Annotated in this window: 39 protein-coding genes and 1 tRNA gene (2 of these 40 running past the window's edge); 8 read left to right on the forward strand and 32 right to left on the reverse strand. The window is 52.6% G+C overall.

Annotated features, from left to right (window positions below):
• Positions 1-19: transfer RNA gene (locus tag ACW9SV_RS06380), tRNA-Val, on the forward strand (it extends 56 nt beyond the left edge of the window).
• A 564-nt stretch (positions 20-583) separates the two neighbouring features.
• Here ACW9SV_RS06380 and ACW9SV_RS06385 read toward each other — a convergent pair.
• From ACW9SV_RS06385 to ACW9SV_RS06420, 8 genes are all read right to left on the reverse strand, one after another.
• Positions 584-952 (reverse strand): DNA/RNA non-specific endonuclease, encoded by a 369-nt coding sequence (locus tag ACW9SV_RS06385; protein ID WP_479555905.1) that lies wholly within the window; start codon positions 950-952, stop codon positions 584-586.
• Between the two features lie 282 nt (positions 953-1,234).
• The gene (locus ACW9SV_RS06390; protein ID WP_479556513.1) at positions 1,235-1,321 is read right to left on the reverse strand and encodes a helix-turn-helix domain-containing protein; all 87 of its coding nucleotides are present in this window, start codon (positions 1,319-1,321) and stop codon (positions 1,235-1,237) included.
• A gap of 26 nt (positions 1,322-1,347) precedes the next feature.
• Positions 1,348-1,692, reverse strand: a complete 345-nt coding sequence (locus ACW9SV_RS06395; protein WP_479555906.1) for a hypothetical protein — start codon at positions 1,690-1,692, stop codon at positions 1,348-1,350.
• Positions 1,693-1,809: 117 nt separating this feature from the next.
• Complete coding sequence (locus ACW9SV_RS06400) at positions 1,810-2,280, reverse strand: hypothetical protein (protein WP_479555907.1); 471 nt, start codon at positions 2,278-2,280, stop codon at positions 1,810-1,812.
• A 21-nt stretch (positions 2,281-2,301) separates the two neighbouring features.
• Entirely contained in the window at positions 2,302-2,724 is a 423-nt protein-coding gene (locus ACW9SV_RS06405) for a hypothetical protein (protein WP_479555908.1), read from the reverse strand.
• An 18-nt stretch (positions 2,725-2,742) separates the two neighbouring features.
• The gene (locus tag ACW9SV_RS06410; protein ID WP_479555909.1) at positions 2,743-3,009 is read right to left on the reverse strand and encodes a hypothetical protein; all 267 of its coding nucleotides are present in this window, start codon (positions 3,007-3,009) and stop codon (positions 2,743-2,745) included.
• Positions 3,010-3,051: 42 nt separating this feature from the next.
• Entirely contained in the window at positions 3,052-3,192 is a 141-nt protein-coding gene (locus ACW9SV_RS06415; protein ID WP_479555910.1) for a hypothetical protein, read from the reverse strand.
• Between the two features lie 16 nt (positions 3,193-3,208).
• Positions 3,209-3,661, reverse strand: a complete 453-nt coding sequence (locus tag ACW9SV_RS06420; RefSeq protein WP_479555911.1) for a hypothetical protein — start codon at positions 3,659-3,661, stop codon at positions 3,209-3,211.
• A 793-nt stretch (positions 3,662-4,454) separates the two neighbouring features.
• On the opposite strand from ACW9SV_RS06420, the gene ACW9SV_RS06425 reads away from it, so the two are divergent.
• Positions 4,455-5,549, forward strand: coding sequence for an acyltransferase family protein (locus ACW9SV_RS06425; RefSeq protein ID WP_479555912.1), 1,095 nt, complete (start codon positions 4,455-4,457; stop codon positions 5,547-5,549).
• A gap of 337 nt (positions 5,550-5,886) precedes the next feature.
• Here the strand turns inward: ACW9SV_RS06425 and ACW9SV_RS06430 are convergent, their stop codons facing one another.
• Entirely contained in the window at positions 5,887-6,279 is a 393-nt protein-coding gene (locus ACW9SV_RS06430; protein WP_479555913.1) for a hypothetical protein, read from the reverse strand.
• Between the two features lie 926 nt (positions 6,280-7,205).
• Positions 7,206-9,224, reverse strand: coding sequence for a CehA/McbA family metallohydrolase domain-containing protein (locus ACW9SV_RS06435; RefSeq protein WP_479555914.1), 2,019 nt, complete (start codon positions 9,222-9,224; stop codon positions 7,206-7,208).
• A gap of 604 nt (positions 9,225-9,828) precedes the next feature.
• Here ACW9SV_RS06435 and ACW9SV_RS06440 point away from each other — a divergent pair.
• A complete protein-coding gene (locus ACW9SV_RS06440) occupies positions 9,829-9,978 on the forward strand; it encodes a hypothetical protein (protein WP_479555915.1) in 150 nt (49 codons plus the stop codon).
• Positions 9,979-10,005: 27 nt separating this feature from the next.
• Here the strand turns inward: ACW9SV_RS06440 and ACW9SV_RS06445 are convergent, their stop codons facing one another.
• From ACW9SV_RS06445 to ACW9SV_RS06455, 3 genes are all read right to left on the reverse strand, one after another.
• Positions 10,006-10,143, reverse strand: a complete 138-nt coding sequence (locus ACW9SV_RS06445) for a hypothetical protein (RefSeq protein ID WP_479555916.1) — start codon at positions 10,141-10,143, stop codon at positions 10,006-10,008.
• Positions 10,144-10,674, reverse strand: a complete 531-nt coding sequence (locus tag ACW9SV_RS06450; protein ID WP_479555917.1) for a dihydrofolate reductase family protein — start codon at positions 10,672-10,674, stop codon at positions 10,144-10,146.
• A gap of 72 nt (positions 10,675-10,746) precedes the next feature.
• The gene (locus tag ACW9SV_RS06455; RefSeq protein ID WP_479555918.1) at positions 10,747-11,526 is read right to left on the reverse strand and encodes a helix-turn-helix domain-containing protein; all 780 of its coding nucleotides are present in this window, start codon (positions 11,524-11,526) and stop codon (positions 10,747-10,749) included.
• A 569-nt stretch (positions 11,527-12,095) separates the two neighbouring features.
• Here ACW9SV_RS06455 and ACW9SV_RS06460 point away from each other — a divergent pair.
• The 5 genes from ACW9SV_RS06460 to ACW9SV_RS06480 all read left to right on the forward strand — a co-directional run bounded on the left by ACW9SV_RS06460 (position 12,096) and on the right by ACW9SV_RS06480 (position 20,658).
• Positions 12,096-12,599: a PadR family transcriptional regulator gene (locus ACW9SV_RS06460; protein WP_479555919.1), complete on the forward strand. Its 504-nt coding sequence runs from the start codon at positions 12,096-12,098 to the stop codon at positions 12,597-12,599.
• A gap of 682 nt (positions 12,600-13,281) precedes the next feature.
• Positions 13,282-14,604, forward strand: a complete 1,323-nt coding sequence (locus ACW9SV_RS06465) for a T9SS type A sorting domain-containing protein (RefSeq protein ID WP_479555920.1) — start codon at positions 13,282-13,284, stop codon at positions 14,602-14,604.
• 90 nt (positions 14,605-14,694) lie between these two features.
• Positions 14,695-15,633 (forward strand): hypothetical protein, encoded by a 939-nt coding sequence (locus tag ACW9SV_RS06470; protein WP_479555921.1) that lies wholly within the window; start codon positions 14,695-14,697, stop codon positions 15,631-15,633.
• A 441-nt stretch (positions 15,634-16,074) separates the two neighbouring features.
• Complete coding sequence (locus ACW9SV_RS06475) at positions 16,075-19,035, forward strand: SusC/RagA family TonB-linked outer membrane protein (RefSeq protein ID WP_479555922.1); 2,961 nt, start codon at positions 16,075-16,077, stop codon at positions 19,033-19,035.
• A gap of 21 nt (positions 19,036-19,056) precedes the next feature.
• Positions 19,057-20,658, forward strand: a complete 1,602-nt coding sequence (locus ACW9SV_RS06480) for a RagB/SusD family nutrient uptake outer membrane protein (RefSeq protein WP_479555923.1) — start codon at positions 19,057-19,059, stop codon at positions 20,656-20,658.
• A gap of 424 nt (positions 20,659-21,082) precedes the next feature.
• On the opposite strand, the gene ACW9SV_RS06485 is transcribed toward ACW9SV_RS06480, so the two are convergent.
• The 19 genes from ACW9SV_RS06485 to ACW9SV_RS06575 form a co-directional block, all read right to left on the reverse strand.
• On the reverse strand, positions 21,083-23,698 hold the full coding sequence (locus ACW9SV_RS06485) for an alpha-L-arabinofuranosidase C-terminal domain-containing protein (RefSeq protein WP_479555924.1): 2,616 nt from the start codon (positions 23,696-23,698) through the stop codon (positions 21,083-21,085).
• Positions 23,699-23,807: 109 nt separating this feature from the next.
• Positions 23,808-26,021 carry a glycoside hydrolase family 43 protein gene (locus ACW9SV_RS06490; protein ID WP_479555925.1) on the reverse strand — a complete coding sequence of 738 codons (2,214 nt, stop codon included), beginning with the start codon at positions 26,019-26,021 and terminating at the stop codon, positions 23,808-23,810.
• Positions 26,022-26,175: 154 nt separating this feature from the next.
• The gene (locus tag ACW9SV_RS06495; protein WP_479555926.1) at positions 26,176-28,500 is read right to left on the reverse strand and encodes a beta-galactosidase; all 2,325 of its coding nucleotides are present in this window, start codon (positions 28,498-28,500) and stop codon (positions 26,176-26,178) included.
• Between the two features lie 273 nt (positions 28,501-28,773).
• Positions 28,774-29,595, reverse strand: coding sequence for a 3-keto-disaccharide hydrolase (locus ACW9SV_RS06500; RefSeq protein WP_479555927.1), 822 nt, complete (start codon positions 29,593-29,595; stop codon positions 28,774-28,776).
• A gap of 63 nt (positions 29,596-29,658) precedes the next feature.
• Entirely contained in the window at positions 29,659-30,531 is an 873-nt protein-coding gene (locus tag ACW9SV_RS06505; protein WP_479555928.1) for a glycoside hydrolase family 16 protein, read from the reverse strand.
• Positions 30,532-30,553: 22 nt separating this feature from the next.
• Complete coding sequence (locus ACW9SV_RS06510; protein ID WP_479555929.1) at positions 30,554-31,594, reverse strand: UDP-glucose--hexose-1-phosphate uridylyltransferase; 1,041 nt, start codon at positions 31,592-31,594, stop codon at positions 30,554-30,556.
• Between the two features lie 48 nt (positions 31,595-31,642).
• Positions 31,643-32,836 (reverse strand): galactokinase, encoded by a 1,194-nt coding sequence (galK, locus tag ACW9SV_RS06515; RefSeq protein ID WP_479555930.1) that lies wholly within the window; start codon positions 32,834-32,836, stop codon positions 31,643-31,645.
• A 76-nt stretch (positions 32,837-32,912) separates the two neighbouring features.
• Positions 32,913-34,958 carry a DUF2264 domain-containing protein gene (locus ACW9SV_RS06520; RefSeq protein WP_479555931.1) on the reverse strand — a complete coding sequence of 682 codons (2,046 nt, stop codon included), beginning with the start codon at positions 34,956-34,958 and terminating at the stop codon, positions 32,913-32,915.
• 127 nt (positions 34,959-35,085) lie between these two features.
• Positions 35,086-36,237 carry a glycoside hydrolase family 88/105 protein gene (locus ACW9SV_RS06525; protein WP_479555932.1) on the reverse strand — a complete coding sequence of 384 codons (1,152 nt, stop codon included), beginning with the start codon at positions 36,235-36,237 and terminating at the stop codon, positions 35,086-35,088.
• 66 nt (positions 36,238-36,303) lie between these two features.
• A complete protein-coding gene (locus ACW9SV_RS06530; protein WP_479555933.1) occupies positions 36,304-37,665 on the reverse strand; it encodes a BNR repeat-containing protein in 1,362 nt (453 codons plus the stop codon).
• A gap of 53 nt (positions 37,666-37,718) precedes the next feature.
• Positions 37,719-38,921 (reverse strand): glycoside hydrolase family 43 protein, encoded by a 1,203-nt coding sequence (locus tag ACW9SV_RS06535; RefSeq protein ID WP_479555934.1) that lies wholly within the window; start codon positions 38,919-38,921, stop codon positions 37,719-37,721.
• Positions 38,918-42,073 (reverse strand): beta-galactosidase, LacZ type, encoded by a 3,156-nt coding sequence (lacZ, locus tag ACW9SV_RS06540; protein ID WP_479555935.1) that lies wholly within the window; start codon positions 42,071-42,073, stop codon positions 38,918-38,920. Before lacZ ends, ACW9SV_RS06535 begins: the two co-directional genes overlap by 4 nt.
• Before the next feature lie 115 nt (positions 42,074-42,188).
• Positions 42,189-44,666 carry a glycoside hydrolase family 2 TIM barrel-domain containing protein gene (locus ACW9SV_RS06545; RefSeq protein WP_479555936.1) on the reverse strand — a complete coding sequence of 826 codons (2,478 nt, stop codon included), beginning with the start codon at positions 44,664-44,666 and terminating at the stop codon, positions 42,189-42,191.
• Between the two features lie 121 nt (positions 44,667-44,787).
• On the reverse strand, positions 44,788-46,398 hold the full coding sequence (locus tag ACW9SV_RS06550) for a glycoside hydrolase (protein ID WP_479555937.1): 1,611 nt from the start codon (positions 46,396-46,398) through the stop codon (positions 44,788-44,790).
• Between the two features lie 83 nt (positions 46,399-46,481).
• The gene (locus ACW9SV_RS06555) at positions 46,482-48,167 is read right to left on the reverse strand and encodes a RagB/SusD family nutrient uptake outer membrane protein (RefSeq protein WP_479555938.1); all 1,686 of its coding nucleotides are present in this window, start codon (positions 48,165-48,167) and stop codon (positions 46,482-46,484) included.
• Positions 48,168-48,180: 13 nt separating this feature from the next.
• On the reverse strand, positions 48,181-51,264 hold the full coding sequence (locus ACW9SV_RS06560; RefSeq protein WP_479555939.1) for a SusC/RagA family TonB-linked outer membrane protein: 3,084 nt from the start codon (positions 51,262-51,264) through the stop codon (positions 48,181-48,183).
• Positions 51,265-51,473: 209 nt separating this feature from the next.
• A complete protein-coding gene (locus ACW9SV_RS06565; RefSeq protein ID WP_479555940.1) occupies positions 51,474-55,559 on the reverse strand; it encodes a hybrid sensor histidine kinase/response regulator transcription factor in 4,086 nt (1,361 codons plus the stop codon).
• A gap of 369 nt (positions 55,560-55,928) precedes the next feature.
• A complete protein-coding gene (locus tag ACW9SV_RS06570; RefSeq protein WP_479555941.1) occupies positions 55,929-57,167 on the reverse strand; it encodes a DUF2264 domain-containing protein in 1,239 nt (412 codons plus the stop codon).
• Positions 57,168-57,442: 275 nt separating this feature from the next.
• Positions 57,443-57,671: the 3' portion of a hypothetical protein gene (locus ACW9SV_RS06575; RefSeq protein WP_479555942.1), read on the reverse strand. Its footprint extends 74 nt past the window's final position; the window shows 229 of its 303 coding nt (coding positions 75-303); the start codon falls outside the window, past its right edge — the gene reads right to left on this strand; it ends in the stop codon at positions 57,443-57,445.

The following is a 57,671-nucleotide window of genomic DNA, read 5'->3' on the forward strand; positions in this document are numbered from 1 at the left end:
TCGAATCCAGCACGTCCCACTCTTTAAAAACCCTTACAAGGATAACTTGTAAGGGTTTTTTTATTTGCAAACAAATCCTTTCTTTTCAGCTCTTCCCGGAAGAATCAAAAACAACCTTAAGCCACTCAGCTGGCTTTTACCTTGCAGGAGAACTAAATTCTTAAAGTTTATTATTAGCCTAATAATGACGAGCAGTTTGTCGTTAGTCGTCACTCAAATCAACTAACCAGCCCATTATCAACCCGGGCTTCAAGTGTTTGCTGCAGCTGCTCCGGAAGCTCAGAGAGCAAATTGCAACCTGTACTCTGTTCGATAGCATCCACAGTGGTTCGGTGGCCCCCCCACCCAGAGCGCACTGTGTTGCTGTTAGGCGTGTAAAAGGCGATCACACGCGTGGAAGAGTTGAGCGTTCCCGGTCATTCTCTCCTTACAGCAACATCACTTCCAGACGCGATTGGGAAGGTAACCCTGCCATTGTCGATGGTCCTTGTCGTGCCATTACTATCCGTTCCACCTTTCCCATAGCTACCCATCACCTCGTAAACCTCCAGGCCTTACTCTACTACTTCCCCTGTGTAGTCCTTTAGGCTGGACCAAGTCTCCCGGTTGTGGCTGGGGCCTGCGCGACCGTATTCGTCATCAGGAACGTGGAGGAGTTGCCTTCCGCGGTCCCCGTGCGTTCTTCGGATGGAACGTTGTGGCTCCGGTCAAAACCTATCCCGGAGTAACTGAAGAAGGAGACCCGATACCATCTCTGCGGCAACTTTGGCTCCACGCGGAAATCATCCTGACGGTCGGCTACGCCGAGCCAGTTAGGAATGACGTGCCAGCTCACCCAATTAGGTGTACCCCTCTTGCGGCTATAGGATAGCGCGTACTGCGGGCACATGATCAGGTAATTGCTTTCGTTTTCGGTATCCGAGGTGGCACCGCTAGGATTCCCCAGCAGCATCTGCCTGTCGGCAGCGTGACGGACTTCTTCGGCATTACCTCTGTCTCCTCAGCAAGGATCAAAAGGGAGAGCAGGAGATAGAAAATGGAGTGATAGTGGCGGAGTAAGGATACTTTCATCAGGATCGGCTTAGGTCTTTCCTGTGAAACGGAAGCCCCGCCTGATGTTTAATAGGGCAAGATCGTATGCAAACCCTCCAAGGCAAGGTCTACAGGAAGTAATCTGAAAGGGTTTTTCGTGCTTGCAGGGATTCAGGAGATATCCTGGTCGAAATTCATCATTTTAGGTAAAGGCAATCCCAAGGGCCTCGCAGATGGAGAAAAGTACCCCAAGCGAGGGGGACTGCCTCCCGTTCTCTATCCGCAGCACGGTAGTCTTGAGTATAGGGTTATCGGTTACTTCTTTTTGTAAGTGAATGTCTGTTCTCTTACTTCCCGGGGACTCATTTGCGTTTTGCGAAACAGCTCTAGATTGTTTTGATTAAGACCAATAATCTCGAATTCCTCGTTTTGGAGCATAAGGTACCGCTTTCCCTCTCTTTCGCTTAGCTTCAATTCTTCAGTGGTTATCCGGGGCATTACGCCCTCGTAATCTTGGTGTTCAATGTGAGTCACAGAATCCTGGGAGAACATCACCCCTATATGGTAAATGGGTCTGGTGTAGGAAGCTAAAACTAAGGGTACGTCTGGTATATAATCATAGAACCTGATAGATACGTGGCGCCATTCCCCTTGAAGCATGGCTTTCGTATCTGCTAGGGTTGGTGCCTCATCGTCACTGGAGCAGCCGGAGAATATTAACAGCAACAATATTAGGAATGGTAGGAGCCTTTTCATTTCTTATTTGTATAGGGTTGTTTATTCCTCTTTAGTGTAATACTGTATAAACTCATAGTACACATCTTCCCAATTCACATGAAAGATTATGTTATTCTTATAGCGGAAGCGGGCCTCCTTAGTAGACAAAGCCTCTATTACATAATTTCGCCTGTCAATGACAATGTGGTACTCCCCACCCATCTTCAACAAGTAGGTCGGCTGTGTGAGTGAAGAGATTAATTCGCCTTGGCCCGAATACCTTGCTTCCGTGCAGGTGTCTCCGGAAAAAGTCAGGGTGATCTTGGGATTTGTTGTTTCGCTGTGTTTTACCCTCCTGTTCATGTCTTGGGTTTCAACTACCCACTTATCCAAAATCCATTTCCCTTGCAGCAGATCTGTGATTTCTTCAGGAGTATAGACTGCTCTGTTATCAACATCCTCCTCATCGTCACCAGAACAACCGGTGAGCACTACAAGAATAAGGAGAAGAGGGAGTAGTAACCTTTTCATTATGTCCTGTAAGGGGTAAAGCTATTGGGGGAAAATAAATGACATTATGTTATTCTTCTGGTATTTACCGCTGGAAATTTCCACCGTGGCACAGAAGTAATACTTCTTGCCTTTCACAAAGCGGTTGTCGCTACTGGAAATTGACAGGGTATAAGTCCCTAACACTGGTGTGGCTTTTTTCAGGTTGATAAAATAGGGAGGAGCGCCAAGGGCGCTATCCGGTGAGGAAATAAACCCATGGTCAAGGTCTGTGGGATTCACCTTGTTTATTTTGCCCGTAAGGGTAACCGACCCATCTGCTTCTGCCTTCGCGGAGATAGTCTCCACATCTTCAACCTTGGGTTTCTCATCAACCACCGGCGTAGGGTCTTGGTCTTTTTCTTTGTCACTGCACCCTGGCAGCAAGGCTATTACTAGTAAAAGGGAGGGTAGGAATCTTTTCATTGAATTTCAAAAGGGTTATTACTTTGTTTTGGTAAAGTTATAATACTTAATAAGGTATTCCTGGTCATTGTCAAACTCTACCCTCATCCGGAGCTCTTCTTGGGAAAGGCTAAGCACCTCATATCCATTTTGGTTGAACCTAAGGGTCATTTTGCCAGCTTTGGAGTCAATACCGAATCCCTCTGAAAGGTAAAATATACGCCGTGCGGGATCATCTTTGTCAAATATCTCCACTTGCACATTGCCTCCGTTAAAGGACAGGAACTCTGGGTCTTCTAACTCCAAAGCCTCAGACCTGACGAAACTTCCGTTGTCCTGAAAAGTGTCCTAGGCCCCGGAGGTAAGTAGCCATTTACCCTGGAGCAAGGCTTCTGCCTCGGTAATGGTTAGCACCTCCTCCTCATCATCACCCGAGCAACCGGAGAGCACTGCAAGGAATACCAGCAATATGGACAGGAGTCTTTTCATTGAATTTTGGAAAGGGTTATAAATTTGTTTTTGCAAAGTTTAAATACATAATCAGGTACTCCCCGTCATAGTCATACTTCACAGTCAAACGGAGTTCTTCTGAATCAAGGGCAAGCACCTCATAATCCATTTTGTTGAATCTAATTGTTGTTTTACCAGCTTTAGAGCTAAGGACGAACAAATCTGAAAGATAAAACACCCGCCTCGTTGGGTCTTCCCTGTCAAAAATTTCCACTTGGACGTTTCCTCCACTGAAAGAAAGATACTCAGGGTCTTTTAAAGGCAAGGCCACTGACCTGATTAAACTCCCGTTGTCCTGAAAGGTATTTTCAGACCCAGAGGTGAGTAGCCATTTACCCTGCAATAGGCCCTCTGCCTCAGCAATAGTTAGTACATCCTCATCATCATCGTTACTGCATCCAGAAAATGCTACAAGAACCAACAGCAGGAGGGGCAAGAATCTTTTCATTGGGGATTGCTTGAAGTTTCCCAAATATAGCGGTTGTTTTGAATGTGAAGTAAGGCGTTAGGCAAGTTAGACCAAGGCATGGGCTGTAAGATCAACTCCTACTAAAAGGCTGTAAACGAGGAAGCCCTAGTGGGAGCCAGGGCTTAGAAGGGGCAGTAACGTTAAAAGGAGCCGTGCGGCTACTCCGGAAAGATGGGTTAGGCCGACTAGGGCCGACGCGGCCCCTTGAATACTGTATCCTCAATGACGTGGCGTACAGACATCGGTTCCGCAAAACTGGGCCAAATATAAGGCATGCACTGCAAAGCAGCAGCGGCTTGGGCAAAATCACACCAGGCTCTATGCCGGAACCAGAGGTTTGGGTGGTCACATCCGGCATTACCCCTACCTGGGCGCTTTCTCCACCGCTAAATTGTCTTTTCTATAGTTGGTAAACCCGCAGCAGCATGCCGAGTAGTAAGTACTGAAGTAGCTTATAACCGCCTCGTTTACAAGCAGGACGAACTCCCCGCCTGGCATTGGGGTAGGCGATGCCGCCTAGTGATGGATACTGTTGGCCGGGCGCGAAGATTTGTACATATCGGGGGATCTTGAAAGCCCAAAGTAAGGGATTCTTAATTTCACACAGGCCGAAAACATAATTCTTAACTGCGGGGCTTTAGGTCAACAAGGGTGTATCTGGTGTCTATTTGAAGAAATATGGTAAAAAAAGATTAGGCACTTTGGAAATATACAATTCTATTCACTAATATTAATAAATATAACATGGAATGTAACTAAAGGAACCATCCCTATGCCGCAAACTCTAGAACAGGTTAAGGAGGCAAGCTTTTTGTCTGGCCTTGGTGAAGAAGCCCCGAAGGCGGCCTCCAAACGCATCATTGAGCTTGACTGCACTAGGGGAATCACTGCTTTCCTGGTGGTCTTTGTCCACTTTGCCCATGGGACTTTCCTTCAGGAGTACACCAAGGTACTTGTGGGGGGGACCGATTTGTTCTTTATCATAAGCGGGTTCGTGGGGTACAACCTGATGCGATCCAATCCCTCGCCTGGGGACTACCTGAAGAGGCGCTTCGTCAGGCTTGTCCCGATATTCTGGGTTTGCGCCACCTTGACCTCCACCCTTGTTTTCATATACCACTTCAGGGGAGGAATCCCCAGCGGCCAGCTGGCGCTGGGCTACCTGGCCAACCTGTTGATGGTAAATTACTTCCTGGGTTTGCCTTTCATCGACGGAGTGTATTGGACCCTTCTGATCGAGGTCCTGTTCTACGCCCTTCTGGGGGTTCTGCTTTGCCTGGGGTGGGTGAGGCACCTGGAGAAGGCTGGTGCGGCAACCCTCGTCTTTCTGCTTTTGTCCAGTGTGCTCCCCTTGGGGGAGGTTCAGAGGGAACTTTGGCGCTGTCTGGGGAATTTCCCCCTCCTTTTTGTCTGGCCGGCGTTCTACGCGGGGATCGTATTCAACAGGATCAAGTATGACGGGGCAGATTACCGTAGGTGGTGCCTCGTGCTTCTGTGCCTGGTGGCCAACGTCGCCCTGGTCGGGCATTCGGAGAGGATACACATCGGGGTCATGAAGATCTCCCCATACGCCCATGGCGCCATGACTTTCGTCTACTTCGCCTTCTTCTACCTCTCCATCAACAACCGCCTCCGGTTCATCGTCAACAAGGCCACGCTGTTCCTTGCCAGCATCTCCTACTGCCTCTACCTGACCCATTTCAAGATCGGTGAGCAGTTCCTCAGGCCCAGGTTGCAAGGCATCCCGGGTATCTGGCAGATACCCCTGCTGGTGGGGGCCGCCGTCTTGCTGGCGGTGCTTTTGACTTACCTTGTTGAGGTTCCGCTTGTGAACAGGCTGAGCCGGCGGTTAAGGCTTAATAAATAGGTCCCGCGCTGCAGGCTAGAGGTAGCCAGGGGGAATTAGAGAATTAGAAACCAAATGATTCCTGAAGTCCTTTGCCTGCTATTATCATTGGTTGTGCAAGGTTTCTTATTTTCTTAATATATCCGTACTTTTTATGAGCCGGAGGGGTATAACTACGGTTGATCTGAATCTTATAGATACTTGGACTTTGCAGGCCGCCTTCCTTGTCAGTCGAGAAGGTCTCACGATTCTTCCCTCTTTGATTAGAAGTTGTCTAGTATAACACAAGAGCTATAGGCGGAAGGATTACCTCTGACTTCTTTTTGTATGTGAAATGGGAGTTACAGGCCATTTGCTCTCACCAGAGCCTTGTAGGGTATCTCCCGATGAATCTGTGATGCTGTTCATCCGAAACCCGCCGGATCTCATCACAGACAGACCTCACGAGTTGCCTGCCTTTAAAAGAGAACTCATAACGCTCCGGTTGGAAGGGTTTACCTGGGACCACTACAACAAGGTATCCATTCTTCACCAGAAGGTTGATAGAGTCATAGATGCTGTGGAGGAAGTGGCTACCCAATAGGCACTCCGCCACCTTGGCCGTGGTGAAGGTGAACTTTGCCAAGGAGAGCTGGTGGCAGGGGCAGAGGATCTTCCAATCCCTCTGCCTTAATCCGTGCTGCTTCTTCATGCGCTTGATGATGTGGTGCTGAGCAGCGAATATTCCCGGCAGATCGTTCGTGTTGGCCAAAATGTGTGGTATTGGGTGTAAGCAGTGGATTTTGGAGGGTGGTTGTACCTAACGCACAGGTCCTTACTTTGGGAATCCACCCTACCACAATTTACCAAAAAAAGGGCAGGTAGCTTGCAGCTAACCGGAAGGCTGCAACGGTTGCGCGAAGCTGCTAAACAAAGCTTGCCTCAGAAATATATAGTAAAAATATTATATAGAGAACTTGCCCGATTCTGCCGGATCGATTACCTTTCTCCAAATCGATTACCTTTCTCTAAATAAGACTGTCAACTAATCTGAACCACCATGCACCTTATGCCTCAGCTCCTGAAAAGGCACCTGTTCCTGATGGTGTTCCTGCTTATCGCCTTTGCCAGCCAAGCGCAGACCGTCTATAAGACAAGGACCGGCAGCAAGTACCACACCGCATCATGCCGTTACCTGAAGAGTTCCTATGAAACCACCGTCAGGGAGGCCTTAGCGGAGGGCCTAAGTGCCTGTAGTGTGTGCAAGCCCGGATCAGGGAGCGCAGCAACTTCCGCGGTCAAGGTGTCCAACTTCCAAAGCAGTGAGTCCTCTAGTTCAGAGGAGCGGTCAGGCGAGAGCGTCCAATGCTCAGGAACGACAAAGGCCGGGAACAGGTGCAAAAGGATGACGACCGATCCGGCCGGAAGGTGCTATCAGCATTGGCCAACCTCATTACCACAGAATAAAGCACCTGCTGGAATACAAGCTCATACTTTCCACAGCCCCTAACGTCGTCACCAATAGGCTACCTTGGAGCCTCAGGCAATCCTTAATGGGCAGCTGAAGCCTGGCTTGAGGCTCATATCCAATAAGTGTATCAAAAAAAGTATAGCTAAATTTACCCTACCCAGGTCCTCGCATTAGGCAGTAGAAGAGGTAAGTTTCTGTATTACGGTAAGCTATATCTTTTACTGAAACTACTCCAACCACACCTGTTGCGTGAAGGCACCGTTCGCCGCCACGTCCCATAGCTCCAGCCTCACCCACTTGCGCCCCCCTAGGTCGGCGTTGAACTCAAACCGTTTCTTCCCGAAGGCCTGGGTGTCGTCGAGGCTTATCCGCTCCCGGTAGGTTTCCTTTCCGTCGCCGGACACGATCTCCGCGAAGTTCAGCGGGAAGGTCCAATCGGCCGAGAGGACGATCCTCGCCTTGCCGGAGCGGGGGACCTTTGCCGTCTCGCCAGCCCCCTTGCCGTTCACGGTGAACACCGGGAGCAGCACCTCCCCGGTGGTGACGAAGAACCTCCCCTGCCGCAACGCGTCCAGCACCGGCTGCCAACCCTCCCTGAAGTCGGGCAGCCGGTCCAGCTGCAGGTAGTTCACGTTCAGGTGCGCGTACATCTCGTTCTGCTCCGTGACGGTGAAGATGTCGCTCTCCGCGATCACATGCTTCCTCAGCCCCCAGTTGGCCATGTCATCCATCAGGTGGAGCACGCGCTTGCTCAGGGTCGGCAGGGAAAGGTCGGCGGGGATAGCCTTCCACGCTGCCCCCATGAAGGTCCCGGATTGGAAGAAAGGTTCACCTTTATAGGCATCAGGGTAGCCGGTGGAGGCCTTCGTGCGGGCGTGCGCGGTCCAGGCGAGGCCGTTTTCCAGCTCAAGCAACCTTAGCATCTCTTCCTTGTTCCCTATGCGGTACACCTTCCCATACTTGGGATGGTCCGAGACGAAGGGCATGTCGGGCTGCCTGGACATGATCCAGTTGACGGGTTTCGGGAAAAAGCTCAGCCAATGGCCTCCGTAGAAATTGTTGGGCTCCTCGCCCGGCAGCAGAAGGAAGTTGCCGTCGGAAAGCCTGGCGCACTGCCCGTGGAGCGCGTGCAACTCCTTCAGGCGTTCCTCATCAGGCCCTTTGGGGTGGCCTGGCCCATGGAACTCCCCCAGGTGGACGATGTTCACCCCGGCCTTCTCGAAGACCGTCTTGAACTCAGGCTTCTCCGGAACCGGCAACCCCTTCAGCACCACGTCCATGGTGAACTCGTTGTGGAAGTGGCTGGCCATGGTCTTGTACCCCGGCAGCGGAACATAGGAATCGCCGTGGGTGAATTTCTTCACCTCCTCCAAGGCCTCCGCGGGACTGCCCGTATCCAGCAGGCAGAAGAAGTTCAGGCGCTGCCTGGTCCTGGGCGGGGCGTTGAACCAGGGGACGAAACGCCTGTCGCCCAAGGGGTCCTGGCGGATGCCGATCCCGTAGCCGGGCATCAGGCCGCCATAGTCCTGCCCCCACCAGGTGAACTTCAGGTTGAAGGCCTCGTCCAGGGGATAGAAATACTGGTGCGGGGGAGGGAACAGCGCGAGGCTCCCCCCTTGGTTTTGCCCGATGATGGCGCGGTACTTCACCTCCTGGTTCACCGCGGCAGTTCCGTGTACCACCTCTGTCGTTTGGAGCACGTCCTTCACGTCCGACCAGGATATGCTCTCCCAGGCCTGCGTGTTACTCACCAGGCCCGCGTCGTAGAGGATGGCGGTGGAATCCGCCTCCGTGGCCATCACCGCCGCCACGTTGAGCAGGGGGCTCCCGTTGTACAGGGTGATCTCGAGCTCCCCCCTGAAGGAGGCCGCCTGCATGCCGGGGATACGGACGATGGTATGGGAGCCTGAGCTGCTCACGCTCGCGGATCGTTTATCGAAACTTACCAAGTGGGCTTTGTAAGGTTTCGTGGGGACCCGGTCGAAGAACACGTCCCATCCCCCGCTTTTCGGGTCCAGGGTCCTTTTGCCGATGGTAAGGACGAAGGCCGGGTCAAGCCCAACGGCGATCTCCTTAAATCCGGCTTTCGACCCCAAGCCGATGCTTTTGAACAGGGGCCTGCCCTTTTCAAGGTCCAGGACCAGCCTCCCGTTCCCGTCCTTGCCCGCAGGCCAGCTGACATCCAGAAACGTACCCTCCACCCGCACCTTTACTCCGCTCCGCCTGTCCAGCTGGGAGACGTCCACGGGGGGCTGCGCATGTGCCCCAAAGGCACAAACACAGAATAGAAGTAAAAACGTAAATCGTTTTAGCACAATTCCCGGTTCATTTTTGCAAGAAGTCATACGTTAACAACAATTTGGGGGTAAAGCAGGAAACGCGGACGGCGATCCTTTAGGTCTGTTAAGTTAGCAGGAATGATTTGTATTGCAAAATGCTGGTTATGAACCAACAAGCACTTGCCCGTAGGGCGGAAAGCCAAGAAGTGCAACCGGGCCCCATGGTACCTACGCCAGGCGGTCCCTTGCCCAAACGACGAAGACCGACAGGTGTTAAGGGAGCCAGGGTTCCCATTTCTGATTGATTCTTACTCCACCGGTGTCTTACATCTTTGTGTAAAAAGAATGTAGGACCGCCAAAACAAGCCCACCCGGTCACACCCAAAGCGTTCCAATCGGGCGAGCACACCCCCGCCCCTCCAATACAAGCCACCAATATCCACTCCCCTCATTTCGATATTGGGGTTATTTGGCCTTTCGATTAACCTTACAGGCATTATGGGCTGACCGCCTACCTGTAAGGTTCATTCAGCCGAGTACCTCTCGGAGGAACGTACTGGTGCGGCACTATATGGGCCACCTCATGCAATTGATGGTGGGCGGGAAGGTGGGGCTGGGCGATAAAATCACCCACCCTTTCTGCTTGCCCAAGCGCCGCACGGGTACGGCATCTTCAAGAAAAGAGAACAGAAACCGCGTGAAGGTGGTGCTGAAGCCCTAAGGTACGGGGAATTGCCACAGTATCACCCTACATGATCAGGGCAGGGACCGCTATGGACTGCACATCGGCCCTGAAGTCGGCTTGGGAGAAGTTAAGTGAATCCAGGCTCCCCTTGTCCCCATATCCTTTTCTATGGTCGGTGGGGCAAAGCCTTGCTCGGGGCATTCATGAACCGGCCATTCTGTAATGGAGTTGGACTAGCCCTGTCTCATAATGCTTTGCAGACACCAGCTCGAGCCCCTGCTCCTGGCGCCCCCCCTTGAACAGCCTTGTCCCATCGCCGACCAGAACGGGCACGAGTGAGATGATAAGCTCGTCAAACAACCGCTCTTCCAATAGATTGTTCACGATCTCTGCCCCGCCGTCGCAAAAGATGGTTTCCCCTTCCCTCTTTTTAAGGCCGAGGACCAGATCCCTGATGTTACCGGTGAAAAAGAAGATATTCCCTTGGCTTGGCCTATTCTTCCTGGTGATAACGTAAGTCTCTTTGGCGGCATGGGGGAACGCATGGCCTTTGCCCAGTACCCAGTCATAGGTCTTCCTCCCGACGATGACAGTGTCCACGGCAGAGACGAAGTCAGCGTAGCCGTAGTCTTCCCCCTCTTTCTGCACCCGACCCAGGAAATCCAAATCATCGTTGGGTTTGGCGATGTACCCGTCCAAGGAACAGGCGATGTATAGAACTAGCTTTCTCATGGTTAATCACGGATTTTATGGTTTCCCGCAAAGGACGTGGGTTCAGGAAAGCGTTGATTGCATAAAATTAACCTAAGGGGAAAGAGTTGATAAATCCGGTGGGGTCACCCCCATATGTGCCCTGAAAACCCTGATGAAGTGGGGCTGGTCGTAAAAGCCGAGGTCCAGGGCCAACTGGGTCAGGCTGCCATAGCCCCCTGCCTTCAGGCGTTCCAGGGATTGGAGGATGGCCTTGGCATGGACATATTTCAGGGGCGAGAGACCCAGGTGCTCGTTGAACAACCCGATGAACGCCTTCGGGGAAAGGCCAGCCTCCGAGGCAACCTCCCTTATCTCCGCCTCGCCCAGGGAGACCCTGTCCAATGCCGAGAAAGCCCTAAGGAAACTATCCCTGGGGCTGCTGTGTAGCGCCCTTTTCCTGAGATGGGATTCAATGGTTTCCAAGACCGCGGCCGGGCAGGGGTTTACCCACTTGCCTATAAGGTCCATCCACCTTCCCATGCCCGGGAAACAGTCAGCCCCGGCTACCCGGTTGGCCGTTCGCCTCCCGTCTATTCCGTAGAGGGAGTAAAGGCCGCAAGGCTTGAAAATAACGCCTGCGGTCAGGTGCCTGCCCGAGGACCTGACCGGAAAGCATCTGATGCGGTTACCTACAATGGCTGGATAGTTTGGCCGGGTAGGTGTGAAGCCGTGCGAGCCCACTTGGAACCTGTCGCCCAAGGAGAAGAACACCTCCTGCCCTAGCAGGGGCTCTGCGATCCCTTCATACTCGAAAGTATCGGAGTAGTTGACGTATATCCTGTCAACGAACTCCCCGAGAGGGCTATCCATGATTATCTCGATTGATTCCATGCTAATGGCGTTGATCTTAACGGTCCGTAAAGGCTGGTCCCGCCGGGATGAGGGGACACAAAGGAGTCAAAGCCTGGCAAAGGCCTTGCAGGGCGGGCCTTGGTATCCTTAACTGAATCCAGGGAAGCAGCGCCGGTGTTTTTGGCAAAGGCTTTTTCCTGCCGCCTACCCTTCAGCATGGACAAGTAGGCGTTACCAAGGGGAGGTTGGGAGGAGGTGTGCCGCATGGGGATTCTTGCAGGTGATTTTCTTCCCGGCAAATCTAAGTCTTTCCGGGTATCGAACGAAAGCCAAGCCAAACTTCCCCCTGCTTGACACGTTTGATGGAGAAGCTTGACACATCTGATGGAGAAATAGCTGGCTGGTTGGTTTAAGTGCTGGGCTCCTCAGCCAAATTGATAAAATATCCTTCGCATAGCCTAAAGATGCCTAACATAAGAGGCAATTATCGAATGAAAGAAACATTGTTATTAAGGAGAAAATCAATCCCCAAGGGCCAAAGCGGAGAAGAGAACTTATTAACCAATACCTTGTATTTTGATGTATCATAATCCTTTGTATATTTTCCCATGAACGCGACGGAACTACTGAAGGGCACCCTGACCACGATCCTGCTCAAGCTGCTGGCCGATAACGGCCGGATGTACGGTTACGAGATCGCCCAGAAGGTGCGCGAGCTCACCGGGGACAAGGTCCTGGTGAAGGAGGGCTCCCTCTACCCGGCCCTGCACAAGCTGCTCAAGGACGGCCTCGTACAGGTGGAGACAGTCCCCGTGGGGTGCAGGATGAGCAAGTACTACACCATCATCCCGCAGGGGCAGGTCTCAAAGAAGGCGCACCTGGAAGAGCTCAAGGACTTCCTCCAGACGATGCACAGCCTCATCTTCCCTCGGCCGGCCATGCTTAGCGAGGAGGAGGAAGCGTTCTTCAGGGGGGAGATCGAAGGGAGCTCCCTCTCCGCCCCGGGGCTCAAGGAGGACCTGCTGGACCACTTCTGCTGCTTCGTGGAGTCTAGAAATGAAGCCTCTAAACAAAAACCAAGCTCGCCTCTCTCTTCTGAGCTAGCTCTCTAGCTGAGAAGAGAGAGGCGAGCCTTATAAAAGGAATCTTTCGCAAGCAAGGATTCTCTCCTCCATAAAAAGCTTATTATTTCCCTAGCTTCTTAGAGGTGACTACTGCCTACACATCCGGCTTGTCATCAAGGAAGTAGCCAAGTTGCTTTACCCAGCCCTTGTTCGGACCAAAGATTTGCTGCGCTCTCTTTAGTAATCACGCATGAGAGACACGGCCGCACCCATGTCTTAGGACAAGACCTAGGCCTTCTATTACTTTTCCTTTTGACACCCAATCCTATTACCTAACCAGGCATCATCCTAAAGCCTATTGTTTGATTTGTGAAAAATCTTGAATGCTTTAGAAAAGCACATTTCTAAGAAGCAGCAAACTACCAGAAAGGGATTGGCTGTGTTAAAGTAAACTGAAAGCTAGCAAACCCTCCCCTCTTTAAAGCCGCTGGCCGGGCTCCCTTTTGTCAACCAAAAAGGCTTTCAGCTACCAATATTCCTTTTTCATACTTGATATCTGGGGTTCCATCTAATATCCATTGGGACCGTAGGCAAGCCATCTACCTTTGTATCATCCAACGAGGAAATAAGTTAATTACAATACAACCGCTTACCGAGTACGCTTACCATGGGATTTTTGAATTATTTAAACATTAGCCTTGCACCTAAAGTAACCCGCCAACTTCGTTTGGTGACTTCTTTTCTCCTTTTCCTAATCTTTACCGCACCAGACTCCTTTGCCCAGGCCAACAATGCGCCTGTGGCTAGCAATGTCTCCTTCTCGGTGGATCGAGCATGGGGTTCCTGGCAAGCCATCTCCCCTTTGGCCGGAACAGATGCCGAAGGCGAAGCACTCACGTACCGAATCCTTTCCCTGCCTTCTTCAGGCGCCCTGTCTACTTCTAGCGTAGGCTCTGCTGTTGAGCTTCAGGCGGGCCAGGAGGTGAGCACCAATCAGCTGTACTTCAAGGTAGGCAGCAAAACCATTGGCACGGTGGTCTCCTTCACTTATAAGGTCATTGACGCAGGCGGCAGAGAGTCCGTGACGCCGGCCGTCTATAGCATCTACATCGGGACTGTGCCCGTTCCCTCAGCTGTGAGCAAGATCTCTAAACCCATCTCAAATCTGGGAGAACAGGCCGAGATCACGCTGGAAGCCAAGGGTGGTCAGGTTGCCGGGTACCGGGTTACAGCACTGCCTGCCCCAAGCCAAGGGAAATTGAGTTTGCGAGTGCCGAATGGGTTGGCTGAACTTCCTGTAACCCTTTCGGGGTCATACGACCTCTCCATCGCGGAGGCAAACCAACTGGTGTTCACCCCAAATCCGTCGTTCACAGGAATAGCCACCTTCACGTACGTGGCCGGAGATGGCACTTCCTCTGCCACCGCCCGCATGGCCAGCATCAGTGGCAGAAACGCCAGATACTCTGCGCCCGCTACCTACTCCATCCCGGTGACAGAGCCAACGCCCCTGCCAGTGGAACTGACAGCTTTCTCCGCGAAATCAACAGGCGGCGTGGTAGCCCTTTCCTGGGCGACGGCGTCTGAAAGGGGCAACGACTTCTTTCAAGTTGAGAGAAGCACCGATGGGAAGGTTTTCCATATCATTGGGCAAGTAAGGGGCCACGGCACCACCAACACCGCCCTTTCTTATACCTTTGAAGACAATGCTCCTTTGGCAGGCACCGTTTACTACCGTCTTCGGCAGGTGGACTTTGATGGAAAGGAAGAGTTTTCAAATGTAGTGGCCACAAAGGTAGCTAAAGTAGCATCACTCTCCTTGGCGGCGCGTCCAAATCCCACCCAAGGCAAAGCTATCTTAACTCTTGGGACGCCTCTTACTGGCCCAATTACCCTCACCCTGTTCGGGGCAAACGGTAGATTAATTTCACAGCAGCAGTTACAAGCAGGACAGGACTTAGCCTTGGATCTTTCTGGTCAGGCACCGGGCGTGTACTTCGCGCAAGTGGAGACAAGCGCCGGAAAGTCAACGGTGCGGGTGGTTAGGTTTTAAGCCTCCTTTAGCTGAAAAGCTGCCAGAAGTGCCTGAGCAAGTCTGAATTACCCTTGTCTTTCTTATCATTAAAATTAGTACCTTAACGGTATGAGAAACAGGCTGCTCTTCCTTTTCTTTTTGTTTGTGGCGTTCGGTTGCTCATCTGATAAGGAACAGGATGATCCGGCGCCCACCCAGAAGCCTTTCCAACCCGAGTTGCCTAAACTGGAAAGGCCAGACATCATCCTGAACGAATTAGCCAAAGGCGAATTTAATAACGGCGTTATTTCCGCCATCCACCTGAGGATTCCCGAAAGCCCTCCCCGCCGGTGGGTCTTTGAGGCGGACGGGAACAGGTTCAAGGCGGTGACCCTTATCAACCCCTATTATCATTGCGAGGAGACTAAGTACACCTATACTTACCACCCCTCTGGCCTAATCGATGAAATTATCTCTGTAAGGGCAAACTGCCAAGGGTACACGGTGACCTGGGTCTACAAGTACAACTACGAGCAGGGGCTGCTGGTGGGCATCACTGGCAAATCCTACTTCAACAGCGCCACTGCTAAAGACCAGACCTATTACGTAGTAGACAATTACTTCTCCTACTACCCCAACGGCAAGGTGAAGGACATCTACTCCAACTTCCGGTCGGCGTACCATACCTGGGAGTACGGGTTCCAGCGGAAGACCCTCACCTACGACGACAAGGGCAACATCACCCAAGTCCTTAGGCGGGAGTGGCCCAACCCTGAGTACGACGAGCGGTACACCTTCGAGTACGACCAGAACCCCAACCCGCTCAAGGGCTTCTATGTGGTCAGCAGCGTACAGTCTGAGCTACCAGGCGTGGGGTACCCTACCAGTTTGGGACCGAAGTTCCTGTCCAACAACTGCGTGGTCTCCATAAAGACCGAGATGGTCAACTACCCCAAGCCTCCTTCCTTTGAGTATTTCGACCATGCCGCTTCCGGGGGCAGGGTGATCGACTTCGGGGAGGCTGAAAGCACTGCCAGAGGTTTCCGCTTTCAGATTTTCTATAACTAGGTTCGTATCTGGAACCCTGCGGAAATTCCTATTCCTATTGAAAGCTTTTCACCCAGTATAGACTCTGCCAGAGTAACTCTTTGCTGGGTTTCCCTCATTAAAAGCGCATCAGAAATTACAGCTTAACCTTAAGCTCTTCAGCTGTTTTGCAGCCCCTTTTCTGAAAAGATGCCCTAATCACCTTTGTCTGGAATTCCTATTTCAGCAGACAAGAGGTACATTCCTATCAGCCTTTCCTTGCTTCTTCCTCATGCAGGGTCCTCCCGTATGACCTCTCTCGCCAGACAGGCTTTGATTATCAAAATCATATCATAAACCCGATTCTATATTTTTTTCATAAAACCTGTCTAAACCAGCAAAGTGTTGCCTCTAATATTTCAACTGCTCAATCTCTTACTATCCTCTTACCTCCAACATCATTAATCCTTTACCAAGAAAAATATGCAACACGTTTTACCCCGAGGATTAAAATACCTCCTCCTAATCCCTATTTACTTTATAGCCCACTCTATGGCGGTGGCGCAAGGCATTACCGTGAAAGGTAAGGTGACCGATGATAGTGGCGCAGGCCTCCCCGGAGTAACTGTACTGTTGAAAGGGACCACGACTGCTGCCCCTACGGATGTGAATGGTGCCTATAGCATTACCGTTCCTGGCCCTACAGGGACCCTGGTGTTCTCTTATCTGGGTTTTCTCCCGCAGGAAGTTCCTATCAACAACAGAACCACTATTGATGTGCAATTAGGGACTGACTCAAAAGCGTTGGATGAAGTAGTGGTGGTAGGATATGGTACCCAAAAACGGTCAGATATCACCGGGTCTGTGGCTTCCATCCCCAAAGACAGGCTAACTAATTTACCCGTAACCGACATCTCCCAAGCCATTCAGGGTACAACTGCCGGGCTCAGTATTTCACAGGGTTCCTCCGTGCCCGGAAGTTCCGGAACCATACGGGTAAGAGGTGTGAATTCCCTTAGTGCGGGAACCAGCCCCTTTATTGTCGTTGACGGGGTTCCCTTTTTTGGGGCCATCAATGACTTGAACCCAAATGATATCGCTTCCATAGAAGTATTGAAGGATGCCTCCTCTGTGGCGATCTACGGAACCCGCGGGGCAAACGGGGTCATCCTGATCACCACCAAGCGCGGTGCCTCTGGCAAGCCCCGGGTAAGTTACAGCGGGTATTACGGGGTAGAAGACATCGCCAACAAACTGGAGCCGATGTCGCCGGACGCCTATGTACAGAAGTACAAGGATTACATGATCGCCCAAAACTTAACCCAAACCCAGATCCTCCCCAACAACAGAGAAGTGGATGCTTATAATGCGGGCCTCACGACTGATTGGCTGGACGAAGCCTCGCAGACCGGTAAGATTCAGGAACACAACCTAAGTGTGGCAGGCGGAACAGATAACATCCAGTACTACGTGGGTGGGGGTTACCTGAAACAGTCTGGAGTGGTGAGAGGATACGAATTTACCCGCGGTAGCATCAGGGCTAACCTGGATGCCACCATTACCGACTATCTGAAAGTAGGAACTTCCTTGTTCATAGCAGATAAGAATTCTGACGGCGGCCGGGCCAACCTTCTCAATGCCACCGCCATGAGCCCCTATTCAGTACCTACCAATGCCGTGGGGAATTACGAGATCTACCCCATGTTTCCGGAGCTGCTATTCGAAAATCCGCTTCTGGGGTTAACCACAGACCGAGTAGACAGAAGCAAGAACCTGAATGGCAATGTCTATGCAGAGGTATCCCCGAGCTTTGTGACAGGACTGAAATACCGGTTAAACGCCTCTTCTGTGTATACAATAGGCAGACAAGCAGGGTACACCGGCCGGGTAGCCAATAACCTGGTAGGCTCAGCCTATGCCAACAACAATGAAACCCACAACTGGGTGGTGGAGAATATCCTTTCGTACAGCAAAGATTGGGGCAAACACCATGTAGACTTCACTGGCTTATACAGTGCCCAGGAAAACAAATACACCTCATCCGGGGCTTCCGCCAACACCTTTATCAACGACGAGTTGTCTTTCTATAACCTTGGAGCAGGTACCAATAGAACCTCTTCGTCCTTTGGTGACAGATATGCCTTGGTTTCCCAAATGGGTAGGGTCAATTACTCCTATGACAGCCGCTATTTGCTAACCGTTACAGCTAGAAGAGACGGATACTCAGCTTTCGGAGCCAATACCGACAAACATGCCGTATTCCCTTCCATCGCGCTGGGTTGGAACATTGCCAACGAAAGCTTTTTCCAGAATGCAAGTTTCATGAACCAACTGAAACTAAGGGTATCGCATGGGCAAGCAGGTAACCAAGCAGTTTCTCCGTTTCAGACCTTCACACTTGCCTCCCCTGTACGCATCCCGTTTGGGGGGAGCAGTTCCATTGGGGTTTTAGCATCTGCTTTAGGAAATGCTAACCTAAACTGGGAGACCACTACTTCTACTAACCTTGGGGTTGATTTTGGATTCTTCCAGAACAGAATCAATGGTACCCTGGAAGTGTATCAATCCCGCACCGAGGACCTGTTGGTACAAAGAAATATCCCGGTTATTTCTGGGTATTCCAGAATATGGGACAACTTAGGTGAACTGGAAAACCGTGGAATTGAATTCACCCTCAACACCATCAACCTGGACGCCGGCAAATTCAGATGGGAAACCAACTTCAACATCTCGGCTAACAGAAACAAGATTGTAAGTCTCTACGGTGAAAAGAAAGATGACCTTGCCAACGGCTGGCTGATTGGCAAACCAATTGGAGCCATCTACAATTACCGGATGATAGGCATCTGGCAGCAAGGCGAAGACAACTCAGCGCATGACCCTACCGCCAAACCCGGCGACATCAAATTTGAAGACATCAACAAAGACGGGGTTATCAATGACAATGACAGAACTTATATAGGCACCACTTTACCTAAATGGTACGGTGGCCTCACCAACACCTTCCACTACGGCAACTTCCACCTGAGTGTCTTCCTGCAAACCTCCCAGGGATCTTTGAAAGGCAATCCGGACATCTTCTACGGAGATGAGGTGGGCAAGAGAAACATACCTGCCGCCGTGGGTTACTGGACTCCGGAGAACAGAAGTAATGAATGGCCATCGCTGGGCTACAGAAACCCCAGAGGTTACAACTTTGCCAGAGACAACAGCTACGTCCGCATCAAAGACGTGCGGTTAAGCTACACCGTACCCAGCACGTTTCTGGAAAAATACAGTCTTAGCGGCCTGACTCTTTATGTAGCGGGCAGAAACCTGCACACCTTCACCGATTGGATAGGATGGGATCCGGAGAACAACCATTCCTCCAGAGGCTCAGGAGATTGGACCAACAATTACCCTCTCACCAGAGCAGTTTCCTTTGGCCTCAACCTCACCCTGTAAGCAACTTTAAAAAGAATGACCATGAAAAAGTATATAAAGGTATTTATTGGTGCATGCATAAGCCTTCAGACGTTTACCGCATGTGATAAATCTTTCCTTGAGGAGGAGGTGTTAAGTTCCTACTCTCCTTCCACCTTGAATGACGCTGCTGGTTTTGAGGCCTCTTTGATTGGCTTATATAACCACCAAAGCAATTTGTACTCCATGAGTGAGGCCCAAGGTTGGATTTCTGTATGGCAGGTTGGCACTGATATCACTTGGGCAACCCAACCCCAGGGAATAGAGCTACCCTACGTGAATTACTCCACCCTCACCCCTCTGGACAGAGCCGCCGCCGATACCTGGAGATGGGCCTATGTCATGGTGAACAACGCCAACGTGATCATCAAGAATGTGGAAGACCCTGCCTTAACAGGGTTCTCAGACGAGCAGAAAAATAGAATCAACGCAGAGGCCCGGTTCTTCAGAGGGTTTGCCTACAACCTGCTGGCGACCGCCTTTGGCAAGGTTCCTTTGGTAACAGAGCCCCTAAGTGCCCCTAAAACCGACTTCGTTCGGGCGCCTCTGGAGCAGGTGAACGCAGTTATTGAAGCTGACCTGTTGTTTGCCGCCGCAAATCTGCCGGAAATAAGGGATGCCAAGGAGCTTGCCGCAAGGGCAAACAAATACATGGCGCATCAGCTGCTGGCAGAGGCGTACCTGAGAATGGGTAAAAATGCCGAGGCGGAAACCCAAGCCAACAGTGTGATTAACAGTGGCAAATTTAGTCTTGTTAAGAACCGGTACGGGGTAAAAGCCAATCAACCCGGCGATCCGTTCTCTGACATGTTCATCTACGGAAACCAACGCAGGTACCAAGGGAACACTGAAGCTATCTGGGTCATGGAAGCCGAAAACCCGAGAAACGTACCGGGCGGCATGACCAACAACCCGCAGCAACGCCGCAACTGGCAGTCTTCTTACCACAGCAGAAGAGGGATGCTGGCCGCTGATTCACTGGGCGGGCGCGGCATAGGCAGAATGCGCCTGAACAACTTTGTCTTGTATGGCTTGTATGATCCGCAGGACATGCGCAATTCTAAGTACAGCATCAGACGTGAGTTCTGGTACAATGACCCAACCTTCCCTGATTACAAGAAAAAAGTACCTTATACCGGTCCAGACACCTTGTACATCATTAGCCCTTACATGACCAAATGGTCGCATTTTGACCCGCAGGATGTCTTCGGATTTGGGATGTGGAAAGATTTCATTTTGATGCGCTTAGGGGAGACCTACCTGTTACGCGCCGAGGCCCAGTTCAAGCAAGGCAAAATGGGCGAAGCCGCAGAATCCATCAACGTGCTACGGGAACGCGCCCATGCCCCATTGGTGACCGCCGCCGACATCACCCTGGACTTTATCCTGGATGAACGGGTACGGGAACTGCTGGGCGAGGAAAACCGCCGTTTAACGCTTATGCGCACCGGCACCCTGGTAGACAGAGCCAAGCGTTTGAATGGAAATCCGCCGGTTAACCCCATTGTAGGCCTATCCCAAACCCACCTTCTAATGCCTATCCCTAGAAATGAGATAGACTTGAACAAGGACGCCGTTCTGGAGCAAAACCCAGGCTACAATTAATAGGCTTCCTATAAGGCAAGCACCTAACGGTCTCACTCTTTAAACCAAGGCTCCTCAGAAAGGAGCCTTGGTTTTTGGTTTATAGGGGGAAAGGAAAGCGTAATACTTTTCCAAGTCCGAGCATTGGTGTCGCAAGGCAGTTCTAGTAATAAGCAATAACAAACAAGTCACTACTTAAACCTACTAGTTGTCTAAGAGCCGTTTTCCAGAAAACAACCACCAAACAATCTAACCTATGAGCAAGGTGTTTTGATCCTTAAACCGGAGACCTCATCACTTCTTTATTCTCCTGCATTTTGAATCCACTTTCGAGAAATCAGGCCCAAAATGGAGAAGCATTTCACATTTGAGATCCCTAAAACAAAAAAGCAGCGCACCCCGAAGGATGCGCTGCTTTTTTGTTTTAGGTAGTAACCTGTTGGTGCTAGTTAGACTTTATGCGGATAATGGTACAGGAGTAAGCGGGCAACTCTGTCTGTGCTAGATCAGATACGGCTAAGTTTTTCTCTACTGGCTTCAGAAGTTTGTCTGTTGGGTTGCCTTGCAGGGTTGTTTTAATGGCCTTGTTCCCAGTGGCGCCTAATTCCTTCAGGTCAAGGGTTGAGTTGACGGCCACCGGCAGCAGGTTGACCATTTTGAGGATCACATCCTTGCTCTTCGGGTCACGCACCACCGATACCGCTACCCGTTTGGTGACGGCGTCCTGGTTGTTAGACAGGCTGACCGTGCTGGGCACGTACACACTGCCGGAGTTCTGGCCGAAGAGTTTCTGCACCTCGTAGCCCACGGTGGGCTTCACCTCCGTGTTGTTGAAGTAGATCAGATCTGGGTTCCATTGGGTGTGGCCTTCTTTGGCAAGCAAAGGCGCGTAGGAGGTCATGTGTACCACGTCGCCGTTGCGCTCCACAGATGTCAGATACAGGGCCTCCGCCAGAGCGGTTTCCAGGTTATTGGGGCGGCCGGGCAGGTGGGCAGCGTACTCACCCAGGTAAACTTTTGCTTTGCCACGGTCATAGCGGTCATAATAGTCCTGGTTGTGGATAAACCAGCCCGGCGGTTGGTAATAATGCTCATCCACCATGGCCAGGCCCATCTTGTCGGCAATGTCCCAACCCTCCACGTAGTCGGTTCCCTCAGAGAAAGGCCCCACGGTGCCGATGACCGTGATCTCGGGGTGCTTCTCTTTCAATGCCTTGTAGATCATTGCGAAGCGTTCCTCAAATACATCGGTGATGAGGTCTTCATTGCCCACGCCAATGTATTTCAGATTAAATGGTTTGGGGTGGCCGGCCTCGGCCCGTTTCTTGCCCCATTTAGTATTTACGTCGCCGTTGGCATACTCTATCAAGTCCAGGACATCCTGCACGTACTCGTCCATGTGCTCCATTGGGATACCTCCCTGTTGCCCACCCCCATGAGGCCCGCTACCGGAGTTTTGGCAGGGCACCCCGGCCGCTACCACGGGCACCGGCTGGGCACCAATGTCCTCGCAGAACTGGAAGTACTCAAAGTAGCCCAAGCCTACGGACTGATGGTAGCCCCACAGGTTGCGCTGCGGCTTGCGAGCCTCCAGGGGCCCGATGGTGTTCTTCCAGTGGTAGATGTTCTCCAAGCCGTCGCCGTGGGCTACGCAGCCCCCGGGGAACCGGACAAAGCGGGGCTTCAGATCAGCGATGGTTTGCGCCAAATCGGTCCGTAGGCCATTCTTCCTGCCTTTGAAGGTATTCTGAGGGAAAAGCGAAATCATATCCAAGCCCAGTTTCCCCTCGGTGAGTGGCTGCACTTCTAGTCTGGCATCAGAAGCCGTAGTAGAAGGAGTAAGTACCGCTGTTCCCTTCTTCCAAGTACCCGAGGACGTGTTTACGGTAGCTTTTGCCAGAACACCTGCCTTTTCACTCACTAGGCGCACCTGCAGTTTGCCGCTTTTCCCCTCCAGCTGTTTGGTAAAGACAGAGAAGTGATAGCGCTCACCTTTCTTGACAGAGATGCCGTCAAACCCAGCATTGGCGAGAGAGGCACCGGGCACTTTGGTGTTCAAGACGGCGTAGTGTGGGTTGTTTGGATGCACCGGGGCGGCCGTTTCAATGGTGAAAGAAGTATTATCGCCTTTCAACGACCAGGAATGGGTGCTGTTCCAGTTCTTATCATGCCCTTCCTTGTCGCTGGGCGAGTACTCAAACCCTCGGTTCTGAACTAACTCGGCATACAACCCACCATCGGCGGCATAATTCAGGTCCTCAAAGAAAACACCTACCAGCAGGTCACTAATGGGTTTTGCCTTTGCTGCCTCAATGGAAATCTTTGCTTCCACTGGTTTCAATCCGGCAAAACGCTGGGCATCCTGCGCCATGGTTTCGCTGTACTGACTATTCTTGTATTGCTTCAGCTCGTAGGTTTTTACCAGCCTTTCCACGTCTGCCCACGCCACGCGGTGCAACTGTCCCGTGGCCTCTCCCCCAGGTAAGGCTACTTTTAAGCTGTTGTTCTGGTATTGGCTCGCGGGCACTTCCACGGCCGGGGTGTAGGCTTTGAAATCTTTGGTGGTGACCCGGTAGTACTTGCCGGCAGCATCGGCGTAGGTGATGGCGTAGTAGTTTGCAGAGGAGGCATTGTACTGCACCACCGGACGCAACACATTAGCCCCTGCCTGCACGAAAGGGTAGCTTTGCCGTCCCCAGTACACCAAGTCTGCGGAAGCCGCATGGGCGAAGAGGCGCTCCCGGTCATTCAAGCTCCACACGCCCTGCCAGACTCCATCTGGGCCTCGGAAGACGTAAGGGGTGTACATCCGCTTTTCGGCGCCCCACCTCCCATAATCTGACTTCACAAAGCCGAAATCGTTTCCAATGCTGTGCCATTTCTCTTTATCACGGCTCCAGGCGAAGTGCAGCCCGTTTTTGCTCTCGTTCCTGGTAGTGCCGTAAGAAAAAAGGTACACAGAATCTGGCTCGTTCACAGCTTTTCCAGGACCAGCCAAAGCGGTCTGAAACATCACAGCTCCCACACAGAAGAGGCCTGACAGCGTTTTAAATTTCTTCATATTGATCAACAGGTAATAGTAATGATTGAGGAAAAACGAAGGAATCTACTGGTCAAAAAGATACAGCTAATTAGGCAAATTTGACACTATAGATTCTTCAGGCTTAAGCTTACCGCAGGGGTTTGATTCCTTCATGCGTAGGCTTCACCTGCTTGATGGTACCGTCTTCATTGAACTCCATTCGGTCAATGGCTACCTCGCGGTTGAAGCCGGCGGCATCGCCCATGGTGATGCCCTTTGGGTAGTTGAACCGATGGTAGACGATGTACCACTCGTCTTTGTTGGGCACCTGAATGACGGAATTATGCCCGGTGCCGTAAATCCCAGAGGTCGGGTCTTTGGCGATGACCAGGTTATTGGCCGGAACCTTGATCTTGCCCAGCGGAGAGGTGGAAGTGCCATACCGTACCCGGTAGTTCTCGCTGCGCGTGTCATCTTCAGACCACAAGAAATAGTAGGTCCCATTGCGGAAGAGCACGTGGGTTCCCTCCCGGAAGGTATTGTCTGGGGTGAGGACCTTGATGGTATTGGGTTTGATGGATACCATGTCGGCGTTCAGTTCGGCACCGGCCATGTAGCCATTTCCCCAGTACAAGTAGCTCTTGCCAGTCTTAGGATCGGTGAACACATCGGGGTCAATCTGCTGGCCGCCTTTCACGCCCGGTGGCAATTGGTCCACCAGCGGTTTCCCGGAATCCACGAACGGTCCGGTAGGGCTATCCGATACAGCAACTCCCACTTTCTGCGCGGCCGTGAAATAATAGAAGTACTTGTATTGGCCGTTCACTTTCTTCTCGATGATGGCCGGGGCCCATGCGTTTCTTTTTCCCCAGCTCACGTCTTTAGGCAAATCCAGGATCACGCCTTCGTCTTTCCAGTTCACAAGATCAGTGGACGAGAAGGATTTGAAATAGGTCCCTGACCAACCGGTAAACCCGTCGCTGGTGGGATAAATATAGTATTTGCCGGTCTTCTCGGCATAGATGATATCTGGATCGGCGAAGTAGCCTTCCAGTACTGGATTGTGGTCTTCGCGGGCAGTAGCGGCAAATGCCTGGGGTTGTTGGCCCTTGATCTGCACGGTGTAGTTTACTGGTCCTTTTGAAAAATCGGCCGCAGAAGGGGAAATAGTTACGCCCGGAAAAGAATCGAATTGCGGTTTGAAGGAGCTCAAGTCCGTGCCGGGTTTTACCGGCAGGTGCACCGTTCTTTTGGCGGAATCAACGGCTACGTTGCCCTTCTTCAGCGCTGGTGCCTTGGCAGAACGCAATACCTCTTCGGCCGTCATCCATTTGCTCACCAAAGCTTCGGCTTCCTTCGTGGTGATGGGAATAACCGTGCCGTGGCGCGGGTGGAAGTTCATGGATACCTCGTTGTCCACTACTGTGAAATTCTGCAGGTCGGTGGTTTTGGTGAACTGGTACTTGCCTTTGGTGTAGACATCGTACATCAGGATGTAGCCGGGCTCATTGATGAGTTTGAACACGCCGGCCCCTTCCACGGGGTCTTTGGTCTGCTGCACGTAACGGTCCTGCAGCACGTAACCGCCGGTGAGTTTATCAGACACCGCGATCTTGATGCCGGAGCCTTCGCCTTCGGTCTTGAAGAACAGGTGGTATTTGCCGTCTTTCAGCACGATGTCGCCGTCAATGGCTGCGCCGTTGGTGGGGCTGAAATAAAGTTGTTTAGGCTCGCTTTCCAGATCGGTGAAGTCCTGGTTGGCGTAGGCGTAATAGATCTTGTCGGGGTCATCGCCGTGCTTCATGGAGAAGTAAACCATGTACTTTTTGGCCTCGGGGTCATAGATGGTCTGCGGCGCCCACACCCGCAACAGCTTCTCGTTCCCGGCGAAACGTTTCTGGATGTTCACCACGCTGGAAGTCCAGTTGACCAAGTCGGTGGACTTGAGCAAGACCATGGCCCGATTAGAACTCCAGCCGTTCGCCGACACCATATCGGTCACGACCATGTAAAAGGTCTTACCATCGGCGCCGCGCAGGATATGCGGATCGCGCACGCCGCCGGTAGAACTGATCTGGGCGGAGCTGATGACCGGTTTGTCTCCGTTGAGGGCCCGGTAGTTGTAGCCGTCTGAACTGATCGCGAACCGAATGGCTTCCTCGCTTATGTCGTTGCCAGTGAAATAAGTGAAAAGATAGGCGCTGTATTTCTCCTCTGGAGTTCTCCCGTCGGCACTTGTACCGGCCTGGTCTGAGGCCGCATTATTAGTTACCTGCGGAGAGCAGGCCGAGGCCAATATTCCCAAAGCGAGGCAAAAAGCCGCGCACTTCTTAGGCAGGTTTCTGGTAAATCGTTTGTTCATGTTTTGGTGGGAAGGTCTAAGTAAGGGTTTTCAAGGCAGCTGGTATCTGCCTATTTAGGATTTGTTTACAGGAAAACGGCCCTGAAACCTGAAAGGAACACCAAAGAGGAGGCTGGTGGGCCTCCTCTTCCCGTGGATCCTGGCAAGCTATTGCTTACATCTTGAACGGACTGTTCTTGAGGTAAATGCGGTAGTCTTTCACCATGCCGCCCGTGTTCTTGTCAGAGCGGGGCAGGTAGCGCAGGCCTTTCACGGTCACGTTTTCGCCCAGGTCAAGCACCAGGTGGTGCGGGTGCTTGGGTTTGTCACCGGAGTACTGGGTATGCCAGAATGTGGATTCCTGCTGGTCGTACACCTTGTCGGCGGCGTTGTTGCCGCCGGTCACCTCCTCGCTGTCGGCGTAGACGGCTTTCCATTTCAGGCGGGAAATCTGGTTCCCTTTTTCATCCACCAATTCTAGTTCGGCGATGGACGTGAAAGGATCATCTGCTTTCTGCGAGTTAAGGGCCTCAAAGCAGAGGAAGCGTCCCTGCACGGCCTCGTCGAAGGTCACCTGTTGCCAGGCGCTTCCGGCCGGGAACGAGCCCGTGGCCACTGCCTTCTCCCCTTCCAGGTTCAGCGTCTGACCCTTGGCGCGGTGGGTTAAAGACTCCTCGGCCCGAAGCTGATCCAAAATAGGCTCTTTCAAGCCCACGATGGTAGTACCCTCGGGTTGGTCCACGTCCAGCACCACAATCTCATTGCGGCCTTTCTTCAGCCACACGCCCGGCACGAAAAGCGTCTGTTGCGGGCCTATTTTCCAAAAACGGCCCAGATTCTGCCCGTTCACCCACACCATGCCTTTGCCCCACTTGCTCACGTCCAGGAACGAGTCGCCGGTTTCCTTCAGTTTGAAAGTACCACGGTACCAGGCCGGGCCGTCTGCGGCGCCCTTCTTGAACTTCGCTTTCTTCTGGAATTTATAATCCACGGGGAAGTTGTAGACAAGCCAGTTCTTGAGTTCGGTGTTCTTCCGGCCGTCGTTCAGTTCCACTTTCTCGGTGATGCCTTTGCGGTCGATGATGGCCTTGCCGTAGTTCACCCGGCCGGTGGCCTCCACTAGGATGTCCAGCTGCGCGTCTCCTTGAAAGGCGGGCAGCGTCACGGTGTTTTCGCCCCGGCGCCGGTCCAGCTTGCCGATGGACTTCCCGTTCAGAAACACGTTGGCCCAGTCGTGCACCTCAGTGATCAATAGCTTCTGCCCCGAGGCCGTAGCCGGTAACGTGGTACGGTAGAGGATGCGTCCCCAGCCTTGGTCAAAGTTCTCCATCGGTTGAATCTTCTCGGTCTTTTTGGCTGCCGGCAGGTTAGAAAATAGCGCAGCGCTCTCTGTCAGGTTGAAAGCAGGAATTGCGATGATGGGTTTCGCTTCGGGGATCTCGCCCAGCGTCTCGCCCTCCTGCAGGTAGTTTTTGAGCAGGTCGCGCACGGCGAAGAATTTCTCTGTGGTATTGCCTTGCTCGCCTACCGGCGCGTTGTAGTCATAGGAAGTGGCCATAGCCGAGTAAGGTGGCGCATTGGCCCCGCCCCACTGCCCGAAGGTGGTTCCGCCGTGGGCCATGTAGAGGCTGAAGGAAATCCTGCGGTCCATCATGTCTTTCAGACTGCCGATGAAGCTGCTCACCGAGCGGGTCTCGTGCGGACGCCCCCAGTGGTCAAACCAACCCGACCAGTACTCGCTGCACATCAGGGGCGCGGTGGGGTTCATTTCCTTAAACGTTTTGAAGGCCTCGTCTACATTGGTGCCCGCCCCGAAGTTGAGAGTGGTGGCCACGCCCTCCAGTTTATACTTGTTGAAGTTGGAAGGCCAGTCGCAGCGGAAAAGCTGCACCTTATCAAAACCGGCCTCGCGCACCGCGTCGCGGGTAGCCTCCATGTAGGCCTGCTCCTCACCGAAGGTGGCATACTCGTTCTCCACCTGCACCATCAAAATGTTGCCGCCGTTCTGGATTTGAAGCGGGGCCAACTGTTTGGCCGCTTCTTTCAAGAACATTTTGGTGCGGCCCATGAAATACGGGTCCTGTAGGGTGCGCACCTGCGCGTCTTTCTGCTTGAGCAGCCACCAGGGAAGGCCGCCCATGTCCCACTCGGCGCACACGTACGGGCCGGGCCGCACAATGCAGTACATGCCGTTTTTCTGGGCCAATTTCACAAACTCAGCCACATCGTTCTGGCCCTTGAAATCATACTGCCCCGGAGTCTGCTCGTGCAGGTTCCAGAAAAGATAGATGCAGATGGTGTTCATGCCCATGGCCTTGCTGAGCTTGATGCGGTGCTCCCAGTACTCGCGCGGGATCCGGGGATAGTGCAGCTCGGCCGCTCTCACTACGAAGGGCTTTCCGTTGAGCAGGAACTCCTTGTTCCCCACGGTGAAGGTGCCAGGCTTTCCGCTGAGCTGCTGAGCATGCCCGGAGAGGGCGAACAGGAGAAAGAGAAGCAAAAAGAAAAGTTTGGGCCTGGGTTGATTCATTGTACTGTAAAAAAATTAATGGTAAGAGGTAAGGGTAATCTTCTGATGCTGGTTTTCAATGCCCTTTCTTCTATGAAAGAGTACCTGACGCATCTAACTAGACATTTCTGGGGTAAATAGGTAATGCTGCTACATGGGTTAACTTTTACATGGGACATTAAATAGCCTTCAAACAGGTTTCTGGCCTTCTTTCAAGAAAACCTCCCTAAAACAGATAAACTTCTTTTCTGGGGAAGCACCTGTCTAGTCTAATCTCTTTATCATGATCTCCTTAAACTCAATTCCCTGCCCTTCACTCTGCAGGCCGATGTACCCCTGCGTCAGGCGCTTGCCGTCCTGCTTTACCTTGGGATCATAGTTGTTGGCCACCCCACCCCCAATCTGCGGACGGGTATACTGGAGGACCGTGTCACCGTTGATGAGGTGTGTCACAAGAGAATCCCCCAACACGATCAATTCAGCTTTCACCCACTGGTCCCACTCATAAGTAGCGGAGGAAGAGTTAATGCAGTGCCGGTCATCTATTTTACCCTCATACACCACATCGGTACCCGGGGAGCACATATTCCCAGTGGGGCGGGGTTTTCCGTCTCCCGCTCCTGCCAACAATTGGAACTCCACCGAAATTGGCCAATCCTGCTCTTTCAGAATGGACTCCGGGCTCTGGGAATGGAACATGATGCCGCTGTTCCGGTAGGTGTAGGAAGGCGCGTCTTTTAACCACTGGTCGGTGAAACGGTACTCCCATTTCAAATGGAAAGAAGAGAAAGGGGCTTTGTAAAACAGGTGCCCGTAGCGGTTGTCAAAGGTTTTGTAGTCATCATAGTTTACCTGCAAGGCGCCGTCTTTCACTCTAAAGGTCTGCGCGTAATTGTCTCCCACCTCATGGTGGTGAATCTTCACAACCCAATCCTTTAGGTCCTTCCCGTTGAAGAGCTTTTGCCAGCCACTGCCCTGCTTTCTTGTTTTTTGCAGAGAAGCAGGTGAACAGGCAACCACTGCCAGCAGCATGACCGCCAAGAACATCGTCTTGCCATTCACTTGTATCTTGCTTGTTTGCTTCATCCCGATTTTTTCTAAAACACGCTTAAAGCTTTATTCCCTTAACCTCCAAATCTAGAAGCCTTCTTATTTCTTTTGATACACCCGCACGTAATCCACCTCATATCTTTTAGGAAAAGCAGTGCCCGCCGGATTTCCTCCATTTCCTCCAATGGCTAGGTTCAACAGGAGGTAATGCGGCTGGTGAAAGGGATTGAAACCATCTGCGTTGAGGGTTTTGGTTAAGTCAATCTCGTTCAGCAACTCGCCGTCCAAGTAAAGCTTGATGGATTCTGCGGTCCAGTCCATTTTCCAGAGGTGGAACTTCCGGGGCCACTCGGCATCCTTCTCCAGGAAATGCGAAAACGGGATTCTGCCGTCATCCCAAACCGCTCTCATCTTTTCATCGGCCCAGGCTGCATTGGCCAGAATGGTAGGCTGGTTGCCCATGCGGTAAAATTCCATCAGGTCAATTTCTCCGCCGGCTGGCCACTCTCTGGAAATCCCCAGCGTCCAGATGGCGGGCCACATGCCCATCGCGGTGTCTATGCGTGCCCTCACTTCAAAAACCCCGTACTGAAACGACTTCTTGCCTAGGGTTTGAAGGCTGGCCGAGGTGTACTCCGCAAACTCCCGGTGGTGCCGCCAGTCCTGATGAGTCGCCTCAAAGCCCGGGTTCTGTAGCTTTTCGCGTTTGCCTTCAATCACCAAAACTCCCCTGGAACAGATGGCATTCTGTGGCTGGTACCACTGGAGCTCCCTGTTGCGCACAAACCCGAATTCATAGCCCCAGTGAGTGCTATCAGGCTTTCCGTTGGTGTTGAATTCATCATGCCAGACCAATCGGTAGCCTTTTAGTTTGGAGGGCCGAAGGGCAGATGGCTCAAAAGCATACTGCTTCTTACCACACGACCAAAGGCCCGCCACCACCACTACCAGAAACCACCAACCCGTTTTCATCTTTGGTTAAGTTAGGTCTGTCTTAAAGCAATCCTCTAAGCCTTTCGGCGGCGCTCTCCGGGGTGATGTCGCGCTGGGGGTCGGCCATGAGTTCGTAGCCGACCATGAACTTCTTCACCGTGGCCGATCTCAGCAGCGGCGGGTAGAAGTGCATGTGCAGGTGCCAACCGGGATAGTCCTTGTCGTCGGTGGGCGCCTGGTGGATGCCGGCCGAGTACGGGAAGGAGGTGTTGAACAATTTGTCGTACACCGAGGAAAGCTGCTTCATGATCTCGGCGTAGCCGAATTTCTCTTCTTCTGTGATCTGGCCCAGGTGCCCGAAATGCCGGCGCGGGATGAGGATGGTCTCAAACGGCCATACGGCCCAGAACGGTACCAGCGCCACGAAGTGTTCGTTTTCCACCACAATCCTGGTTTTTTCCTCTAGTTCTATGGCCAGGTAGTCAGAGAGCAGACTGCGGCTGTTTTGTTGGAAATAAGCTTCCTGCTGCTCGGTTTCTTTGGCAGGTTCGCCGGGCACCGAGCTCTGGGCCCAAATCTGGCCGTGCGGGTGCGGGTTGCTGCTGCCCATCACCGAGCCTTTGTTCTCGAAGATCTGCACATAGCTGATCTCCTCCATCGCGCCGAGCTCCTGGTATTGTTCCTGCCACAGGTCCACCACCTTCTTGATCTCGGTGGTTTCCATGTCAGACAATGTAAGGTCGTGGCGGGGCGAGAAGCAGATCACCTTGCAGATGCCACGCTCGCTCTCGGCGCGCAGCATCCCGTTAGTTATACTACCCGAGGGGCTTTCGGCCTGCAGGGCGGCGAAGTCGTTGGTGAAGACGAAGGTGGAGGGGTAGTCGGGGTTCGTCTCGCCGTTGGCGCGCACGTTGCCCGGGCACAGGTAGCAGGAAGGGTCATACTGCGGACGGGTGTCCTGCTCGGCGGTTTCCTGCTGTCCCTGCCAGGGGCGCTTGGAGCGGTGCGGCGAGACCAGCACCCACTCGCCCAGCAGGGGGTTGAAGCGGCGGTGCGAGTGCTCCGTGATATCGAAGGATATATTTGAATTGGAGTGATTCATAAAAGAAGATTTCGGTTTCAGGCTCTTTTCAGGAAAAAAGGCTCTAAACTAGCGGGTCCACTCAGATTCATTGTAGGAGGGCTCGGGTTTAGCGGTTTGCAGCAGGCCGGTTCCGTCCACGATGCGGGCGATGTAGACCGGCAGCTCCTGACCAAACCTTTTCAAGTAAGCACCTTCCATGGTTCTGGTAAACTCTTCCAGTTTTTCCAGCCGCACCAGGTTGATGGTGCAGCCCCCGAAGCCGCCGCCCATCATGCGGGCACCCAACGCGAGCCCTGATTCCTTTGCTTTCTCGGCCAGAAAATCCAGCTCAGGGCAGCTTACCTCGTAGTCGTGCTGCAGCCCTTGGTGCGAGGCGAACATCTTCAGCCCGAACGCCTCCAGGTCGCCGCGCTTCAGGTCAAGGCAGCCTTCCTCCACCCGCAGGTTCTCCTGCACCACGTAGGTGCAACGGCGGTATGCCACGGGATTAAACTCAGCCTGGTGCTGCGCCAGCATTTCTAAGGAAACATCACGCAGGCTGTTTACTTCTGGGTAGTGTTTCTGTAGGATTGCCACGCCAGTCTCGCACTCCTGGCGGCGGGTGTTGTACTCACTGGAGGCCAATGAGTGCTTCACCCGCGTGTCGCAGAGCACGAGGCGGTATTCGCGCATATCGAAAGGAAAGTATTGGTACTCTAAAGAGCGGCAGTCCAGCCTCACCACGTGGTTGCGCTTGCCGAACATGCTGGCGAACTGGTCCATGATGCCGCATAATACACCGGCGTACTCGTGCTCGGCCTTCTGCGCCATCTTCACCAGATCCATTTTCCCCACTTCGAACTGGAAGAGATGATTGAGCGCATAGGCTAGGCCGCACTCCACCGCCGCCGAGGAGGAAAGACCCGCCCCCATGGGGATGTTGCCCCCGAACACTAAGTCAAAGCCTGGCACCTGAAACCCGGCTTTCTGGAACTGCGCCACCACGCCGAGCAGGTAATTGGCCCACACCTTCTCAGAGGGCTCTACCTGTTCCAGGGGGAAGGAGCCTTTCTCGTTCAGGTCAAAGGAGTAGGCCCGCATTGATGCCGTCCCGTTCGGGGCGATGGCGAAGTAGATCTCTTTGTCAATGGCGGCGGGTAATACGAACCCTTCATTGTAGTCGGTGTGCTCGCCGATGAGATTCACCCGGCCTGCCGAGCGGATAACGATCGGCTTCTGGTTGTAGAGTTTCTGAAAGGTGGTGATGATGTCTTGAACCATGGTTGTACTTCTGTAAACTTGTGATATTAGGCTTTGCCTGAGGACTGTAAGCTTTTATTTTCTTTTCTGATAGGCCTTATTCAAACCGAACTGTTTTTGCCTCTCCTTTTCTAAAAAAAACCGTAAACGATTTCCCGTTGGCCATCGGGCTGATTTTCTTCACCGGCACCAACTCCTCCTCGGTCCATTTCTCGCCCGATTTCTTCCAAAGCATCAGGGTGGCATAAACATTGGACTTTTGCCCGGGCCGGAACTGACCAGAAGCGTTGATGACGGTGCTTTCCTTGCTTTCCGGATGAAGGTCGGTGGCGTTAATCGGTTCCAGATGGTCCCATCCGCTGAGGGAAACCATGGCCAGTTGGTATTCGCCGTTGTCAATGATCTGCACGGCATGGCCTTTTACTTTTCTTGCCTCCCTCCTGATGGCGGTTTTCAACTGCGGCAATGCGTAATGCCCCAGACGTAATTGGCAAGCCTCTGTGCTGGTGTTCAAGTCAATTCGTAAGATGCCGTTGGGCAGAGGAATGTCCGCCAGGCGCAGGTTGATTTTGTCGTTGGTTTCCAGCACCGCATCGCGATAATAGATGCCGTTCTCAAACTTCTTGAAGGTGAAAAGCCGAAGGGCTTCCCACTGGTTCTTTTGATTTTTGATCACGTAGTTCATGGCCACCTCACCGTTAGGGCCATCGGCTTGCCAAGGGAAAGCGCTGTTGTAGGAGAGCCGGTTATAGTTCTCGGTGGACCGGAACAACTGCCAGTCTTTCGCGACCGTTTCATGGCACCAGGCCCGCACCTCGGCGGCGCCGATGTTGGGGTAGTCCGTGATGAGGATCTTGGAACCTTCCTGAAACTTGTTGTACACCTTGCCTTTAGCTAATTCTTTCTCCCAGGCTCCTTCGTTCTCTACGGCGGTCCAGAACGGGTTGCCCTCAGGCACCAGCAAACCTAGGAAAGCCTTGCCCATCCAGAATGCGCTGGCGCGGGCACTGTAGATCTGCACGGCCGGTTCAAAGGCGCCGTAAAAACCCAGCGTGGGAATGTGATCTGCGGCCAGGAACTCTGGGTGTTGCAGGAACTGAAGCATGGTTCCGGAGGCGATTCTGCGCATCCAGCCGCAGTCTGTGCCTGGTTTCTGGGATAGGCCCATGAGCGGAAACGGCACCACCGCGGCAAAGCGGTAGGCGATGCTACGGCCCCACATGATCATCTTGCCATCGCGGCTGAACAAGTACGGGTAGTTGTCGTGGAGGTCGTTGAAGTTGGCATGGAACTTGGCGGCATACGCCGGATAGTGCTTCTTCCCGAAGAACTCAGACCACAGCGGTCCATACATCTGGAAAGCCCACATGCTGTAGTAATCATAGGCGGGGCTGTCATTGTACCAGCCTTGGCCGCGGTACTGCTCCAGTGACTTATCCAGGTACTCCAGCATCAGCTTATCGTTGACCTGATAGCCTTGCTCTTTGAAGAAACTCAGCACGAAAATGTTGAAGAAGCGCCAGTTAGACCCAATGGTAGGGCCATCGCCGTAGCTGAGCATGGTCATGGACAGGGTTTCTTTCTGAGCGGCGGTAAGCGGTTTCCAGAGGACATCTGGCGCATAGAAAAGCGACACGGCCAATCCGCCGAACTCCACCAGAATCTGGCTAGGTCCGCCATTACTGGCGCGGGGCTTCACGTAGGTTGGGCTGCTGGGCTCGGTTAGTTTCACCAGTTGCCGGCGATAATAATCGGCGACCTTGATGCCGTTGATTTCCAGGTTGGGGTTTTCTTTGAGCAAGGGCACCGCCACAAATAGGGTACGGCACAGGCCCTCCAGCATCTCGGTGGGAGTGTGCACGCCATCACGCGGGTAGCTTTTGCCCGGCTGCTTGGGAAATACCATGGGGTCCTCTACCGTCTTCACGTACTGGAAAGCACCTTCTAACAAGTAATGGGCCGCATCAAGCCAGTGCTTCCGGGTCATGCCCGTGTGCGGGCTCACCTTAAAATCAGGGTTCACCATCTGAAAGGTTTTCTGACCGACTCCTATGCTTAGGTTGTTTGTCTCTGTTTGCGCCCACAAAAAGGTACTTGAAAACAGGGAAACCAACAGGAGCAGAACACTTACACGATGCCGCATAGAATAAGAAACGTTAAAATCTTGTAGAGCACTAGATGAATCAGACGCATCAGAAAACAACTCCTGCAAAGCTGCTTTAGGGCTGATTTCAGGAAACCAGGGCAAAAGCCTTTTACCCGGGTTTAGATTAGTCAAGCAAACGGTACATCTCAGAGGCCGCCAGCAGAAACGCCCCTACCCCAAACCCAGTGGTAGAGTTGACGTCTACCACCTGCCCCGGAATGGCCCGCTCCCCGATAGGCTGTACATAGCCAAGCTTGCCGTTGGGTTGAAGGGCGGTGTTGGTCAGGTAGTGGTAGCCTTTGGCCGCCACGGGCAGGTATTCCTTTTTGTCAAGCAGCCCGTTGTTGATACCCCACAGAAAGCCGTAGGTAAAGAAGGCGGTGCCGCTGGTCTCAGGGCCTGGCGCGTGGGCCGGATCCAGGATGCTTCTGGTCCAGTAGCCTTCGGCTTGTTGTGAGCGGGCGATGGCGCTGGCCATGTCTTTGAAGCGCTGCTCGTACTCTTTGCGGTGCGGGTCTTTTTTGGGCAGATCCTGCAACACCTTGGCTAAACCAGCAAATACCCACCCATCGCCGCGCGCCCAGAAATCCTTTTTGCCGTTGGCGCTTTTGTGTTTGGGGTACACGTATTTGGCATCGCGATAATAGAGTTTTTCCTCTGCGTCATACATGATGGAATTGGCATAGCTCAGGTACTCGTGCAGTTTCTCCAGGTACTGTTTGTTTCCGGTGACCTTATACAGTTTTGTCATGACGGGCATCACCATGTAAAGGCCATCGGCCCACCACCAGTAATCGTTTTTGGGCGTGCTCATCTGGTACTCCATCACCTCACGGGCGCGGGCTATCTTTTTATCGTCCTTGGCACCGTCCAGGCAGTACAGGTCAATGTAGGTCTGGAAACAGATCTGCCAGTCGCCAAACAGCACGTAGTCGTCTTTCTCGCCATACGAATACTTCCAGGCCGACTTGTCTGTGGACTTGGCACCCATCCACTGGTTTTTCTCGGCCCAGGCCTCTGAATACTGGCGGTATGTTTCGTCTTTGGTGATTTTGTAGGCTTCCATGTTGCCCGTGTGGTAGGCGGCTACATCCCAGAAAGCCCAACCGGGCGTGGGGTTGGTGGTTTGCCAGTAAGCATTGGCTTTGTTCAACTGGTCCAGCACTTCTTTTTTGGAGGCCGGCAGCAAGGGATGCTTGGGCTTGGCAAGAGCAGTTGTCGCCCAGGTGCCGAGCAGCAGCAGGAGGAAGGTACAATAGGCTTTCTTCTGAATCATGTTTACTTCAATGCGGGGAAACCCCGGTTTATAGGTTCTTTTTAGAAAACAGGCTAATAACAGCTTTTAAAAGGTAGGTTTCCATTCCACCACCTGGATGGGCTGCGGCGGGATAGTAGCCCTACCTTCGCCGTCTACCTGCTCCACTTTCTGCACAAACAGGTTCAAGACTTGTTTCTCCTTCCAAAGCTCGGTGTCATAGGTGGGCTCCCAGGAACCCAGCGATTCCCGCGTCAGATCCAGAAGGGTCCATTTAGGGTCTGATAATTTATTTATGATCAACGCCGATGCCTTGCTGCCCCGCTCCTCGTCCCGGAAGATCATCAGCACCGAGGCATTGGCTCCAGCATTTTTCACCATGATCTGCGGACGGGCAATGGGGATGCGTTTGGTCCCTACCCCACTTAAGCTGAAAGGCGTCTTACGAAAGGCCAAGGACAGGGATTTCCAGCCTTTGCCGTCATGGTGCACCAAGTGGTACTGCGGAACGGTAGAGCCCGCTTCCCGCCAGTACGTGGCGATGAAAGGATTCCCTTGCTCATCGGCGGCCATGGACGTCTGGTTGATCAGCTCGCTGTTCTGCGGAATGGTCAGGGCTTTCTCGCCGGTGGCTTCGGTGATGGGCAGGGCATACTTTTCACCGGTAGATTTCTCCCACGTCTTGCCGCCGTCCAGTGATCGGGCGTAGCCCAGGTCATGGTTACTGGCTACATCGGGGCTCTCGCGCCACACCCAGGATATATGGATAGTGCCTTTCTTGTCTAAGTAAGCTTGCCAATAGGCATTGCGCTTGCCTTCCCCGTTGATGAGGTTGCTGTGCAGTTGCGACCATTGCTGAGTTTTGGTGTCATAGCTGTTGATGACCAGGTTGCCCTGACCCGAGCCGCCATCACGGTAAAAGAACATGAGGTTACCGTTGGGCAGCCGGTAGAATTCGGGGTAAGAAACCACCTTTTCCCGCTGGCCGGTCATAGGCATCTTGTCGGTCATCTGCAAGGAGCCGGGGCTCACGCTGCGGGCGTAGTTCAAGGGGTTATTGTGGTGATCCCAGGAAAGATGCAGGAAACCGTTGCCGTCTACCATAATACTGATGGTGTTGTGGGCATCGGCGGCGTTGCCCGTAAAATTGGTTTTCTGGATTTCCCAGGCAGTTGCCCCGCTTTTGCGCTTGGCTAGCATCACCGCACGGTCGGCGGCATACCAGGCGGTGTATTGAATCCCTTTATAAGTTACCAGCGAATTCTTCCGGAAGGCCACCACGTTCACTGAGTTATTCGCCCAGCCGTCGGCAACGTGGGTAATGGTGGGTTCAGAAGCCGAAGAAGCACCTCCGGTTCTGGAAGTGCTACAGGAAAGGGCACTCAGCGTAACAGCGAAGGCGAGGAGGCCATACGCTATTTTGCTGCATGTACGTGGAGGATAAATCATGTTTCGCTGATAACTAAAATCAAGGGTTGCACTTGCCTGCGCATGCCGGCAAGTCACCTCAAGGCGGCCTTGTCTTTTCTGGTGGATGCTTTCGTTTCTTTGCCTTTTTTGTCAAACACGCTCAAATCCCAGGAGTCCTGCCACTTCAACACCGGCTTGTCGTCTTCAAACAGAAGCGGCAACCAGACGTAGCGGCCATCAATCGGGTTCTTGGGGCGCCAACGATCGGCCATGAAGACGAAAGCGTCTTTCTTGCCTTGCACCGGCAGAATGTAAGTCCCCTGCGATTCAAAGGTGAGGTTGGCTCCCTCGCCCACGCACGGATTTCCCAAGGCTTTCCAGGGACCCATGATGGACTCTGCCACAAAGGACCGGGCCGCATTAGGGTCCCAGCCGGTGCAGCCGGAGGTAATCATATAGTACTTGCCGTTGCGCTTGCAGATGGCCGGGGCCTCGTTATGCCCGGCGGGCGCCAGCACACTCCACTTCCCGGTAAATGACAGGTAATCATCTGACAGCTCAGAAATGTGCAGGGTCAGGTTCTCCTCTGAGGAATGGATGTGGTAGGCTTTGCCGTCATCGTCCACAAACACGGCCATGTCGCGGGCCATCTGCCCTTGCTGTAAATCGCGGCGGATGAAAAGGCCGTCCTGCACTTCCTTTGTCCATTCCGGGGTCCACCACTTCAAGTTGCTCTCGTCTACCTTTTTGTCTTTCAGGCTGACCGGCACATTCAGGGGCCACACCCCGGCGTTAGGCCGGTAGGATTTCAGGTAAGTGAAAGGCCCGATGGGGCTGTCACTGGTGGCCACGCCGGTTCTGGCAGCCTCATAGCCCTTGCCTTTCAGTTCCAGATGAAACCAAAGCACAAACTTTTTGGTCTTGGCGTTGTACACCACTTTGGGCCGTTCAATGACGCAGCCTTTGATGATATCAGAGGTGGTGTCCTGCTCCTCTACTTTGAGCACAATGCCTTCGTTTTTCCAGGAGGTGAGGTCTTTGGAAGAATAGCAACCCACCCCAAACAAAGTGCTGTTACCCCCGCGCCCTTCGGTTTTATGTTCTCCAAACCAGTAATAGGTGCCCTTGTGGAAAAGGATTCCGCCCCCGTGGGCATTGATGTGCTTGCCATTGGTGTCGGGCCAGAGTTCGCCGGGGTTGATGGAGGCTAGGGCTTCCTGCTTTTTCTGCGCTGGCAGGGAGGTACTCCCCGCCAGCAACAGTAAAAGGAAAAGGCACCCTATCAACCTTCTCATTTCTTAGACAGTTTAGACGTTTCTTTGGTAATAGGCCGGATAACGTAGCTGTACGAGTACTTTTTCTCGGTCAGGCGGTACGGCTCATGCGGCAAACGGCCCCAGCTGTCATCACCACCCAAGCCACGCTGCTTCAAGTCAATGTGCAGGCTCACAAAGTCCTGTTCCTTCAAGTCTACCGGGTGCCGGTTGATCTTCTTAGGCCCTTCATCAATGTCCTCGGCCGTATAGTTCAAAGCGGTGAAGTTGATGGGCTGCAATCCTTCCACCACAATCCCGTTGCCGGCGTTGTTGGTGAGTTCCACCCAGCGCACATCGGTTTTGTTTCCGCTTTCCTGCGGCCGGATATAATACTGGTAGTACTGGTTGGCTACTTTGTCATTGTACAGTCCCACCAGCGAGGAGAACTTACGGTCACTGTAGTTCTCCCAAGGACCACGCCCGTAGTACTGCAGGTTCTCGTATTTGTCATCCAGTTGCATGCGCATCCCGAAGCGGGGTAACTCAGGCATTTCAATTCCGGTCATGTCTATGGAGGCGGTCACCTGCACGGCCCCGTCGTTCTGGATGAGGTAATCTACCGTGTACGGAATCTGTTTGCCGGTAAGCGCATAGGTTACTTTTATGGGTTGACCTTGGGCCATTTTCTTGCCTACCTCCACTTTCACCAATTTCAGTTCCTGGTGGGCGTTGCGCCAAGGAGCCAGTTTCTCCGGCATGTTGTTCCCGAAGTCATTGTCAGTGGCAGCGCGCCAGAAGTACGGTTCTGGGAACTGCTCCAGCGTTTTCTGGCCGTTTTTGCCAAATGAGGTCAATTTCCCGGTCTTCAGGTCAAACTCACCCGACACATTGCCCGAGTTGAAGTTCAGTTTGTCTTTCTTGGTTTTGATCTTGAGTTTCCCCTCAGGCGTTACCTTGGTGAAGTAGGCGTTCTCATTGACCGCGAACTGGTCACGCGCCACCTCATGGCCGGCCGGCACAAACGCGCTGGCGTTTTTGGTGTACGCAAACACGTTCACGAAATACTCATCGCCGGGTTGGGCGGTGTACGCAGGCAACGGCAGGGTCACCTCTTTCTGTTGCAGCGGAGCGGCCGTGACAGCGAAATCGCCTTCTTTCTGCACTACTCCGTTTTTGATCAACTGCCACTTAAAGGCGATCTGGTTCAGGTCGGTGAAGCCGTATTGGTTTGTGACATTGATAATTCCTTTGGCCGCGTCTTTGGCCTTGAACTGCACGCCGGAGTACACTTTCTTCACCTCGTTTAAACCTGGCTTTGGCGTTCTGTTCGCCGAAACCAAGCCGTTGGCGCAGAAGTTTTCATCGTTGTACAGGTGGTCGCTGCCCAGGTCGCCGCCGTAGGCCCAGAAGGTTTCTCCTTTGTCGTTTTTGGTCTTGATGCCTTGGTCCACCCAGTCCCAGATGAAACCGCCCTGCATGTGCTTGCTGCTGTTGATGATGTCCCAGTATTCCTGAAAGTTCCCGTTGCTGTTGCCCATGGCGTGCGAGTACTCACACATGATATACGGATGCTCTTTTTTGGCCGCCGCGTACGACTTCATGTCTTTGATGCCCGGGTACATAGGTCCCACAATGTCGGTGTTCCAGTCTTCGCCGGCTTGTTCAAACATCACCAAACGGGAGTTGTCGCGGCTCTTGATCCACTTGTAGGCGTCATGGAAAACCTGGCCATTTCCGCACTCGTTACCCATGCTCCAGATGATCACGGAGGCGTGGTTTTTGTCGCGTTCCAGTAAGCGTTCGATGCGGTCCATATGCGCGGGGGCCCACTCCGGCAGGTAGGCCGGGTGCTTGCTTTTGTCAAAATTGCCTTGCCACTCGGCACCCATGCCGTGGGTTTCTATATTGGCTTCGTCTACCAGGTACAGGCCATACTCATCGCAGAGTTTGTACCAAAGGGAGGTATTGGGGTAATGGCTGGTGCGCACGGCGTTGATGTTGTACAGCTTCATCAGCTCAATGTCTTTGATCATGGACTCCCGGGTCACCGCACGCCCGTGCACATCATCATGCTCGTGGCGGTTCACGCCTTTGATCAGAATCGGCACGCCGTTCACCAGCATCTGGGAGTTTTTCAGCTCCACTTTCCGGAAACCTACTTTGCTGCCGGTCACGCCAATGGTTTTGCCGTTGGCGTCTTTGAGGGTGATCACGGCATCATACAGGTTAGGATGCTCGGCGTTCCAGGTAAGCACGTTGTTGATAGTGCCATTGAATTTAAGTTGCAGCTTGCCAGTACCTTTGGTGCTGATGCTCTTCTCTTGGGAGAACGTTTTGGCGTTGTTTTTGTCAAACAGCTCCAAAAGCACGGTGGCTTTTTCAATGGTTTTGCCGGAGAACTTGCGCAGGTCTACCTCGGCGGAGAACAACCCGTTTTTGTAGGTGTTGTCCAGATCAGGTTTCAGGAAAAAATCCCATACGGTCACTTTTGGCAGGGCTTGCAAGTACACATCCCGCTCCAGGCCGCTCAAGCGCCAGAAATCCTGGTCTTCCAGGTAGCTGCCATCATGCCAACGGAACACCTGCACCGCCAACTGGTTTTCGCCCGGCTTCAGAAAACGAGTCACGTTAAACTCGGCCGGCGATTTGGAGGCTTTGGTCATGCCTACTTCCTGCCCGTTCACAAACACCCGTCCGTAGCCAGAGATAGACCCGAAATTCAGCATCACTTCCTGGCCGTTCCAGGCCGCGGGCACGGTGAAACTGCGGCGGTACGTGCCTACCGGGTTGTACACTTGGTCAATGTAAGGCGGTTTGGGCGGGAAAGGATACTTTACATTGGTATAGATAGGAATATCATGGCCCTGCAGCTCCCAGTTAGAAGGCACGGTGATATTGGTCCATTTGCTGTCATCGAACCCGGGCTTGTAGAAGTCCTGCGGGCGCTCACCCACCGATTTCACGAGGGAAAACTTCCAGGTTCCGTTGAGCGACTGGTGATAGGGGGACGTACTGTAATCGTTTTTACGGGCTTCCGCGGCAGTGGCGTAGAGCATGAAGTCCACGCGGGGCTTCTCTTTGTTGCGCTCGTACACCTTGGGGTTTTCCCATTCATTGACCCCTTGGCGTGCCATCACCAACTGTGACAGGAAGAAGCAACATAGGGTGAGTAACTTTCGCGTGCGTATCATGTAAACTTTAAAATATTTTGTAAAAAGATGCTTCAATCTAAGGATTTCTCCTTGGTATAGAGCCCCAACCGGTGCCGAATGGACAGATTTCCCGGGCTTTATTTCAGAGGTATTTTTATCTAACCGATGCTGAACTGGCTCCGGCTGACATTCCGTTTTGGGCCTGTTTTACCGAAAGCTCCAAAGTTTGGGGAGCCAAGCCAGGCGACTGGATGGTCACTTTGACTTTGCCGGGTTTCTGCGTGGCTTGAACATAAGCTAACAGCTTGCCGTGCAAGACTTTCCGTTTCTCAGATTTGTAGTTCTCGTGGGCGGTATGGCTTCCGTTCTCCATGCCTATGAGTTGGGCGGGTCCTTCTACCGTGACCGTCATCTCATTATCAGCACCGTACACCAGGTTGCCGTTTTTGTCTACCACGTTGATCTCTACATGCGCCACTCCTTTTCCGGCCAGGGTTTTCTTATCCACTTTGGCCTGGATGGCGACCGGGGCCGAGGCAGTGACCAGCCTATGGCGGCTTACCTCTTTTCCGTTTTTATAGGCTTTGGCCATCAACTCGCCGGGGGCATAGACTATGTCCCAATAGAGCGCACGTGAGTTCGATTGAGCCAGGGACTTTCTGCCCAGTGATTTGCCGTTCAAAAAGAGTTCTGCTTCTTCGGCGTTAGTGAAGCCGCTCACCCGCACGCTGTCGTTGGCATTCCAATTCCAGTTGGGGTCTGCCCTTCTGTGGCTCCAGATGCTTTTGTCCTCGGTTTTGGGCACAGCCGAGGTGCCGATGTACACCATGGGTTTGTCTGACCACAGGCTTTGCCGGAAGAAATACTCGGGCTTTTTGAACCCGGCCAAATCCAGCAGACCGGCGCCGTTGCTGCGGCTGGGCCATTTGCCGGCTTCGCCCATGTAGTCGATGCCGGTCCAGAGATACTGCGCCGAGATGTATTCATTGGTGTCCACAGCGGCCCAGGCATTCAGGCGCATGCCGTTCTCGCTGCCGTAGATGATGCGCTCCGGGTATTTGGCGTGGTCCTCGGGGTAACGGTGCTCCTGGTAGTTGTAGCCTACTATATCCAGCACTTTTGGGTAATCGGTGTAATTAGACATCACCACGCCGGCCAAGGCAGCCGTGATAGGCCGGGAAGTATCATATTTCTTTGCTACCTCTACCAAGTGCCGGGACAACTCACTCAAACGGCTGGCAGGCGGGTTGTTGGGTTGGTAGCCCTTGCCGTAAATCTGCGGGTTATTGCCCGTGTTGAGCACCTCATGGGAATATGGGTCATTGGGGTAATCAATTTCGTTGCCGATGCTCCACATGATGATGGAAGGGCGGTTCCGGTTGCGCAGGATCATATCGGCTAAGTCTCTATCGGCCCATTCCTTGAAGTGCTCGTGATACCCGTCTTTGCCCGGAGTGCCCACATTCCAGCCAGCAATCCACTTGTTTTTACCGGTTTCCCATTCGTCAAATGCCTCGTCCTGCACCAAGAAGCCCAGTTTATCGCAGAGTTCATAGATGTAATCGGCGTGCGGGTTGTGGCTCAGGCGCAGGGAATTAACGCCACCTTCTTTCAGGGTAATCAGCCTTCTTTCCCACACTTCCTCAGGCACGGCGGTTCCCAGGGCCCCGGCATCGTCATGGATACAGACGCCTTTCAGTTTCATGCTTTTTCCGTTCAGAGAGAACCCCTTGTTCGCATCAAAAACGAAGCTCCTGAAACCCACGGATTCTGTTACTTCATCGGTTTTCTTTCCGTTCACCAGCAAGGAGACCTTTAACTGATACAACGCAGGCTGCTCCACCGACCATAGCTTGGGGTTCTTCACCTCAAAGGACAAAGCAGCTTCTCCTTCCTTTCCTTGGGTAACATTCACTTGCTTCTGGGCCTGATTCACCAGCTTTCCTTGGCCATCCAACAACTCTGCTTTCACCTGCACCTCCGCTGCTTTCTGGGAAGCATTGGTCACCGAAACTTTCACGTTGGACAGAGCCCTAGAGGCGGAAACCTCCGGTGTGGTAAAGGCGACTCCCCATAAACTAACGTGCACAGGCTCCACCGCCACCAAGTACACGTTCCGGTTAATCCCAGAGCCGGTATACCACCTAGAATCAGCAAACTGGCTATGGTCTACTTTCACCGCCACCACGTTATTGCCGGTCTTGTTCAGGTGTTTGGTGATTTCATATTGGAAAGGTGTGAACCCATTGGGCCGTTTACCTAAGGAATGTCCATTAATCCAGACTTCGCTGTTTTTGTAGACTCCGTCAAAGTAGAGGAACAGCTGTTTATTCTGTTGGGCTGGGGCTACTTTGAAGGTCTTGCGGTACCAGCCGATGCCGCCCGGCAGATAGCCGGTGGCACTCGCCCACTCCTGGCTGAAAGGGCCTTCAATGCTCCAGTCATGCGGCAGGTCCAGGCTCCGCCAGCTTTGATCAGCGAAGCTGACTTCCTGCCCCTTGGCTACCTCGCCTTTGTGGAATTTCCAATTATCGTTGAAAAGCGACTTGGTGCGGGTTTGCTGCGCCCATCCGCTTTGCGTAGAGCCGATCCACAGGGTGGCTAAGACGATGAGTAAAAGTCTATTTTTCATTTATTTAGGGGGATAGAATGAAGTACCTGTCTTTTGTTCTCTCTTTGGTATAAAAGCCTTCTCTAGGCGAGCTGATTTGGGGTCCTTTTCCTGAAAAGAGCCCCAAAACGCTGGTCAGCTTCTAAGGCCGCACATCTGCCACGAAAGTGATGATGGACCGGGGGGCTATGGTAATGGCATCCGTTTTTTCCAGGGTCCTGCCAGGCTTCAGGCTTTCTTTCTCAGAAGTGACATAAGTTTTGAGATTGCCGATGGTGGTTCCCTTCAGGTCCATGTTCATCTGCACCGGCGAAATGCTGGAGTTGACCGCCACAATGATCAGCTTCTTTAGGTCTGCATCTAGGTAAGCCGATGCCAGAAATGCGTCTTGTTTCTGGTCACCCGCTATCTGCAAATCCACGCGTTCGGCCCCGGGTCTGATAAAGCGGCTGTAGTTGCCCAACGCCCACAGCATCTTGCTTTCATAGTAATTGCCGTCGGTTTTGTTTTGGTCTATGTACACCAAGCCGTCTTTGTAGTTATAGGGCGAGATGGCCAGCCACCATTGCCAGGCCGTGGCATTGGCTATCACCAGGTCATTATGAATCACGCGGGCCAGGTAAATGGCTGGGTCAATGCCCAAAGCGCGCTTGTTCCCGTCTATCTCACCGGCGTTATCGCCTAAGATGCAGTATTCAGATTGCCAGAACTCCAAGCCCGGCACCGAGGCCACTTTGCTGGCCAGTTGCTTTCGGCCGGCAACGGCTTGGTCATGAGGGGAAGTGGTGAAGTAGCTGTGTCCGGAGATCACCTTGCTCACATGCGGCAGGTCGGCTACGTAATGCGGAGAGCTTGTAGAGAAAAAAGCATCAATCTGATTTCCTCGGTTTGGTTTGTCGGCTTGCTGGTAGAGGTAATCTATTTTCCCGGCCTCGGCGATGTCTATTTTGGTAGAAAGGTTTTTTCTGGCCAGGGAGGTGTCCAGGGCCCGCACAATGCCCGCCACATCGGCGTTCATGAAGGGGGTTCCCTCCTGTCCGCCATCGCTCCAGTCCCACTGGGGTTCGTTGACTGGGCTGATGTAATTGAAGGTGATGCCGTGTACTCTTTCCACTCCCTGAATCACATCGGCTAAGTAATCAGAAAAAGCTTCATACTTGGCTGGGTCCAGGTTAGGGGTACCGTTAGAAGCGAAAGCTTTTCCGTTGCGGGTTAAATGCACGGCAGGACTGTTGGGGAAGGCCAGGAACTTATGGATGCCTCGGGCTTGAGCGGCTTTCAGGAACCATACCTGCCCGGCTTGGCGCTGCCAGTTGTAGCTGCCATCTGCATCTAAGAACGACTCAGCACGTCGCCACTCATCCTTGATTCCGCTTTGCTCTCCCTGTTGGGTACTGCCGGCTCCTATGTTAAATCGCCACAAGGATAAACCTATTCCTTTAGGTTGCCCATTGGCGTCTACCTCAGAACTGAACAGCAAATCCGCGATGGCATTCTTCTTGTTTTCGGGCCAATTTCCCACAAACTGGCAAGACCAGGCGTCTGACGCCGCGAAGTTGTCTATCCTCTGAAATTTGCGGGAGACATCTACGGTGGCGGTGACTTTCAGGGCTGCAGTGGTGGAAGGGTCACCTCCTCTGTCATCGTTGGAGTTATCCTCAGAACACCCGGTAAGGGGAAGAAGAAGTAAAAGTACTTGGGGGAGGGATAATACTAAACGTTTCTTAACCCAGGGCATCACTCGTTGCATCATACAGTTCCTTTTGGTTTGACCTTGCGCGTAAAAGCTCCCATGGCGCTATTCAAAGGCACCATGGGAGATCCATTACATAAAGGTTAGTAACCTGGGTTTTGCTCTAATTTACCTCCGGTCGCCTGTATCTCAGCTCTTGGGATAGGCAGCCAGTAGTGCTTTGTTTCAAAGCGACGACCTTCCAGAGCTACCTTGCGGGTATAGACAAAGTTGCTTCCTTGCTTGGTGATCTCCATTCCGTAGGCCGGTACGTTTTCAGTTTGTTCGGCTACCAGCCAGCGGCGCACATCATAGAAGCGGTGCTCCTCAAAGGCCAATTCCACCTGCCGTTCGTTCCGGATGCGTTGCCGCATTTCAGCTTGGGAAAGCCCCTGCGGAAGCGCCGGCATGTTGACACTCTGGCGCTGACGGATCATGTTGATGGCTGCGTAGACCGTTGCATCAGGCCCAACCGCTTCGTTTTGGGCCTCAGCATAGTTCAGCAGGATCTCCGCGTAGCGGAAATAAATCCAAGGCTGTCTTCCGGCCACGTTCCAGGGGTTCTGGATAGGGTTGGTATCATCCATGAACTTCCGCAGGTAATAACCGGTCTGGGACGTGTTCCAGTTAGAGGGACCATCCTTGCTGTCTTTCCCGCCAGGCGTAAAGGTCTCTAACATTCTTCCTCTATACTCAGCCCCGTTGTACAGGATGGTGGCATAGAACCGGGGATCTCTGTTTACATAGGGGTTCTGCGGATTATACCCTGAGGTTGGGTCTGAGATGGCTTTCCCCTCGGTAGTTTCATAGGCATCTACCAGGTTCTGCAGAGGCGCATTTCCGCCCCAGCCATCGTACCCGTTTGGTCCGTTGGCAATCTCCAAGGCTGTATGGCGGGAGTTTATATTGTAGTACCGGGCAAAGATGATTTCATCGCTGGTGCCGGCCTCGTTGATGAACATATTGGCGTACTGCGGGTCAATGCTGTACAGATCCAGGTCCATCACTTCTTTGGCGGCCTGTGCTGCCTGCTGCCAGGTAACCGTAGTGCCATTCTGTTTGTACAGCGGGCTGGCGGCATAAAGCATGAGTCTGGACTTAAGCGCTAAAGCAGCACCTTTGGTGGCCCGTCCTTTCTGCCAGCTGTTGCTGTAATCTGCAGGCAAAGCGGCGGCGGCAGCCTCCAACTCTGACGTGGCGTACGCGATTGCTTCCTGAAGCGTAGATCGCTGGAAAAGAGCCGGATCAGTAAAATCTTCTCCTAACTGTGCTACCTTATCTCCCACCAATACTACCTTTCCGTAGTTGCGGATCAGGTCATGGTACCGGAAGGCCCGGATAAACTTCAGCTCCGCCACCAGCAGGTTCTTGTGCGACTGGCTCATGGGGACCTTCTCAATATTAGCCAGGGCATAGTTTACCTCCCGTATGCTGCGGTAACTTCTACCCCACAAAGAAACGGTGATACCGGTATTCTCAGGGGCAAGTTGTCCGCGTTGCACCAGCCAGGTGTTGTCATCGCTGCGGTAGATAGACTCGTCAGTGAGTGAGGACCAGAGGGCATATTCCCAGCCCCTTCCAAAGCCCGGAGGCGCTCCGTCTGCTTCTTTGTCCTGTAGTCTGGCTCCTAAGTAACGGTTGATTACGAAGGACTCGAAGAGCACCGAATCCCCGATGATGGCCTCGTCTGATACCCGGTCAGTAGGCGTCACTTCCAGGAAATCTTCTTTACAAGAGGTAAAGCTCATTGCCAAGCCTAAGGCAACAGCCGTAAATATTTTCAGTTTCATACTATTGCTGGAATTAGAATTTGACATTTACCCCAAGGTTGATGATCCGCTGCTGCGGGTAGAATTGTGCGTTCCCTGAGCTGGTTTCGGGGTCAAAATCCTTCACCTTGGTGAAAGTGGCTAAGTTGAAGGCGTTGGCATACACCCGTACCCCCTCAATCTTGATTTTGGACAGTAAGGTAGAAGGCAGGTTGTACCCTAACTCCACGTTCTTGATCCGAACGAAAGCGGTGTTGTACAGCCAGAAGTCACTTGGGAAAAGTCCGCCACTCACGGCAGAGCCGGTACGGGTGTCTACCCGTGGGTAAGATCCGTTTTGATTGGTTGGGCTCCATCTGTTATCTGCCCAGGTGCTGAAGAAGTTTCCGCTTAACCCCACATCAGGCAACACATACTGTCTTACTTTAGCCTGCCCTTGGAAGAGGACGGAGAAGTCAAACGCTTTGTATTGGGCACCCAGGTTCAAGCCGTAGGTGATTTGCGGGATATTTCCCAGATCGGTTCTTACCTGGTCATCTGCTGAGATCTTGCCATCCTGGTTGTAGTCTTCATAGATCAAATCACCCAGTTTTGCGCCCGATGGATGCGGATAACGGTCCAGATCTTCCTGTGTCCGGTAGATGCCGATGGAGCGGTACAGCAGATAGGTATTCAAAGGACCACCGGTTTGTCTTTGGTGCTCCAAAATGCTAGGGGCTTCGTCTACGAATACGATCTTGTTTTTGGCGTAAGTGATGTTTCCGGAGATGTTGTACTTGAACTCACCGGCGTCTTTATTAAAGCCCAGCGTTGCCTCAATCCCGTTGTTATCTACCCGGCCGATGTTCTCAGAAGGCACCAGCGGATCTGAACCCCAAGGGTTAACGATACCCGTTACGTTAGGCACCGAAGCGTTCCGGTTGGCCAGAATGTCTTTCCGTTTCTGCCGGAAGTAGATGAACTCAAAATCGAAATTGTTCAGGAAAATACCGCTTATCCCGATGTCTGTTTTCTGGGCAACCTCCCAGGTGATGTTCGGGTTGGCCAGTTTTACCAGGTTTAAGCCAGGGTACACTTCATTGCCAATCACATAGCGGTTATCAAAGCTATAGTTGTTCATGAACTGGTTGGAGCCCACGTTGTCGTTCCCCAGCTCACCGTAAGAAGCCCGCAGCTTCAATTCATTCATGAATGGCAGGCTGTTCTTGAACCAACCTTCTTCAGAGATTCTCCAACCCACCGACACACCTGGGAAATAGCCCCAGCGGCTGTCTTTCGGGAAGTTAGCCGAGCCATCGGCCCGCATCTGCAACTCTGCCAGGTATTTCTCTTTGTAGTTATAAGCAATCCGGCCCAAGTAACTTCTTCTGGCAAACACCCAGCTCCAGCCCGCGTTGCTTCTGTCGTTAGGTCCGGTTCCACCTTGTGACAATTCTGGCGTCAGGATGGTGGGGAAGTTTCTTCTTCCGGCCTCTAAATGCTCCAGGCTGTTTTCGCTTTGCTCATAGCCCACGAAGGCGTTGATGCCATGATCGCCAAAATTGCGCTCAAAATTCAACTTGATGTTAGCCGTTAGCAGGTTGGTGTTCTCCTGGATTTGTGACAGGGAAGCTTTGGGCTCTCCCACGGTGATAGGCTTGTAGGTGTCATTGCCTTCATAGGAGTACACCAGGTAAGGCTTCACGAAAGATTTGGTAAAGCTCTGGCCTCTGTCCACAGAGTAGAAACCATCCACGGATAGTCCCTCCAAAAACCCGAAGTCATAGCGGCCTCTCAGGATTCCGTTGAAGATAAGGCGTTGGTTTTTGTTTAAACCGGCGGCATCGGTGACAATCATCACTGGGTTGATTCCGCCTTCTACCCCTTGCGAAGGCAGACCATTAGGATAGCGGGCCGGGATGAATGGATACGCGCGGTAGGTCTGCCAGAAGATTCCGCCGGCACCGTGCTGCGGGAACTGTCTGTCTTCCTGCCGGCCAGCCAGGGTCAAGCCTACACTGAACCGATCGGTGATGTTCGCATCCAGGTTGGTTCTGAAGTTGTACTGGTTGTATTTGGTGGCGCCTTGCTTATAAAGCGCATCCTGGTACAGGGTACCCAAAGAAGCGAAGTACTTCACGTTCTCAGTTCCTCCGTTTACGGAAAGGTTCTGTCTGTTTTGCAGCGCATAAGGATCTAGTACTTCATCTAGCCAGTTGGTGTTTGGGTAGTTCAACGGGTCTGAACCGTTCCGGAAAAGCTCAATCTCTTCAGGGGTGTAGCGTTGGTTTAACCCACCGGCTGTGTTGTTGTAGTAGTCAATCTCGTTCAGGATGGTGGCGTAGGTTGCCGCATCCGCGAACTTGGGCAGTCTGGTTGGGGAAGAGAATCCCTGGTTAAAGCTATAGGAAACAGTTGGCTTACCGGTGGTTCCTCTTTTGGTAGTCACCAGGATCACGCCGTTTGCGGCCCGGTTTCCGTAAACTGCCGCCGAAGCGTCTTTCAAAACCGTGATGCTTTCAATGTCATTAGGATCTAAGCGGTCTAAGCCGCCAATCTGGCCGGGAACTCCGTCCACTACTACCAGTACATCGTTGTTACCAGTGGTAGCCAGGCCCCTTACCCTTACTTCGGCTCCGTCGTAGCCAGGCTCACCGCCCCGGTTGTTGATCACCACCCCAGAGACACGGCCAGCCAGTGCGTTAGAGACGTTTGGCTGAGGGCTCTTGTTGATGGCGGCTCCTCCTACTTCAGAAATGGAACCGGTCACGGTGGCTTTCTTCTGCGTGCCATACCCTACCACTACTACCTCGTCCAAGGCTTTCGCATCGGTACTCAGGGAGACATCAATGGTGGTGCGGTTGTTGATGGCTACCTCTTGCGTCTGGTAGCTGATGAAGGAGAAAACAAGCGTTCCCTCGCCCGAAGGAGTTTGGATGGTGTACGTTCCGTCCGCACTGGTGGGGGCAGCAGTAGAAGTTCCCTTCAGCAATACGGTCACCCCCGGCATGCCTGTACCAGTCTCATCGGTTACTTTACCTTTCACTGTATGACCTTGCGCCAAGGCCACCGCAACCTGAAAGAGCAGTAGAGGTAGCACCAAGAGGTACCTCTTTGTTTTGAGTAATGTGTGTTGCATTTGGAAGAATGGGTTAGTTTGACAATTCCTTAAGCGGGATTTTAGAACGGCAGACCTGAGTGATGATAGCACCTTCTCACCCGTTGGGCAGTGCACCTACTCGCTTGCTTTTCTATGTCAAAGGAACAGCATCCTTCCTCATTTGAGAGGTGACAAACTGTTATTTAAACAGGGGTATATGTGTATTTTTATTAAAAACACCCTGTTAATCAGGAGATATCTGCTGTTTTTACAAATTCAGAAGGGGTACATCCAAATTCCTTGGAGAAGCACTGTCTGAAGTACTTATCATCATTGAAGCCCACCTGACTGGCCACTTCAAACACTTTGTACTTGCCTGTTCTCAGCAGCCTGGCCGACTCCTGCAGCCGCAGGGTGCGCAGGTACTCCACGGGAGAGGCCCCGGTGAGCAGTTTAATTTTCTTATAAGCCAAAGACCGGCTCATGTTCAGGGCCGCCGCCAGGTCATTCACGTTGAATTCAGAATTCTCCAGGTTCTCTTTTAACACCTCATAAATGCGTTTCAGGAATTGCTCATCTACTGAGTTGGATTCCGCTACGACCTGCTGGGGTTGAGGCGTGTTGATGTTGAAAAGATTGAGGTAAAATTTCTTGAGCTTCTCCTGAGACTCCAACAGGTTTTTGATCTTGATCTGTAACAGTTCGGGGCTGAAAGGCTTGGTCAGGTAGGCATCGGCTCCGGTGTCCAGCCCTTCTTTGTGGTGGGCAAAAGCAGTGCGTGCCGTCAAAAGCACTACCGGGATATGGCTGGTTCTGATGTTCGCCTTCAACTCGCGGCACAGTTCTATCCCGTCCATGACCGGCATCTTCACGTCGCTGATGATGATGTTAGGATGGTGGGCCAGCGCGAGCTCCAAGCCTTCTTTGCCGTTTGCTGCTTCTATGATGTGGAAATGTTCGCCCAAGTAGTATTTCAGGAGCTTTCTGATGTCTTCCTCATCTTCCACCACCAATATCTTGCGCTGTCCTTTTTTAGGGTGATTTTCCGGAATCAGGCCAAAATCATCTTGCAGGGAAGAGACCTCGGGCTTGGCTTCTGGTAACAAAGGAACGGCTTCTGTACTGACAATAGTAGAAACGTCCACGTGCTCCATTCCCAAAGGAATCTTAAACCCGAAGGTGGCGCCGGCACCTTCCTCGCTCTGTACAAAGATGTCGCCTTTGTGCAGCAACACCAGCCTTTTAGCCAGCGCCAAGCCCAATCCCGAGCTCATGGGGGTGACAGGATCGCCTTGGAAGAACCAGTCAAAGATGTGCTTTTGCTGACTTACAGGCACGCCCCTTCCATTGTCCTTCACCTCCACGGTGGCGAACCCTAAACCTTGAGAAGAGCTTTCTACCGCAAGCGAAACCGTGATGCGGTTACCCTGCCCTAGATACTTGAACGCGTTGGACAGCAGGTTACTTAAGACCATCTCCAACTTTTCCCGGTCAAACCAAACCAGTACCGGAGCCTCGGGCACTTCTAACCGGTAATCAATCTGTTTCTGGGCGGCCAGTTCCTGGAAGGAGATGTAGGTTTCCTTCACAAAACTCACGAGGTCTTCTTCCTGCACTTTCAACACCAAGCTACCCGCTTCCGCTTTCCGGTAATCCAGCAACTTGTTGATCAGGGTCAGGAGCTTATGGGCATTCCGGAAAACCATTTGAAGTTTCTTGCCCGTATCGTTAGAGTTTTCCTTGTTGATCAGGTCTTCCAAGGGGCCCAGCATCAAGGTGAGCGGAGTCCTGAACTCATGTGACACCTCGGTGAAAAAACTCAGTCTTTCCCTGGCGATGCGACGCTCTTTGCGGCTTTGGGCTTTGGCTACCATCAACTTCCGCCGAAGCTTCCGTTGCCGGGCCACAAAATAATACACCGCGAACCCAAGAGCGATGGCGAGGATCAAGTACAGGCAGTAGGCCCAGATGGTTCTCCAGAAAGGCGGCAGCACCACTACTTTCAAGGAAGTAAACTCCTCCTCCCAAGCGTTCTCCTGATTGGAGGCCTTCACCTGAAACGTATACGTACCCGGACTCAGATACCGATACGTAGCCGAGCGCTGCTGCCCCACGTAGTTCCAGTCCTTGTCAAAGCCCTCCAGCTTGTAGGCATAGCTGTTCTTGGCAGGATGCGCATAGTCCAAAGCCCCGAATTCCAGCATGAACACAGATTGGTCGGGCCGCAAAGTAAGGGTTTGGTTTTCCTCAATAAGTTGCCCCTGCTCCTGCGGGTTGTCTGGCTTGTTGAAAAGTTGCAGCCCGGTGATCAGGACCTTGGGGGCAGAAACCGATTCCTTGATCTGGCCCGGGTAAAACAGATTCAACCCTTTGGTGCCCCCAAATCCCAGAAGGCCTTCTTTTTTGTCTACCAGCACAGATCCCGGGTTAAATTTTCCGCTCTGCAGGCCATCGGCTAGGCCGTAGTTGTACAATTTCCCAGATTGGGCGTCTATCTTGGTCAGGCCGCGGTTGGTGCTTACCCAGATATTCCCGATGACGTCCGCCTGGATCGCATAAATAGTGTTATTGGCAAGGCCATCCTTTTCCCGATACTGCTGGATTTTGTTTGTAGCCAGGTTGTACTTAAACAAACCATCTTCCTCGGTACCAATCCAAAGATTTTGCTTTTGGTCTACGAAAAGCGCCAAAACCACCTCACTGGAGGGATTCCGTTCCTTGCCAACCACATAAGAAAACTTCTTGAAGGTGCGCTTCCCAGGGGAATAGCAACTTAGCGCTCCACCGTAGGTACCAATCCATAACCGGCCTTGCTTGTCCTCCGCTAAGGTTCTTACATCATTAGAGGAGATGCCGCTATTACCTGTATTGAAGTTCTTGAACGTTTGGTTTTGCGCGTTGAAGAGACTTAAACCGCCGCCATTGGTGCCTACCCAAAGGTTCTTTCTGGAATCCTCAAACAAGGCGCGCACATCGTTGCCGCTTAAAGAATGGACGTTAGCCGGGTCATGTTGGAAGTTCAGGAAAGAATCGGTTTCTTTTCTGTACAGGAACAAGCCTTTGGAGTAGGAACCGAACCACAGGTTCTGCCTAGAGTCTCTTAAAGCACTGAGAATGGCATCATCGGTTAACCCTTTCCCGGTCTGGGAACTAGTGTAATGACTGAGGACCTTGCCTGTCTTGTCGCTTTTGAAAATCCCGTTGCCATCCGTTCCAAGCCACAGGTTCCCTTCCAGATCGGTACTGATGCCATAGTAGCGAAGCTCCGTTGGAACAGGGGTGCCAAGCTCATTGGGGGAAAGGCGGAATTTGATGAACTTCTCCTTTTTGCTGGCCACCATTTTGATGCCATCGCCATAAGTGCCCACCCATATGTTCTGATCCTTATCTTCAAAAAGGGCTTGCACCGACCGCTGGGTGAGCAGCCGACCGTCTTTCCCCTGCACCTCTGTGAAAAGAACATTCTCCGGACCGTTGTTTCTCAATTGGCGCAGGTCTAACTGGTAAACCCCGCCGTCTTGCAGGCCTACCCACAGCATCCCCTTGCTATCCTCTAACACCGAGAGCACAATGGTGCTGTTCCTGAAGTATTTATTACCGATGAAGGGAGTGATGCTTTTTGTAGCTCTGGAATAAAGGTACAGGCCTTTGGCAGTCCCCAGCCAAACATTACCGGAGCGGTCTTCATAGATACAGGAGACGTTCGCCCTGGATAGACCCTCCGCAACGGGAAGCGAAACTTTGCCCTGAGGAGCGCCCTTTTTTACCTTGTACACGTGCACGCCGCCATCCTGGGTCCCAATCCAGAGCCAGCCTTTGCTGTCTTCGTGCAGGCTGATGATCTTGTCGCTGGATAGCCCAGGCAGCTTTTTACTTGGATAGGCAGTGAATTGGTCTTTCCCTCTATGGTAGAAGGAAACGCCTCCTTTGTAGGATGCCACCCACAGATTCCCCGACCTTGATTCTGCGATGTCACTTATGTCATTGCCCGCGAGGGAACTTTTAGAGCCTGGATTGTAACTATAGTGCAGGAAAGCTTCTCCTTTGTCATTGAAGCGGTTCAACCCATGGCGGGAGGAAACCCAAACGATTCCTTTGGAATCAGTGAATACCTTGCGGATGAAGTTTCCGGTTAAGCTACTGCTTCTGGCGGGGTCATATTTGAAAACCTTGAACGAGTAGCCATCAAAGCGATTCAGGCCGTCTTCGGTGGCAAACCACATCAGGCCCCGTTGGTCCTGGCTGATGCTGGTGACAATGCCCAGGGACAACCCATCCTCTACCCCAAACTGCCGGATGATGTTTCCGGGCTGGTTTGGCAAAAAAGAAGTCAAAGGAAGAGCCATCCCTAGCAACAAGAACAGCAGTAGTGCTCTCAGACCTAAGGACAACCGTTTCTTCTGGCTCCTGACACTATGTTTTATTCTGTTTCTCAATTCAACAACTTCCAACCTTACATTCCTGGAACTACTCCAAAAGCCACTCTCCCAACTTCCTTCTCTTCATCGCTCCTCCATTCTTTGGCATATGGAAGTTTACAAAATAAATCATGCTCTGCAAGCCGCTCCCAGAAGAACAAAGCGAGTTCTTAGAAGGATTTCAGGCCTATTTTCAGGAAAACCGCCTCGAAATAGCTAATAATTTGCGTTCCAATCGCTTTTCACCTCTGATATTTTTCTCCGGAGCAGAAATAAGTCAAGAACTTATTTCAACTCCAGTGCATGGTCTGCCGGCACCGGTTGCCCGCTCCAGGCTTTTACAGCGGTCCAGGGAGCAGCTGGGGAGGACCAGAAGGCGTCTGTCTCTGGCAAGCCTAGGGGCAGGAAAATAGTGGCGCACAAGTAGAGGCTCCCGGTGGTGATGTAGAAGTCTGCCACGTCTGGTTGCTGCCCGTACAACCCGATGTTCAGCCAGCCCTCTTTGGTGAAGGTAGAGGGTGCCTCCATTGTTTTGTTCAGCACCGCGGTTAAGGCACTCCTTACCTGGGCAGGGTTCAGTGATTCTGGTAATTGCTTCCGGTAAGCCATATCGGCGAGGTGATGGAAAGCCCCTCCTCTGTAGGTAATAGACCGCCCGATGACCGGAAAACTGCCGTCGGTATGGATCATGCGTTCCTGAAGCTCGGCGTACCGTTGGTTTATTTTAAGCAGGTTGGGGGCATACCAGTTGTAGCTTTTCTTTTTCTCGTTGACCACCCGCACAATGGTGGCCAAATACGGCTGAATGACATAGCTGTTGTAGTAATCCTGCGCGAAGTTCATCCCATCTGAGTACATGCCATCACCCACATACCAATGGTTAGCAAACTCCCTTACCCCGTACTCAATGCGTACAGGATCATACTCCAAGCCATACTGGCAGAAGAAGGTTTCTATCATGCCGGTGAACAGAACCCAGTTGGAGAAAACCGGCACGGTACCGCGGGTGGTTCTGAAAGCCGTGATCACCTGCTCCTTCACCGGGGCATCCAGGTTCTCCCACAACCAAGGGCAACGCACCAGCCCAAGGGCCAGAAAAGAAGCGTCTACCAGGGGTTGCCCGCCGTTCCATTGCATATAGTCTTTTGCCGCAGGGTTCACGGCGTTGGCTATCCCTTTCAGGGCCCATTGCCGGTACTGGGCTCTGAGCGCCACTTCTTCCTGAGACCCGCCTTCGGTGTTTAACCAGGGACCTATGCCGCTCATGACCCGGCCAAACGCCTCCAGGTACGACACTTTCTCCCTAGAGCTTTTATTGTCGATCTTGTTGGAGAGGGCCACCGGCATTTTCTCCTTTAGCCGATCCTCTGCCAAGTTGGACAGCACCGGCCGCGCGACCCTGTCCAGGTGTTGGAGCCAGACCTTTCTATCGGTGGCTTTCTGGGGCTTTTTCTTCTGCGCCTCGGCAGGCACCACAAGCAGGGAAAGGATTAGACTGGCAAGCGCCAGTAACTTACATTTCATCAACAGAGAACCTTTATATATACGTAATATCTTACCAAGCCGCCCACTAAAAAAGTAGCGGGTGCCCACCCTTGCTTTTCAAGCCAGGCAAGGCACCCGCCCCAGTTTTCGCACATGAAGGACGGTGGGTAGTTCTGCTTTCTCTGGCCAGAACATGGCCTAAAAAGCGCTCTACCACAAAATCATCTCCCTAAGGAACAAAGGCTTTTCCGGCAACTGGGGCAAGGTTATCATTACCTACCTAAAAAGGGCCTGCTGGAAACATGAAGGCATTGCTACAGCATTGCCCTGGTTTGAGTCTGCTCAGAGTCCAGGGGAAGCTCCGCGGAGGCGGACTGGTTTATTTTAGCCCATAAAGCGGCCACCCGGTCTTGGGGCAGCTGAACTTGCTGGGTATTCAACTCCAGCACCTTTTCTCTTGCCTGCGCTATCACCACGGCCATGCCTGGGTGCGCTTCAACAAACTTCTTCCAGAAATCCCGATCAGCATTTGTCTCTTCTAAC

Source organism: Rufibacter sp. JT20002 (assembly GCF_056491185.1).

What these genes read in the sequence shown, in the direction of transcription:
- ACW9SV_RS06550 (WP_479555937.1), bottom strand. Translation starts at nt 46,398, where the DNA reads ATGATGCAACGAGTGATGCCCTGGGTTAAGAAACGTTTAGTATTATCC.
- ACW9SV_RS06395 (WP_479555906.1), bottom strand. Translation starts at nt 1,692, where the DNA reads ATGCTTCAAGGGGAATGGCGCCACGTATCTATCAGGTTCTATGATTAT.
- ACW9SV_RS06425 (WP_479555912.1), top strand. Translation starts at nt 4,455, where the DNA reads ATGCCGCAAACTCTAGAACAGGTTAAGGAGGCAAGCTTTTTGTCTGGC.
- ACW9SV_RS06555 (WP_479555938.1), bottom strand. Translation starts at nt 48,167, where the DNA reads ATGAAACTGAAAATATTTACGGCTGTTGCCTTAGGCTTGGCAATGAGC.
- ACW9SV_RS06490 (WP_479555925.1), bottom strand. Translation starts at nt 26,021, where the DNA reads ATGAACAAACGATTTACCAGAAACCTGCCTAAGAAGTGCGCGGCTTTT.
- ACW9SV_RS06520 (WP_479555931.1), bottom strand. Translation starts at nt 34,958, where the DNA reads ATGCGGCATCGTGTAAGTGTTCTGCTCCTGTTGGTTTCCCTGTTTTCA.
- ACW9SV_RS06405 (WP_479555908.1), bottom strand. Translation starts at nt 2,724, where the DNA reads ATGAAAAGATTCCTACCCTCCCTTTTACTAGTAATAGCCTTGCTGCCA.
- ACW9SV_RS06535 (WP_479555934.1), bottom strand. Translation starts at nt 38,921, where the DNA reads ATGAGAAGGTTGATAGGGTGCCTTTTCCTTTTACTGTTGCTGGCGGGG.
- ACW9SV_RS06415 (WP_479555910.1), bottom strand. Translation starts at nt 3,192, where the DNA reads ATGAAAAGACTCCTGTCCATATTGCTGGTATTCCTTGCAGTGCTCTCC.
- ACW9SV_RS06545 (WP_479555936.1), bottom strand. Translation starts at nt 44,666, where the DNA reads ATGAAAAATAGACTTTTACTCATCGTCTTAGCCACCCTGTGGATCGGC.
- ACW9SV_RS06470 (WP_479555921.1), top strand. Translation starts at nt 14,695, where the DNA reads ATGAGAAACAGGCTGCTCTTCCTTTTCTTTTTGTTTGTGGCGTTCGGT.
- ACW9SV_RS06455 (WP_479555918.1), bottom strand. Translation starts at nt 11,526, where the DNA reads ATGGAATCAATCGAGATAATCATGGATAGCCCTCTCGGGGAGTTCGTT.
- ACW9SV_RS06475 (WP_479555922.1), top strand. Translation starts at nt 16,075, where the DNA reads ATGCAACACGTTTTACCCCGAGGATTAAAATACCTCCTCCTAATCCCT.
- ACW9SV_RS06530 (WP_479555933.1), bottom strand. Translation starts at nt 37,665, where the DNA reads ATGATTTATCCTCCACGTACATGCAGCAAAATAGCGTATGGCCTCCTC.
- ACW9SV_RS06445 (WP_479555916.1), bottom strand. Translation starts at nt 10,143, where the DNA reads ATGCCCCGAGCAAGGCTTTGCCCCACCGACCATAGAAAAGGATATGGG.
- ACW9SV_RS06525 (WP_479555932.1), bottom strand. Translation starts at nt 36,237, where the DNA reads ATGATTCAGAAGAAAGCCTATTGTACCTTCCTCCTGCTGCTGCTCGGC.
- lacZ (WP_479555935.1), bottom strand. Translation starts at nt 42,073, where the DNA reads ATGATACGCACGCGAAAGTTACTCACCCTATGTTGCTTCTTCCTGTCA.
- ACW9SV_RS06560 (WP_479555939.1), bottom strand. Translation starts at nt 51,264, where the DNA reads ATGCAACACACATTACTCAAAACAAAGAGGTACCTCTTGGTGCTACCT.
- ACW9SV_RS06570 (WP_479555941.1), bottom strand. Translation starts at nt 57,167, where the DNA reads ATGAAATGTAAGTTACTGGCGCTTGCCAGTCTAATCCTTTCCCTGCTT.
- ACW9SV_RS06480 (WP_479555923.1), top strand. Translation starts at nt 19,057, where the DNA reads ATGAAAAAGTATATAAAGGTATTTATTGGTGCATGCATAAGCCTTCAG.
- ACW9SV_RS06450 (WP_479555917.1), bottom strand. Translation starts at nt 10,674, where the DNA reads ATGAGAAAGCTAGTTCTATACATCGCCTGTTCCTTGGACGGGTACATC.
- ACW9SV_RS06500 (WP_479555927.1), bottom strand. Translation starts at nt 29,595, where the DNA reads ATGAAGCAAACAAGCAAGATACAAGTGAATGGCAAGACGATGTTCTTG.
- ACW9SV_RS06440 (WP_479555915.1), top strand. Translation starts at nt 9,829, where the DNA reads ATGGGCCACCTCATGCAATTGATGGTGGGCGGGAAGGTGGGGCTGGGC.
- galK (WP_479555930.1), bottom strand. Translation starts at nt 32,836, where the DNA reads ATGGTTCAAGACATCATCACCACCTTTCAGAAACTCTACAACCAGAAG.
- ACW9SV_RS06420 (WP_479555911.1), bottom strand. Translation starts at nt 3,661, where the DNA reads ATGAAAAGATTCTTGCCCCTCCTGCTGTTGGTTCTTGTAGCATTTTCT.
- ACW9SV_RS06400 (WP_479555907.1), bottom strand. Translation starts at nt 2,280, where the DNA reads ATGAAAAGGTTACTACTCCCTCTTCTCCTTATTCTTGTAGTGCTCACC.
- ACW9SV_RS06385 (WP_479555905.1), bottom strand. Translation starts at nt 952, where the DNA reads ATGCTGCTGGGGAATCCTAGCGGTGCCACCTCGGATACCGAAAACGAA.
- ACW9SV_RS06485 (WP_479555924.1), bottom strand. Translation starts at nt 23,698, where the DNA reads ATGAAGAAATTTAAAACGCTGTCAGGCCTCTTCTGTGTGGGAGCTGTG.
- ACW9SV_RS06510 (WP_479555929.1), bottom strand. Translation starts at nt 31,594, where the DNA reads ATGAATCACTCCAATTCAAATATATCCTTCGATATCACGGAGCACTCG.
- ACW9SV_RS06505 (WP_479555928.1), bottom strand. Translation starts at nt 30,531, where the DNA reads ATGAAAACGGGTTGGTGGTTTCTGGTAGTGGTGGTGGCGGGCCTTTGG.
- ACW9SV_RS06460 (WP_479555919.1), top strand. Translation starts at nt 12,096, where the DNA reads ATGAACGCGACGGAACTACTGAAGGGCACCCTGACCACGATCCTGCTC.